The sequence below is a fragment of the Brevundimonas phoenicis genome, from assembly GCF_047237745.1.
Classification (GTDB): Bacteria; Pseudomonadota; Alphaproteobacteria; order Caulobacterales; family Caulobacteraceae; genus Brevundimonas.
In genome coordinates, this window is the sequence record NZ_JBDFLN010000001.1 from 2,820,696 (window position 1) to 2,876,381 (window position 55,686).

Here is a 55,686-nt window from a genome sequence, read left to right on the forward strand (position 1 = left end):
GGGCGACGATGACGGACGATGACGGACGAACGGACGATCAGGGGCCGGGTCTGGTCACCGCGCGCGACCTCGCCGGACCTTCGAACCTCTGTCCCTCCGTCGATCATCCGGCCCGCAAAGCCAGTCGTGGCGGGGAGAACGGACGATGACGGACGATACGGACGATGCGGCGGAGTTGGCTTCCATAAGCCGGGTGTGCGGGCGGAGCGGCGTGAACGGGTGAGCGATCGTCCGTCTGCTGTGAGCGGGATTTGCGGGGTCGGTGTGGTGATCCCTTTGGGTTTGGATTTGGTGAAATGAGAAACAATCCAGAAAACTTCATCGAAAGAGAACAGGGCGAACCACTCGCCCTGCACCTCTATCGGAACGCCGACGTGATCGGCTGCGACGTCAGCCAACGCCGCCGCCTGCGCCATGCCGCCGCCCTCTGCGTTCGCGGTCACCAGGCGCCGCACAGCGCCACGGTCGAGGGCCGTCAGGATCGTATCGATGCGGGCCGCATCGCTGACGCTGTGAACCGTGAACTGCGCGCCGGGATGGATGAGATCGTCGATAACGCCCGTGCCGAGGCGGGCGGCGCGGACGCGACCACGTACAACGACGCCGGTGCGCTGCGGCTTGGATCACGCGATGGTCTGTGGACTGCGCAGCAGGCGGAGGACATCGACGATGATCAGGCCGCGACCGGTCTGGCCTATCGCCTGGTGTTCGAGATCGTCGGCGCATCGCAGCTGGGATCGCAGCTGGGCCGGGTTAACGAAGCGTCGATCAAGGCGTCGTCGTCGGATGGGGCGGCGGCCCGTGGCCTGTTCCGCGCCTATGCCGGGGTGCGCTTGACCACGGCGGAGGCCTTGGTGCTGAAGGCGGACCCGACCCAACGGGCGCTGCGGGTGCTGCGGGCCGTGGCTGGCGAGGGCCGGTCGCTGCGGTCCCTCGGGGCGGGGAGCAACCCTCGCAAATCCAACGCCGCCGCGCTGAGGGTGGCTTTGAATGCGGCCCGTCCGGTGCTGATCGTCGAGCGTCGGCCGCAACCCCCTTGCGAATCGGGCACGGATTGAGGCACTAAACAGATGCGCTCAATGTTGCGCCTTCAACCCGCCAGCCCTTCCGGCTCGGCGGGTTTTTCGTGCCCGATCAATGGGTTACGGCCGGGGTCGCGGGTCCTCCCTGGGGGCACCCCTATGCGGTGTGGCTGAGCGCAATCATTCAGCAGCCTGGGCCACTTTCGAAAGCCTAAAACTCAAGCCCACCCTAAAGGACGGAGGTTTAGCTTTGACCGACGCTCAAGGGGCGGGCGCCGAAACCGTCTCAAAGGGCGAGTTCGCGGCGCTTTGTGGAGTTTCGCCGGGGCGGGTGTCCCAGTGGATCTCGGAAGGCAAGATGACCGAGGAGGCGCTGGACGGCCAAGGGCCGCGCGCCAGAGTCCGAGTCGACATCGCCCAGGCCCAACTGCGATCCCGGATCGATGTCGGTCAGCGGTTCGGCAATGGTCTGAAGACCCGGCTGCGAGCGCCGCTCGCGCGGCACCCTAACGAACCCGCCGGGGCAACACAGGCTCCGATGGCGCCGCTGGTCGATACGATTGAGGAACAGATCAAGCGCGAAAAGCTGCGCGAGATCGAGTTCAAGAACCGGGAGGCCCTGAAAAAGGAACTGGCCAGCCGGGGCGAGTATGTCCGCACCATCGACGTCCGCGTCGGGTACGACCAGGTCGCCATGGGCATGGTCAACGTGTTCGAGGGCGCGCTGACCGAGTTCGCCCAGGCCGTTGCCGCGCGGTTCGAAGTTCCGCAGCGCGACGTGCTGCACCTGCTGCGCGGCGAGTTCCGCAAGGTTCGCGCCAGTGCGGCGCAGGCGGCACGGCGGGCCGGGTCGGAGTTGCCGGCGGCGATCGAGGACGACGCCAGCGCCTCGGCCGAGGCGGCGTGATGAACATTCATGTCGCCAACACGGCGGCGCTGGCCTGGACGGCGATGGGCGACGCCTTGGAGCCGCCGCCGGTCATCGACTACTTGGCGTTCGCGGAAGAGAACATCGTGTTCTCCAAGCGGGAAAGCCCCCTGCCCGGTCCCTACAGCCGGGCGCAGTTTCCACTGTTCGACGCAATCTTGGGCGCATTCGGCCCCGACGACCCCTGCCGGATCGTCAGCCTGTCCAAGTCGGCCCAAGTCGGCGGAACGGTCCTGGCTAACATCTTCACGCTGGGATCGATGATCCTGGACACGGGCGATTTCCTCTACATCCACCCGACCGAAGAGAATGGGTCGCGCTGGTCGAAGATGAAGCTGTCCCCGATGATCCGGGGGCTGGCGGCGGCGCGGAAGTTGTTCCCGGAGAAGTCGCGCGACGGCGCGAACTCGGTCCTGTTCAAGGAACGGATCGACCGCAAGGGCGCCATCCAGATCGCCGGGGCCAACTCCCCGGCCGGGCTGTCGCAGGTATCCATGCCCCGCCAGGTGCAGGACGATCTGGCGAAGTGGGAGATGAACTCGGCCGGCGATCCCGAGACGCAGGGCGACACCCGGTCCTGGGGCTTCGAGTTCGCCAAGATCTTCAAGGTCTCGACGCCTCTGGTGATGCCGGGGTGCCGGATCACGAAGAACCTGGAGTCGGGCAGCCAGGAATATCCCGAGGTGCCCTGCCCTCACTGTGACGCCTATCAGGTGCTTGAGTGGGCCAATATGCTGGCCCAGTTGGATGAGGCCGCGCCGGAGAAGGCGCACTTCACCTGCGTCGAGTGCGGCTGCGAGATTCAGGAGCATCACCGCGCCGCCATGGTGGCGCGTGTCCGCTGGGTGGCTCGCCGTCCGCACATGATGCGCCAGCACCGGTCGTTCTGGCTGTGGTGCGCCTATTTCCCGCTTCAGAGCTGGGAAGGCATCGCGCGCCGCTGGTTCGCCGCCAAGGGCGACGCAGCTGGCGAACAGGTGTTCATGAACGACGTCGCCGGCCTGCCGTTCCGGTCGGCCGACGAAGCCGTGGATTGGGAGGTCCTGCGGGATCGGGCATCCGAGAGCGACTATGTACGCGGTCGGATTCCGGCCGGCGGATTGCTGGTCACCGTCGGGGTGGACTGTCAGGGCGACCGGGTCGAGTGGCAGGTGGTGGCGTTCGGAAGGGATTTCCGCCGCTGGATCGTGGATGTCGGCGTGTTCCCCGGACACATCAGCGACGCCAAGTGCCAGAAGCTGTTGGACGGCCTGCTGGAGCAGACCTGGTTGAATGCCCACGGCCGGCGTCTGGGCGTTGATCTGCTGGCCATCGACGGCAACGCCTGGACCGAGGACGTCTGGAGCTTTGCCCGCCGCCATCCGGCGGGTCGGGTGATCATGGTGCGGGGCGCGAACTCGGAAAATGCGCCGCTGCTGGAACGGGTTCGCAAGGAACGGAACCGTGCCGGAAAGCTGCTGAAGTACAGCCGCCGGTTCTACAACTTCGGCACGTCCACGCTGAAGATGGCGCTGTATCGCAACCTGGCCCGCCTTGATCCGCAAGGGCGGGGGTTCATCGGCTTGCCGAAGGGTCTGGACGACGAGTTCTTCCGTCAGCTGACGGCTGAACGGCGCAAGCCGATCAAGCGACGCGACGGCTTCACCGTCTATCAATGGGTCAAGGACCCATCACAGGCGAACGAAGGCCTGGACACACACCTTCAGGCCGAGGCCGCCGCGATCCGTCTGGGCGTGCGCAGTCTGCCGGACCGAACGTGGGACCAGCTGGAGGCCGAGCGGGATTGTCCGCCCGACACCGGTCAGCTGGACCTGGAAGACCTGATGATGGCGACGACCTCCGCCGACACGAGCGCCGCTCGCACGGCCGAGGAAGCACCGGCCAATCCGCCTGCTCAGCCCAGCACCGAGGCTGGGACCAGCGGCGGCGACGACAACGACTGGATCGGCATAGGCGCCGGAGAGGACTGGATCGGATGACCGACTATTCGGCCGAGATCACGGCCCTGTACGCCGCCCTGGCCAATGACACGCTGCGGGTGAAGGTCGGGGACAAGGATACGACCTTCCATACGGCGGAAGAGATCGAGAAGCGGATCGCGATCCTGACGCGGGCGCAGGCGGCGTCGGGTGTCACCGGCCTGCGTCGATACGGCGCCACGGTCGCCGCCTTTGGAGACGACTGATGTTCGATCGTCTGATCTCCGCCGTCTCGCCGCGCCTTGGCTATCAGCGTGAAGCCTATCGGGTCGGCCTGGACGACTTGCGGCGTCAGCGGTCCTATGCTGCCGGCGACCGAGGCAGGTTGAACCGTGATTGGCGCGGCGACGCCCGGTCGCCGGACGCCGCCATTTCGGGCGATCTGGGTCTGATGCGCGGGCGGCAACGCCGCATGGTCCGCAGCAATCCGCTGCTGGCGGCGTTGAAGCGTAATCTGATCGTCGGCCTGATCGGCGACGGAATCACGGTTCGGGTGCTGCATGACGATCCGGCCGTTCGTGAGCGGGCTCAACGTCGTTGGGATGAGTTCTGCGCCCGGCCGCTGGATGGTCGGGACGACTTCTACGGCATTCAGCGGCAGGCCGCCTCGGGTCTGATCGACGCCGATTGCCTGCTGGTTTGGATGCCGGAAGACGGCAAGCCCGATCAGCGCGTCATGGTGATCTCGGGCGACTATCTTGATCACACCCTGACCCAAACCCTGAACGGCGGCGCCAAGATCGTCATGGGCGTCGAGTTCGACCGCAGTAATCGCGTCGTCGCCTATCACATCTGGGAGGATCACCCCGGCGACCTGATCATGGTCAACGCCGGCAAGCGCCGTCGGGTCGATGCCCGCGACGTGGACCTGGTCTATGAACGGCTGGAGCCGGGCATGACGCGCGGCGTGCCGTTGATGCACGCCAGCCTTGAGACCGAACACGAACGGTCGGAGACGAAGCGCGCCATCCGCGTGAAGAAGCGGATCGAGGCCTGCCTGGCTCTGTTCCGGCGACCGGGTGATGGCGGCGAGGCGTTTGCCTGGGGGGAACAGGAAAAGCGCGCCAGCGGCCAGTACCAAGAGCAGCTGCGCCCCGGCATGATCATCTACGGCCAACCGGGCGAAGAGGCCCCGACGGCCATTGCCCCGTCGTCGTCGGGCGACGGGGACGGATTCCTGCGCACCGAGGCCATGCAGGTGTGCGCCGGGATCGGCGTCCCCTACCACCTCGGCACCGGCGACTACAGCCAGTCGAACTTCACCAGCATGCGCAGCGAGAACATCGCCTATCACGCGCGACTGGACGACTGGACACAGCACACCCTGGACCCGTCGTTCATCGGGCCCGCGTTCCGGCGCGTGATGCGACTGGGCGTGCTGGAGGGCGACGCCGAACTGGCCAAGGTTCGATACGAAGTCTTGGCGCCGCCTCGCGCCCTGACCGATCCGCTGAAAGAAATCATGGCCAAGGTGATCGAGGCCCGCGCCATCCCTGGCGCCATGGCCCGCCTCTTGTCGGCCTACGGTCTGGACATGGAAGGGGCCATGAAGGCCCAGGCCGAGATCAACACCCTGATCGACAAGTATGGCATCGCCATCGACACCGATCCCCGACGCGTGAACGGCAGCGGATCGCTGCAACCGGCGGCCGGATACCTGAGACCCAAGGGCGACGGCGACCAAGCCCTTCGCTCCCTGTTGAGCCAAGCCCTCGGCCTGATCGAGGACTGAGAGGAACCCGACATGCACAATGTTCTCGCCTCCCGCGTCGGCGGGCCGCGCACCCTTGTCCGCGACCAGCCCGCGCCAGTCCAGGAACGACGCGGCGGCGCGCCTGCCGCGCAGCAAAGCCGCTACGTCGCCTTCACGGGCGGCAGCTACAACGCCGAAACCCGCACGGTCGAGGCCGTCCTGGCGACCGGCGCGCGAGTCCAGCGGCTGTGGTGGTCCGAGGAACTGGACATGGGAGCTGGGGCGATCGACCTCGCCCGCGTCAACCAGAACCAGGTCCGGTTCCTGTTCAACCATAACTCGAACGACGTCATCGGCGTCGTCGAGCGGATCTGGATGGAAGGCGCCGCCCTGTGCGCCGTCATCCGCTTCGCCGATACGCCACGCGGCCGCGAGTTCGCGGGCATGGTCCAGCGCGGCGAACTGACCGGGATCTCCATCGGCTACCAGGTGAGAAACTGGAAGCTGGTCGAGGTCCTGGAGAACGACCACGAAATCTGGCGGGCCACGGAATGGGAGCTTCTGGAAGCCTCCCTCGTCTCGGTGCCCGCCGATCCGAACGCCGGGGTTCGGTCCCTAAACCCCGGCAATCCCAGCGGTTCCGCCGCTCCCCAACCCTCCGAGGATGACATGAGACGATCCCTTATGGCGGGCGGCATGCTGGCCGCCTTCGGCGCAGCGCGCGCCCTGTTCCAACCCAACACCGATCAGGGCGGCGGCGCGCCTGCCGCGCCTGCTGCGCCCACGCCTCCGGCGACGCCGGAAATCCGTGCGGCGCCCACCCCGCCGGCTCCCGCAGCACCGGCCGCTCCCGCCGCGCCTGCCGTCCCCGAGGCCGCCCGCAGCCTGTCGCCAGCCGAAATGCTTCAGCTTCAGGACCAGGCCCGCAGCCTGGGCGTCGAGAGCAATGTTCGCGCCGCCTTCGAAGCGACGGGCGCGGACTATGGGTCGGTCTCGCGCGCCATTCTTGAGGCCGCCGCCGCGCGTCAGGCCGCCAACACCCAGAACCTACCGACCAGCGGTTCTCGCGCCTCGATCGTAACCGACGAAGTCGATACGCAGCGTAGCGGCATCCGCGCCGCCATCCTGCACGGCCTACGCACCGGCAACGGCGGTCAGGCCGAACTGCCGGCCGAGGCCCAGCCCTATGCGCGGCACAATCTGTCGGATCTGGCGATGGTCTGCCTGGGCGAGCGCACCGCGCCCCGTTCGACGGCCGAGCGTATCGAACTGTATGAGCGGGCGTTCCACACCACGTCGGACTTCCCGCTGCTGCTCTCGGGCGCTCTCAACCAGCGCCTGGCGGAACAGTACCGCGTCGCCCAGCCGATCTATCGCAGCATCGCCCAGCAGATGACCTTCGTGGACTTCCGTCCGCACGAAGTGCTGCGCCCCGGCGATTTCCCGACCCTGAAGCCGGTCACCGAAGCCGGCGAGATCAAGTTCGGCACCTTCGGCGAGGGTCGCGAGCGCGTGGCGGTCGGCGCCTACGGCATCCAGTTCGGCCTGTCGCGTCAGCTGATGATCAACGACCACATCGGCGCCATCGACCGCGTGCTGGCCAGCCAGGGCAACATGATCGCGCTGTTCGAAGAACTGACGTTCTTCGCCATGAAGGCGGTCAACTCGGGCGATGGACCGGTTCTGCTGGAAGACAACAAGACCGTCTTCCACGCTGATCACGGCAACAAGGCCGGGACCGGTACGGCGATCACCGAGCCCGCCCTTTCGGCCGGTCGTGCGGCGATCCGTAAGCAGAAGACCCCGGCCGGCGCAGTCATGGGCACGCCGCCCTCGATCCTGCTGGTGTCGCCTGACAAGGAAACCGAGGCCGACAAGGCGGTCGCCGCTCGCCCGAACGGCGAATACAACCCGTTCGAAGGCAAGCTGCGGACAGTCGTCGCCGGCCAGCTGACGGGCAACAGCTGGGAACTGTACGCGGACCAAGCGTTCGGGGCGAACTGGACCTGGGGCCTGCTGGACGGCTTCACCGCCCCGCGCCTGCGGGTCGAGAACGTGTTCGGCCAGCAGGGCGTCAAGATCTCGCTGGAGCACGACTTCGGCTGCGGCGCGCAGGACTTCCGCTTCGGTTACCGCAACGCGGGCGCCTGATCCCTCTCCTCCCGGCCTGACGGGGCCGCGTCCACGGATGCGGCCCCGTCCCTTTCGTCGCCCGGCCAGCGGCGTTCTGAAGGATCATCATCATGTCCAAGAACTATGAACAGCACGGCGACACCCTGGACTGCATCGCCCCGGCGGGCGGCGTCGTCTCGGGCGTGCCGGTCAAGATCGGCACCCAGGTCGTGGTGCCGCAGGTGTCGGCCGTTGAAGGCGCAATCTTCGCCGCCAAGACGACCGGCGTCTGGAATGTCGCTGCCGCCACGGGGCAGGCCTGGGGCGCCCTGGTCACCGTCTATTGGGACGATGCCGCCAAGGTGTTCACCACGACGGCGACCAGCAACACCAAGTGCGGTCACTCCGGCCCGCTGGGCAAGGCCTCGGCCGACGCTGTCGCGTTGGTCAAGCTGATCCCGACCGTCTGATGACGATGGCGGACCGCGAGGCGCGGATGCTGGACGCCATCTACCGGGTCTACGGGCTTCATGCCCTCTGGACCCCGGCAGGTGCGGGTCCGGTGACCACGCCCGTGGTCCGTTATCAGACACAGGATGATGTGGCCGGTCTTGGCCAGAGCGAAATCCTGATGCGATCCGAGGTGCTGTTCTGGCGTGCGGCGGATCAGCAGCGACCGACCGACGCCGGACAAGGCGATCTGGTCGAGGTGACACGCCCGAGCGGGGCTTTGTCGTCCTACCGCGTCCTGGCCGATCCGAGGCTGGAGCCCGAAGGTTTGGAGTGGCGCTGCGTCGTGCAGCTGCTGACGGTGTGATGCGGCATTCAGTCAGCGGCCGCGACAGCCTGGACGGGCTGGAGCGGGGTTTGGAAGACGAAATCGCCGGCTTCATGACCGCCGCCATTCGCGACGGCGCCGACGAACTGAAGGAAGACTGGCGCGACGCCATTCTGGACGCAGGTCTTGGACAGAAACTGGCCCTGACCATTCGCAACGAGGTCTATCCGCGCGCCCAGACCAGCCTGGACGCAGCGGCGCTGATCTGGACCAAGGCGCCCGGCATTATTGAGAGCTACGGCCTCGGCGCCACCATTCGTCCGGCGAACGGCGGGCGCTATCTGTGGATTCCGTCTGATGAGGTGCCGAAGAAGCGCAACGGCCGCGCCCTGGACCCACGCGAGGTCGAGGCGCGATTTGGCCGCAAGATGGTCGTGATCAATCCGGGGCACTGGCGCACGAAAACCACGACGACGGCCATGAAGCGCGGTGTCGCCTATGCGGGCTTCGATGGCCTGGTCATTCGCAAGTCGAGCGGGCGGTGGCGGAATGCGACGGCAAACCAGCTGAACAAGGGCCATCGGTCGTACCGCGAAACCACGCGTCAGTTCGTCATCATGTTCACCCTTGTTCCGCTGGTGAAGAAGAAGAAGCTGCTGGATCTCGACGCCATCCGTGCAGCGTCGGAGGCCCGCTTCCCCAATCTGCTGAACAAGCACTGGAGGTAGGATGGCCCGTCACGGCGAAATGGTGGTTCAGGCGGTCGTCGCCCTGGCGGTCGCAGCGTTGCCCGCGTCGAAGCCTGAGCGCGGCGCGCCATGGCCGGAACGGGTCGGCGCCGGCGGAAAGGTGATCGTGCAGGACGGGGAGCCCGGCGAACCGGAGGAGTGTTTTTCCCCGCACGCCTTCACCTACCGGCACACGATACCGATCGAGGTTTTCGCCCCGGAGGGGGCCGTGGATCGCTTTGCGGCGCTGGACGCCATGCTGACCGCTCTATCGGACGCTCACGCCCAGGACATCAGCCTGGGCGGCCTGTGCATCTGGTCCCAGATCGACGCCCCATCGCCCGACGATATCGCTTCGGCGTCGGCTGGGCCGGTCAGGGCGACGATCCTCACCTTGACGGCTGAGTACACCACAACCCGTCGTCTGGGCTGATCCAGCGACCCCTTTTCATGGAGAACTGATATGGCTGGTGGTCGCGCTCGCGGCGCCAATGCGCGCTTTCTGCTGGGTATGGAGGCGTCCTATGGGGCGCTGCTGTCCGTCCTCAGCTGGTTCCAGGTTCCGTTCGTCAGCGCCAATCTGGGCGACGAACAAGGCTTGGTCGAAAGCGATGTGCTGGGCTTCGGCCGCATGCCGCAGCAACCCGGCCGCGACGCGGTCAACAACGCCGGCGACGTCGTCGTGCCGCTGTGCGCCCGCAACATCGGGCTTTGGTATACGCTGCTGCTCGGCGCGCCGACCACGGTGGCGGGTGTCGCGGCGACCGGCGCGCTGACGTTCTCGGCCCAGCCGGCGAACAACTCGACCGTCACCATCGCGGGTCAGGATTTCACCTTCGTCAGCGCCACCCCGACCGCCAATCAGATAAAGATCGGCCCGAACCTGAAGGCGACGATTACGAACGCCGTTCGCGCCCTGAACGCCAGCGGCGTCGCCGGCGTCGCCGCCGCCACCTATTGGGGCGATCCCGAGACGAACAAGATCCACGTGCTGCACGACGCCGTGGGCACGGGCGGCAACAGCTTCACCCTGGCGGCGAGCGCCGTGGCGGTGACCGCGTCCGGGGCGACCCTGACAGGCGGCGCTGCGACGGGCGGTTATCGCCACACCTGGAAGGTGGATGCGTCGTCTCTGACCACGCCGTCCGCGACGGCCGAGGTCGGCATGCCGGAGGTGCCCAGCTTCGCCGCCAACTACGGTCTGAAGGCCAACACCTATGGCGTCCCGCTTCAGCGTAGCGGCAACCTGAACGCCACGATCGGCACGATCGCCCAGGGCGAGACGCCGGTCGCGGCCGAAACGATCGAGGGTGCGCCGACCGTCCTGGTCATGCGCAAGTTCTCGGCCTTCTCGGGCACGGCGCGCCGCAACGGCATGCCCTTCGGGCCGTCGTTGGTCAGCGGGCAGTTCAACTATTCGAACGGCGCTGACCCGGTCCCGACGGTCGGTCGCGGCGACGGTCGGATCGGCGGCGTGGATGAGGGGATGGCGGGCGTCACCGGCTCGGTGGGCATCCGTTACGACTCGACCGAAATGCAGACCCAGGCCGAGAACGGCGAGGCCTGCGAACTGGCGTTCAGCTGGGCCATCCCCGGCTCGACCTTCGCCCTGCGCCATATCGCCCACGCCGTCTATCTGCCGAAGGCCAAACGTCCGATCACCGGGCCGGGCGCGGTCCAGGCGGACTACAACTGGCAGGGTGCGCAGGACCCCGTGACGGGGCGGCTGGTCACCTTTGTCCTGGACAACGACGTCGCCGAATACGTCGTGCCCGAGGCTGTCTGATGGTGCAGCTGGTTCAGACGCCCGCGCCGGAGTGGGTCGATGTCGCCGATGGTTTGAGGTGCCGGTTTCGGCATGGGCCTTCGGAGGCGATGGTGTTCGCCCGACGGTTCGCGCGCACCGCGATGGAGGCGGATGATCGCAACGATCCGCAGTTCGCCTTCGTCGTCGGCTGCGTGGTCTGGGGGCTGTTGGAATGGGAGGGCGTGGGGTCGCCTGCGCCGGTCCCGCCTGACGACATTCTGAACGGGCCGGCGGAGGCTCTGACGGCGTGGCGCGAGGCCAATCCGGCGCCCGAGGGCAACGCCCCGGTGACGGCCGAGTATGTGACGGCTCTGCTGCGGCAGAACCCGGCCATCTATGACGAAATCGACCGGACCTATGTCGAGACGATCATGCGGGCCGCCGCCGAAAAAAAAGGATCAGGGCGCTCGCAGACTGGCACTTCGACGGCGGCCCCGCCTTCTGCGAGGCCTGCGGCGACTGCGCAGAGTGCCCCTACCGCGAAAATGACCCGCGCACCGAAGCGGGGCAAAGGGTCTGGTTGATCGTCGAAAGCTGCGCAGGCCAGCTGAGGGTCGGGATGAACGGGGTGGTCGGGCTGGATTATCCCGCCTGGATCGCCTTCGCCCAGCTGACGTCGATGGACGCCGCCACGGCCGATCTGTTGTCCGCCTGCCTGCCTGAGATTGAGGGCGCGGTCCTGAAGGGCTTGCGTAAGGAGAGCGACGAATGACGACGCGCCAGATCGCCTATCGCCTGAAGGCCGAGGGCAAGACCGAACTGCGCCGCGACCAGCAGGAGGTGGCGCAGGGTTTCAAGGAAACCTACGCCGCCGCCGAACAGGGCGCCATGCAGGCGACGACGGCGGCCGAGAAGCTGGAGAAGCGGTATCGCGCCATGGCGCAGGCCGCGCAGGACTCGGCCCAGGCGCAGGCGGCGCAGGCGCGGTTCAACGCCATGCTGGGCGTGCAGGAACCGACGCGAGGATCGGCGGCGGCGTCCGCCAGCGTGTTCATGCAGGACGACACGGACGTGCGCCGCGTTGAAGCCTTGCGTGCGGCCATCGACCCGCTGACGGCGGCAAACAACAAACTGAACCATGAGCTGAAGGAATATCAGACCCTCGCCAACGCCGGGAAGATCACGACCGGTGAACTGGCGCAGCTGCAAGGTCAGGCGCGGGTCCGGTTCGACGAGACGACGGCCGCCATCGCCCGCAATGAGAAGGGCCTGACGCGCCTGGCGCTGGCGTCGCGCCTGAACCTGACGCGTCAGGCGTCGGACGTGTTCGTCACGGCCGCCATGGGCATGAATCCGGCGATGATCGCGATCCAGCAGGGACCGCAAATCCTGGACGCGTTGGCGACCAGTGGACTGAAGGTGTCCGCAAGCGCCGTCGCCGCAGGCGCCGGGTTGACTGCTCTGGCCGCAGGCGTCGTCCTGCTGGCGGCAGCGTGGAAGGATGGCGAGAACGGCGCGTTGGCCTATGAGCGGGCGGCGACGGGCGTCGGTCGCACGGCGGGTCTGTCGGCTACAGAACTGCGAACGCTGACCGTCGCCGCCGCCGAAAACGGCGAGGTGTCGATCAAGGCGGCGCGAGACATGGCGGCGCAATATCTGGCCACGGGTCAGGTGGGCGGCGAGGAGATCGGCAAGCTGATCGCCATCACAAAAGACTATGCTGCGTTCACGGGCGTCGATGCGGCTGAGGCGACGAAGTCGTTGGCGAAAGCCATGATCGACCCGCTGAACGCCGGTCGGGACATGACCTTGCAGTATGGCCTGCTGGACCAGGCGCAGCTTCGTGACATCGAGAACATGATCAAGCAGGGCGACATGATGGGCGCCCGCAAGATTCTATTGGAGGAACTGACGCGCGCGACCGCTGGCCATGCCGACAAGGTCGGCGGCATCGAAAGCGCTTGGGATGCGGCCGGACGCTCCGTGTCGGACTTCTTCACGCGCCTCGGTGAGGGCCTGTATCAAACTGACGAAGAAAAGCTGGCGCGGCTCCAAGGTCTCGCCGCCGGTCTGCCGAAAAGCAACTCGCGTTCTCTTTTCGGGGGGTTCGACTTGCGCGGTGCGGTCGAGCAGGGCGAAGCCGAGGCTATGGCGGCGCGCAATCGCGAGCGGATCACCCAGGCCGAGGCGGCGCAACGTCAGCAGGCGGAGCAAGAGCGTCGTCGGGTCGAGAGCGGGCGCGGCGCAAGGGAGTCTGCGGCCCGGAAGGCGGAAGCCGATGCGCGGCGTGCTGCGGCTGACGCAGATCGCGCCGCTCGCGAGGCGGAGCGGGAGCGCAAGGAAGCGCTTCAGCAGAGCCGCCGCGAAGAGGACCGCGTCAGCACCATCGACCTGGAGGTCGCGCGCGCGCGTCAGGACTATCCAGAGGTTCAGCGGATCGAAGATGCGAACGCCGCTCGCACGCGTGAACGCCAGTTGATTGATGACGGTACGGCCGCTGAAGCGGCGCGCACCAAGGCGATGGAAGAGCAGCAGCGCCTGATCGAGGCCCGCGGGGAAATCCGGGAGCGGGAGACGCGCCAGATTATCGACGGCGTCGAACTGGAGGCGAGCCGGATCGACGGACTGACGCGCTTCGTCACCCGCAAGGAACGGGAAGTCGAGGTCGAGGCGCGCATTCTGGCCTACCGCAAACAGGAAAAGGATCTCGTCTCGGCAACGGCCTTGGCGATGTCCGATCAGGCCGTAATCGACCAGGCGCGGGCCACCGCCGCTGAACGCAACGCAGCGGTCCGCGAGCGGGAATGGAAGATGACGCTCGCTTCTGCCTCGGGCAATCGCGGCGCGCTGCGCGGGTTGGACAGGGCTGATTGGATCGACCGTCAGGCGCGTCAGATCGAAAGCGACAAGAAGCTGAACTATGGCGAGGGGCGCGACCAGGCCGTCGCCGAATATGGCCAGCTGTTGCGCGCCCAGACCCTGGGCGGGATGCGCGAGGGGGTTCGCGGCCTGATCGGGGATATCCGCTCGGGCGGCATCCGCGACGCCTTGTCGTCGCAGTTCGACCGCGCGGCGGACCGCCTGCTGGACAAGCTGGTCGATGGCCTGTTCGACATGGACTGGTCGGCGATGCTGAAGGGCGGGTCGGGCGGCGGATCGGGGGGCTGGCTGAGCAAGGGGTTCAACTTCCTGTTCGGCCGCAACGCCGAAGGCACGGACTTCTGGACCGGCGGTCCGACTTGGGTTGGAGAGCGCGGGCCGGAACTGCTGGACCTGCCGCGCGGGTCGCGGATCACTGAAAATGCGCGGTCGATGGACCTGATGCGACGCGCGTCCGGCGGCGCGGGACAGGCGCAGCGGGTGGTGGTCGAGGTCGTGGCGCGCAAGGGCGACGCGTTCGAGCCCGAAGTGGTGCGGATATCGGGCCGTGTCGTGCAGCAGGGCATGGCGACGACCTACGCCCAGTCCGTGGAAACCGGCGCGAAAGCCGCGCCGACGGCCGTGGCCGACGCCCGCGCCTACAAGAACTGAGGGCGGCATGACGGCGAGGCTTTTCCCCCTGGCGCTTCTGGCGCCCGGCACCTTCCAGCTGTGGCCTGCGGGCACCCTGATCGGCGGGGGATCGGCCCTGGCCGGTCCGGGGCAGACCGTGGACTGGTCAGCTGGGGGCTGGTGGATGGGCAAGCTGGGCGACATCCGCGTGTCGAAGCCGGATCAACACCGGACCCTTCGCGCCCTGCTGATGCATGCGGCGAGCGGCGGCGAGATCGTCATGCCGATCATCGACAATCCCCAGCGTCCGATGGACGACCCGTCCCTGGGTCCGGCTGTGTCGCGGTTCAACGACGGCGCACGCTTTTCAGACGGAGCCGCCTTTCAATCCGGCCGCATTCATTTCGAACTGGCCGAGGACGCGATGGAGGGCGACACCGTCCTGAAGATCCGTCGCACGGCCGGGCGACCCTTGCTGGGCGGTGAATACTGGTCGTTCAACCATCCCGAGGCCAGCTACCGCGCCTATTGTATCGAGGACCTGGATGCGGAAACGACCGGTCAGGTCCGAGAGGTCGTCTTCGGCGTGCCCTTGCGGACCGATCTGAAGGCCGGCGCTGAAGCGAACTTCGAGACGCCGCGCGTGACCATGCGCCTGGCCAGTTCACCGCAAGAGGTATGGCCTGTCATCCGCCCGCCCTTCCGGTCGGACGTGTCGATCGGCTTCGTCGAGAGCTTCGACTATCTATGACCGACGTCATGAACGCGACTGTCGCGCGGCGCCGGGTCAGGGCCGCCGTCTTTCTTCGCATCAACGCCGTTCCGGTCGCACGGGCCTGGTCCGGCATCGGCGGGTTCACCCTGCCCCCCGACGCTGTCGATCCCGAGGGCGGTCGCTATCTGGGCTGCGGCTGGATGCAGAACCTGCCCGCCCTGGAGGTGCTGCTGAACGGCGCGGCCGAAAGCACGACCTTCACCCTGTCCGGCGTCGATGACCGCACGGTCGCCCTGGTCGATCAGGCGGGCGGCGTGCGCGGCGTTCGCGCCAACCTGGGGGTCATGTTCTACGGCCCGCGCTGGAAGCGCACGCCGGTCGAATGGTTCCGGCGTTGGCGCGTCGATATGGTCGGGACGCGGGAGATCGCGGTCAGCAGCGAGTCGATGGACGCCGAGGCGCTGTCCATGTCGGTGTCGCTGACGCTGGGGTCCAGTCGGACTAGTCGCCGTGTGGGTCAGCCCGCCCTGTGGACCCATGCCGAACAGAACCGGCTTCATCCCGGCGACAACAGCATGTCCCTGGTCGGAAGGCTGAGCGCGGACGCCACCCGGCCGTGGCCGCCGATCGCGTGACCCAGGGCAAGGTTGTCGCTCTCGCCGCCTGGCTGGATCGGGCGGTCGATACGCCGCGCGCCTGGGGCCGGCATGACTGCACGCTGTGGCCGGCGGACTGGGTCGTCGCCTGCGGTCACGATGATCCGGCGGCCGACTGGCGCGGGCGGTATCGCACCGCCCTAGGTGCGGCGCGGCTGGCAGGGCGCGCGGGCGGATTGCAGGCCCTTTGGCAAGGCGGGGCCGATACGGCGGGTCTGTCGGCCGTGACGACACCACGGGCCGGAGATGTCGGATTGCTGCCCATGGCGACGCGCGGGGTCGGGCCTCGCCTGTCGGGCCTGGTGGGGGCGATCTGCATCGGGGGCGGCGACTGGGCCGTCGTCACACAGGACGGATTGTGGCTGGGGCGTGCGTCGCCGGTCCAGGCGTGGAGGACGGCATGGCGGACCCGATAAGCTGGATCGCCGCCAAGGCGGCGGAGTGGGTCGCCATGGCGGCCTTTCAGGCCGCGACCGCGACCGGCGTCTCGATCACGACGGCCGCGACCATCGCAAACGTCGCCTACGCCGCCACCTTCGCCCTGGTCTATGTCGGGGCCGCCGTGGGCCTGTCGTCCCTGGTGTCGCCCAAGGTTCCGAATGCGGAACAGGGCAAGATGCCGGTCAATCAGACGACGCCGAAACGTCGCATAGGGACAGGCCGGTCGCGTCTGTCGGGGCCGCGCGCCCTGTGGGAATCCCTGCCGGGGTGGAACGTCGAGATCATCAATGTGCTGGACCAGCCCATCGACGCTTTCGAACAGTTCTGGCTCAACGACGATGCAGTCACGGTCGATGGCGACGGCTGGGTGCAACGTCTGAACGGCGCCTATGGCGATCAGGAGATTCGCATCCTGGCCAAGACAGGTCAGCCGGGCGACGACGGCGCCTTCGAAGAGCTGGTCGCCATGTTCGCAGCGGCGGGTCTGTCGGACCTCTATGACGACAGTCATGTCGGCGAGGGCGTGGCGCGGATGGCCTTGGTTTGCAAGGCGATCGACGCCAAATACGTCCTGGACGTCTATCCGAACGGCCCTCCCGCCTTGTCCGCGACGGTGCGGTTGTGCAGGGTCTATGACTGGCGCGATGCCGATCAGGATCTGATGGACCCTGCGACCTGGAAGTGGAGCGCCAACGCCCACGTCAATCACGTCCATTGGGAATGGTGCCTGCGCCATCTGCCACGCATCGGGCGCGACGGCGTCGGCTGGGTTCAAGGCAAGGGGGTGGGCAGCGCGGCGCCGCCACCGCCTATCTGTCTGGAGGACTGGTATGGAGATCACGCGCCGCGACTGGCCGAGCGCACCGCCGTCGCGGATCTCTGCGACGAGAGGGTGGCGCTGGCGGCCGGCGGCGACGAGGCGCGATACGAACAGCACGGCTGGTGGGAGATCGGCACCGAGGACGCCGACGTCCGGGCGCAATATCTGATCTGTTACGACGGCTGGATGGCCGAGGGCGGCGACGGCGCCCTGATCATCAAGGGCGGCAAATACGAACCGCCGCCGGCCGACGTCGTCCTGACGGATCGCAACCTGGTCGAGGCCAGTTGGAACCGGGGCGCGCCGGACAAGGACGTCTACAACATCATCAAGGCGACCTTCACCAGTCGCGCACACGGCTATTCGCCCCAGCCCGCCGACGACTGGCGCGACGAGGACCTGATCGCGGAGGTCGGGGACGAGAAGCCCCTGCCTATCGATCTGGGGTGGGTCCAGAGCCATGGTCAGGCGCGCCGCCTGATGAAGCGGATGACGCCGCGCGTCTTCGCCGACCGTCATGGCGATCTGGCGGCGGACCTGGACGGCCTGAACCACATCCGCCGGCGCTATGGGCGGCTGGAGCGCAAGCGGGGGCCGACCAGCATGCGGTCGGTCGATTTCGAACTGCTGGGCGCGTCGATCGACCTTAGGGGCGGGCGGGTGCCGCTGAACATCGTCAAGGCCGACCCGAATATCGACGTCTGGAACCCGGTGACCGAGGAAGGGCTGGGACCGTCCCTGACGGAGCGGGCACCGTCGATCCAGATCCCGATGCCGGAGGTCGTGTCGATTACGCCGGTGACGGTTTCGATCGGGGATGCGAACGGCGTTCGCCTGCGGTTCGTGATCGAAGATCCGGGGCGACCGGGTCTGTCGTTCGCCATTCGTTGGCGGGCGGCGGGCGCCGTGTCCTGGACCGAAGGTTCTCCCCAGCCGCCGACGGCCGTATCGGGCGGGCTTCAGGTCGAGAGCGGCTTCGTCCAGGCCGGCGATCTGGAAGCCAGCATCTCGGCCTGGTCAGGCGTCTATCGTTCCGACTGGACTTTGGAAGCGGATGTTTCCGCCGAACCCGAGCCTGATCCTGAGGTCGTCTCTGCGCCCTCCAACCTGATCGTCTCCAGCCCTTCGGCCGGGGTGTTGCGGGTGGACTATCGCGACCCGTCGCAACCCGTCGCCTATTGCATCGTCCGGACCAATGTGACGGCCAGCCTGACCGGAGCGACCGCGACGCCGGAACGGCCGGTCGGCGGGGTTTATACGCCGCAATCCGTCGATCTTAGCCGCGCCGCCGGCAGCTATTACGTCTGGGTCACGGCCTATAACGCCGACGATGTCCCGTCCGCTCACGTCGGTCCTGCTGGGCCGGTCGTGGTGAGCTGATCGGCGGAGCGCCGGTCTTCTGTCTTTTCTGGTCCGGCCCTTCGGCGGATCTCTCTCTTGAAAACTGGAGCCTACTCATGAGCGACAGCCTTATGGCGTCGGCGCGCGAGGTTTATCGTGACGCCGTCGCGCCCGGAACGGCCGTTCCGAACGATCCGGAGAAGGCGCGTGTTCGCGCCCTGTGGTCGCAGTTGTCCGCCATCCTGTCCGATATCGGGCTGACCGGGGCGGTTTCCGTCGTGAAGCCCACTGTGGTGGCTCTGAACGGCGACCTCGCGGCCCCTGCCGATGCGCTCGCCCTGGTCTATGGCGACACCGGGGCGAACAACGGCCTGTATCGCAAGGTCGGGGCGTCGGGCACAGGATCATGGGCCAATACCGGCGTGATGCTGCCGACCTCCTTTGCGGCCGAACTGAGTGCGCTCGCTGAGACGACCGCCTCCGATCTGATCCAGGTTCAGACCCGCAGGGTTGATGGGGCGGGCCTGGCGACGGGCGGCGGTCAGATCGGCCTGGGCGACGTGACCCTGACGGTCAGGGAGGCGACAGAGGCGGAAGCCCTTGCGGGCCTGTCCGCCGCCTCCGCCATGTCGCCGCGCCGCGTTCGACAAGCGGTGGCCGGGATCACCCAAGGCCCGCCCGGCGATCCGGGCCAGCCGGTCGATCAGATCGGCCCGACGACCGCCATCCCCGCCATGACCGTACCGGCCGAACTGTTGGCCGTGCGGACAACGGGCTGGATTCATACGGGCGACGGCGGCGCGGCCTTGCTGCGGCGGATCACGGACGGATCGACGCGGAACTGGGATGTCATTGATGCGGCCGGGGCGCGGTTTCGCATTGTCGAGCGCGAGGCGCGACCCGAACAGTTCGGCGCCCTGGGCTCGACCGACGATGCGCCCGCGCTGTTCCGCTGGAGAGATTATCTGCTGGACAGCGGCGCGTCTGGCGTCCTGAGCGCGCGGACTTGGCAGCTTGCTGAAGACGCCGAGTTCGACATGGGCGGTGCGCCCTTGTTCGTCGAGGACGGGGCGTCGGTCATCGGCGGCTGGAACATCAGTCAGCCTCTGGCGGTCACGGGCGCTCCTCTGCCGATCGAGGTGAGGAACCCCGACGGGAGTGGCGGGACAGTCATCTACGGCCAGACCATCTCCCCGACCGCCCAAAGGCGTCCCAGCGAAAAACGCATCTACCTCCAGACCGGTCCTGACCGGTTCAAGGTCGAGGCTATCGACGCCCACGATCTGGAACGCCTGACGATCCCGAACGGCGGGACGGCCTGGTCGGCTGACGGGACGGCTGCGGTCAGTTCGGACGGCGTATCGCTGGTTTGGACGGTGGCCAACGACAGCCTGTGGCATGTCGGACTGACGCCGGTCAGGGGCGGCGATGAGCTGACCGCATGGCTGGGTTACAGCGCGTCGCCCGACTACAAGCGCGCGATCATCCTGCGGACATCGACGGGCTATGTGTCGTTCGATGTGGGGTCGGACACGACCGGCACCCTGTCGATGACGGACGCAGCGGGCGGCTCGCCTTCTGGATATCCGAAATACGGCCTGACCTGGCCTGGTGGCCTGACGCAGTTCGCGTGGAAGTCGGGATGGGCCGAGCTGCGGCTTCGCATGATTTCCGCTCACGAGTTCACAATCGCCCTGAATGGGGTGGATGTCGTGGGGCCGATCACGCTGCCCGCCTCCATGGGCTTTGTGCTGGATGCAGGGTTCGGCTTCTTCGGCAATGTGTCTCTGACCGTCGGGGCGGCGCACTGGTCACGGACACGTAGGCGCGAGCACGTCGGTTTGGCGGCAGTACGGATCAGGCTGTTCGGCGACAGCCACGCCTCCCCTTTTCTGGGCGACAGTTCGCTGACCTTGCTCGACGCGATCGATGGCTATGCCGGACTTCGGCCCGACAGCCTTGAAAACTTCGCCGTCGGCGGATCTCGCACGGATCAAGTCAGGGCGCGCCTCACATCGGAAGGCGTCGGTGGCGCGACCCATGTCTTCGTCGTCAGCGGCACCAACGACTATCAGTATCTGACGCCCGTGGCTGATGTACTGACCGACGCTGAAGCCATCATCGATCAGATCAGGGCGGGGGGCGCAGAGCCCATCTGGGTCGGGCCGGGCTTGGCCTACGGACCCGGCGCAGCCGACGGCTGGGGCACGCAGGTTTCAAACGAGGGGCGCGGAGCGGAATACCGCGCATCCCTGCGTCGGTTGTGCGGGGAGTTGGCCGTTCAATACGTCGATGAACAGGTGGTGGAAGGGCCGATCCTGGGCGCTTATCACGGAACACCTGGGCCAACTGAAGACCGCAAACGGGACGGCGCGCACGCGGGCACCCTGGGTTATGCCCTGTTGGGGCATGCCTGGGCGCGCGCCCTGCTGGCCACCCGTCAAAAAGAGATCGACGTCACCCTGACGCAAGAGTTGTTGCCCGGACGCAGTTTCCGAAATGGGTGGGTCCATCATTCCGAAGGTGGACGCATCTCTGTGCTGGGCCAGCCGGGCGGACCGCGGCACGCGCGGCTCAGCGGCGGGGTCCAGGCGGGGGGATCAGCGGCAGGCGCTGTTGTCTGTGTGACGCCGCGTGGCCTCCGTCCATCCAGCGTCGTGCGCCGGTCCTGTATGACTCTGTCTGCCGGCGGCGTCGTGGGACAGGTCTGGGCCCAGTGGCACCCCAACGGCGAGATCAGCCTTCTCGAAACATCGACGGCCGCGAGCAACTTCTTGTCGATCGACGGACTGGCTGCCGTTCTGGCAGACTAATGTGGCCTCTCCGGGCCTCGCGGGCCTTAGAAGTCCTTGGCTGGTCCACCCGGCTCATCCGGCCGCCCAACGGCTGGTTCACCACGGCCTGACTATCGGAGACCTCCATGGCTCGTTTCATCCGCTGGGTGGCGGAACCCTTCACCGTGTTCGGGATCGGCGCGCTGCTGAACCTGATCCTGAGCGCGGCGGCCTATGCCGGCGTGATCGGGGCGGACCGGATCGATCCCGACTGGATCTTCCTAGCCGGCGCGGCCGGGGGCATCGTCTCCGCCCTGGTGCACGTCGGCGTCGTGTCGCTGGGGTCCGAACCGGCAACCTCGCGGGAGATCGTCCGGGCCGTGATCGAGGGCGTGTTCGCCGTCGTGGTGGGGGCGCTGGTCGCCCGCTTCTGGGCCGCGCCTATCGCCTTGCGCCTGGCGCCCGACATCAACCCATCCGACCTGCGAGCCATCGGCTTCGGGATCGGCATGGGGGCGTGGCGGTTCGCGCCGGGCCTGTTCGGGGCCGTCAAACTGCTGTCTAACCCCGCCACCCTTCGCGACCTGGCCCTGCGCTGGTTGGGCGGCACGAGGGCCAACCCATGACCCCAGTCGATATCGTCACCGTCATCACCGCCGGCATCGTCGGTCTGACCGTCTTTGCGCGTGCCGAGATCGTCTCGCCCCGCGTGCGAAGTTCCTACGCCAGCAACTGGGTCGTGCGGCGATTGATGGACGCCGTGTCCCTGGTGACGGTGTTCGTCATCTTCGAAATCGTCGGAGGCGCGCATGTGCCGGACGCCGTCGCCTGGTTCTTCGTCTTCGCCGCCCTGACCTCGACCGCCATGCTGATCAGCATGTTCGTCCACGATGGCCGGGAGGTCTTGCAGGTGCGGCGGGCCGAGACGCGCGCGGCCGATGTCCAGGACATGAAGGAAGCGGTGGCGGATACTGTGCCGCCGGTCGTCGAGCGATCCCTGGAGAAGGTGGTCACCGGCTTTTCCGAACCCGCGCCGGATTACGACCGGCTGATCCGTATCGAACCGGTCCCGCCCCTCGATCGGGCCGCCGACTAACGCCTGTTTATCCGCCGCCGGGTGCGGCCTTCGGCTCGGGCGATGACGCCAGACCGATCAGCGCGCGTGCGAGCGCCGTTCGCACGCCTCAGTTTGTTGGAGACCAGAATGACCAAGTACCGCTTGGGCGCGCAATCCCTTGCGCGCCTGAAGGGCGTTCACCCCCAGCTGGCCCGTGTGGTCCAAGGCGCGATCGAAAGGACCAAACAGGATTTCATGGTCCTGGAAGGCGTCCGCTCGAAAGAGACGATGTGGGAATACTGGGGCAAGGGCCGCACCGCCGCCCAGTGTCGCGCCGCTGGCGTGCCCGAGAAGTACGCCAAGCCAGGCCTCGCCAAGGTGACCTGGTTGAACAACCCGCTGGGGTCGAACCATCGCATCATGGCGGACGGATTCGGCCATGCCGTCGATCTGTGCCCCTTCCCCGTCGATTGGAACGACGCGGCGAAGTTCGACGCCATCGCGGACGCCATGTTCGCCGCCGCCAAGGAACTGGGCGTCAAGATCCGCTGGGGCGCGGACTGGGATCAGGACGGCAATCCCCGCGAGCGTGGCGAAACCGACAGCCCGCATTTCGAGGTGGCGTGATGGGGTTGTCATCGCTTCTGCCGTCTCGGCTGGCCGTGATCTCGGCCGTCGGATGCCTGATCTTCATCCCTCTTGCCGTCTTCACCGCCTATGGCTGGGGCGTGTCGAACCGCGATCGTATCCGCGAGGAACAGCGAGCTGACGGCCTGTACGATCAGATCCATGCTGCGGGCGTCGGGTACAAGGATCGATTGACCATGAGCCAAGCCAACCTGGCCGGCGCGCAGGCGGCCTTGGCGACCCAGAATAAGGCCGTCGATGATCTGAAGGCCGCCAGCGACGCGGCGGCCGTGAGGGCGCAGGCGGCTGTCGATGCGGCCCAGGCCCGCGCCACGGTAGCCCAGCAACGCGCCCAGCAGCTGCTGCTGGAACAACCCCGGCCCGGCGAGACCCGCTGTGAGGCGGCCGACCGGCTTATCCTGGAGCAAGTCCGATGAACCGCGTCCTGATCGTCGCCGCCCTGCTGCTGGCCAGCTGCGGCTCCACGCCGAAGGTCACGCCCGAGCCCGTAGTTCAGATCGTCGAGGTGAAGGTGCCGGTGGCCATCCCTTGCGACCCCGACATCGGACCTGAGCCCGCCTATGTGGATACGCCCGAGGCCATCGCCCTGGCCCCGGACATCTTCGCCCGCACCGTCCTGCTGGTGGCCGGCCGGCTCCAACGGATCGCGCGGGACGGGGTAAAGACGGCGGCGTTGGAAGAGTGTCGCGGCCCTCCAGCCGCACCGCTCCGGCCGGGCTAGATCACCCCGATAAGTTGTTTGCAGAAAGTGCAAAATAAGCGTCGAGCCGACAGGCTCCGCCATCCAAGCCCCTTGGCTCAGGCCGGGGGGCTTTTTCGTTTCAGCGCGTAGAGATCCGCGCCTGGCGGATAGGTCCATTCGACGAACAGCGCCGATCCCTGCCCTCGCATCCCTTCTATCACCAGCGTCGGGGACCGTGCGCCGCAGCGTTTGCAGACCATCTTTCGGCGGAGGTCGCGAAGCGGCGTGAACTGAACCTTCAGGGCATAGGTGCGCCAGGCCAGCCAAGTCTGGTTGCCGCACTCGCATAGGCACGACAGCCGATCTCCCGACATCAAGTCGTCAACGGTTGTGTCGTCTGTGTAGCGGCTGGCCATGCCGCCTTATCGCATTGTGAACAGGACAAGAACATTGGGCGGCGCATAGGTTTGACACTGGGTCGTGCAACCCAGCGGTCGCGGGCTTTCCGAAAAACCGGTTTGACAGCCTAAGTGGTTGATGCCGCTCGGAACCGCACTCCCTCCGGGCCTACCAATCGATGTCGAGACCACTTAAAACTGGCTCAAAACCACTTAAGAGTGGCTCAGGCTCAAAACGTCAGGCCATCGCTTGCCTGACTTGTCCGCAACTGACTCAACGAAGTCCTTGGCGATGTCCGCTTCCGCGCCGAGCGTTGATCAGGTGCCGAACGCTGATGTCTTAATCCGGTGAGCATGAAGAAGGTCTCGCTGCCACCTCCGATCAAACAGTCTAAAATGCCTGCTCGCCAGATCGAAGAAGGTGAGCGGTCCAAAGGCGCAGGTCATGAAAGCTGTTGTAGGCTGCGACCTTGAAGATGAGGGCTTCCCGAAAGAGGAGTCTATTTACAGCCGGATCGCGCTGTAAGCGGGTCGGTCGGTTTTGGGGGCTGAAACCGCCCCATAAGCCTGTCGTAAGCGGCAGCGCTGAGCCGGCGAGGAAGTGTGGCCGAGTGCTTTAAGGCACTGGTCTTAAAACCCAGCGACAGGGCAACTCGTCCGTGGGTTCGAATCCCACCGCTTCCGTCACATTTGAGCGCAATCCCGAACCGATTTTTTGGGCCTAAGGACTTTCGCGCGCTTGCCGAACACGGCTATTGGAACGCTAAGCTGTTTGGAGATACCGTGTGCGCATTAACGCTCTGGCCGTGAAAGACTTCCGCCGATTTGCCGACCTAACCATCCGCTGCATCCCAGCTACGGTCAAGCTGGTTGTATTGGCAGGTCCTAATGGATCAGGAAAGTCTTCGCTGTTTGATGCATTGCTGATGAAGTATAAATCGCAGGTCGGGTTCGGATGGAGTGGCGACTACAAATATTACAACAGAAGTGCAGTTCAGTCAGATCCGGGATCTGGCGTGACCATTTCGCTACACGGCGCTAGCCAATTCCGCAGAGGTTCTCTGTATGTGCGAAGCGCTCATAGGAATGATCCGGAGTTCTCGACTAATTCGCTTAAGCGACAGGGTGCGGTACTTGATACCGTAACTCTTGATAAGCTAATTAACACAGACGCTACTGTGTCAAACAATTATGCGAGACTAGCTTCTCAGGCAATGGAAGATGTCTTTGTCAATGAGGACAATTCCACAACCATGCAAGAATACCGCGACAAGCTCATTGGATCTGTCAGAGATCCTCTTCAAAGAGTTTTCCCTGATTTGGAGCTCGCGGGAGTAGGAAACCCTCTCAGCGAGGGCACTTTCTTTTTCAACAAGGGGGCGACTAAAGCTTTCGAGTACAAAAATCTATCTGCTGGTGAGAAAGCGGCGTTTGACCTGATTTTGGACTTAGCAATTAAACGCAAGGACTTTTCAGACGCCATTTACTGCATTGACGAGCCCGAGGCTCACATGAATACGAAGGTGCAGGCAAATCTGCTCCAGGAGCTTTACGATCTTGTGCCTAATGAATCGCAGCTTTGGATCGCGTCACATTCAATCGGAATGATGCGCAAGGCTCGCCAGATTTTCGAGCAAGACCCTGGCGCGGTGGCCTTTCTCGATTTTGGCGGAAGAGATTTTGATAATCCCACCATTATCGAGCCGACGCCCCCCACTAAGGAGTTTTGGACTAGTGTCCTACAGGTTGCACTCGATGACTTGGCCAGCTTGATTGCGCCTAGTGAAGTAGTGATCTGCGAGGGCAATCCGGCGGGGGCCGTGGGAGGAAAGAATGTCGAACACGACGCCCGGGTGTACTCGACGATTTTTGCTAACGAAAAACCAGACGTGACATTTATTTCAGCTGGAAGCTCCAATCAGGTGTCGGGCGACTTTTTGGCGCTAGCAACAGCCTTGCCCAAAGTAGCGGCTGGCATGAAGGTGCGGCGCGTCATCGATCTAGATGATCATGCTCAGCCGGATGTCGAAGAATTTCAGCGCGCTGGGATCACGGTGTTGGGTCGCCGGCACATCGAATCTTATTTGTATGATGACGAGGTCCTAGAGGCGCTGTGCGTAAGCCTGAATAAGGCCCAAAGCATTTCGTCAGTTTTGGCCGCCAAAGCGATAGCGGTCACCAACAGTGTTGATGTCAGAGGCAACCCCAGCGATGACGTTAAATCTGCCGCTGGTGATATTTACACGAGCGTGAAGAAAATACTAAGCCTCACTCAAGTGGGCAATAACCGGCACGCGTTTGCGCAAAATATACTCGCGCCACTCATCGAGCCAGGCATGTCAGTCTACGAAGATTTGAAACGTGATATCTTTACAGAATAGAGCGACCCTTTCTGTTATCATTTATCGAGTTTAAGAGAAAAAATAATATACTCGCGGTTTCTTCCATGAAGACTACGACCGACCCTGCTCGCGAGTTGGGTGAGATTGCTAGCTTCTTCCATGCATTTTTTCGAATTTCCGACGCTGGCGTCGCGTATCTCGGTGCGTCAACTCTTGGGAGCCGAACCGATGTCCGCCTTTGGCGGATTTCGTTGAAAAAGGCGTCCCGGGCAATTGGCATGAGGGCGCTGCGCTGATTCACTCTGGTCGTTGAGACCGGAGGTGCAGCGATGATGGGCGAGCGGCGGGTCGATCAGTCGGCCCTGTTCTACGCGTTCTCGTTGGAGCGGCATGTGCCGGCGGATCACATGCTGCGCGCGATCGATCGCTTTGTGGAACTGGACGGCCTGCGGACGCATCTGGCTCCGTTCTACAGCGCCATCGGTCGCCCCTCGATCGACCCGGAGTTGCTGATCCGGATGCTGCTAGTCGGCTATTGTTTCGGCATCCGCTCGGAGCGGCGCCTGTGTGAGGAAGTTCACCTGAACCTGGCTTATCGCTGGTTCTGTCGGCTGGGCCTGGACGGCGACGTGCCGGACCACTCGACCTTTTCGAAGAACCGCCACGGTCGTTTCCGCGACAGTGATCTGCTGCGCGAGTTGTTCGAGACGGTGCTGCGCCGCTGCATCGCCGAGGGCCTGGTCGGCGGCGAGGGTTTCGCGGTCGACGCCAGCCTGATCAAGGCCGACGCCAATCGCCAGCGCTGCGTGCCCGGCGACGAAGGTCTGCCGCCCGAGGCCGCCAGCCGCGCCATCGACGAGTACCTGGCCGTGCTGGATGATGCGGCCTTCGGCGGCGCGACCCCGGTGACGCCCAGGTTCATCTCGCCGGCCGACCCGGCCTCGCGCTGGACCGGCGCCAACAAGGGCCTGGCCTTCTTCGCCTATGCGACCAACTACCTGATCGACCTGGACCACGCGATCATCGTCGATGTCGAGCCGTCCACGGCGGTGCGCCAGGCCGAGGTGACGGCGGCCCGCACCATGATCGAGCGGGCGCGCGAGCATCATGATCTGTGGCCGGCCCGGCTGGCGGCGGACACCGCCTACGGCTCGGCCGAGATGCTGGACTGGCTGGTCCACGACCAGGGCATCGAGCCCCACATCCCCGTCATCGACAAGTCGGAGCGGATCGACGGAACCTTCTCGCGCAGCGACTTCGCCTATGACCACGCCCAGGATCTCTACCGCTGCCCGGCGGGCAAGACGCTGGTCCACGGTCGGCGCGTCTTCTCGACGCCCCGGACCCAGGCGCCGCCTGACGACACCCTGCGCTATCGCGCCAGTACGGCCGACTGCCGGGCCTGCGCCTTCAAGCCCCGCTGCTGCCCCAACACGCCGATGCGCAAGGTCACGCGCTCCATCCACGAAGGCGCCCGGGACTTCGCCCGCGACATCGCCAAGACCGACGCCTACGTCGTCTCCCGGCGCGAACGGAAGAAGGTCGAGATGCTGTTCGCCCACCTCAAGCGCATTCTGAAGCTGGACCGACTGCGCCTGAGAGGCCCCAACGGCGCCAAAGACGAGTTCCTCCTCGCCGCCACCGCCCAGAACCTGCGCAAACTCGCCAAACTGATCCCGCCAGCAGCTCCGGCGGTCGCCTGAAGCGGCACCAAGCCGTCGCGCCCATTACTGGCGGCGATCTTAACAGCCGCCTTTTTCAACGAAATCGGCGCACCTCCGGCATCACTGAAGTGCTATGGCACGATAGCGCACCGCAGAAACCCGGCATGAAGCTGGTAGACTGCTTCTCTCTAGGGTTTGTCGTAGAGCGCTTCACGGCTGAAGACGCGTACGGCATCGGCAGCGGCCGGGTCGCCGTCCGACGCCCATTCGGCACCGTCCCGTGCTCGCTCGCGAAATACAGCCCAGTCACACGGTGCCTTGGTTTCGTCAGCCTTTTCATTGGCTTTCTTTTTTGGCGTAGCTGACGAGGGCGGCAACTCCCCGACTTTGTCAGGCAACCAGAGAATGCGAGCGTCGCCGATCGACAAGATCTCGCAGGCGACTACGGGCGCGCCACCTTCGCTGGCCCGGTAGATCGTGGGTCTTCCACCGCCTAGATTTGCCTCCCTGAGCGCGGCAGCCGTGATCGGGATGGCACCGGCAAGGTAGATTGTCGCGGCAGCAGTTACCAACCCAAGCGCCCAGGATAGGCGACGTGGCGCTGCGCTCATCGCGACATGCCCGACGAGAAGTCCGCCGGCCAGGGCGAATGTGAGCAACCCGTGTCCGAACTCCGGCGCTGCGTGCAAGGCGAGCTGGGCGAGGAGCACCATCCACCAGAGCATCCCGAAATTGATAAAAAGAGCGGTGACGAAATTAGCGCCGAAACGCTTCCCGGCCTCCTTGGGCGATGCAAGCGGTTTGCGAACCAGATCATTCGCGCTGATAACGGCAATGAGCGCGAAGAAGACCGTAAAAATGAGTACTTCGGCGATCTCATCTTCGATCTCGACAAGCAACCAGATGGCCACAAGACCCGCGATGGCTAAGCTGGGGAGATGGGCGAACCCATAAGCGCGAAGACCACCCTTTTGACCGACGGAAGCGTTTTTCGGCAACCACCCGTAGGCGTTCCCGAATGGATGCTCGCCGAAGCACGGTAAGCTAATGACCCAACGGATCGCAGCCGGGATTCCCGCCAGCAAGGCGAGCACCCCTACGTATTTCAGGAAGAAAGGGAACATCGCTGAAACGAAACCGATCACCTCGCTGACCGAGGCTAGCGCGGGCTGACCGAACGCCGCGAGGTACTGATTCAGCACGAGGACTAGAAGAACCCCTGCGCAGGCAGATGCCAAGGCGAGAACCTCGAGGATTGACCGCGCAGCTTTTCCATAGGTGTCGAGCTGCCCGAAGTCGGGCACCCCACGGTGCGCGGCTAGGGAAACGGAGGGGGCGTCTGGGTGATCGTTAGTCATGTGACGACGAGCCTATTCGGGCGTAAACGCCGCGTTGACGCCACCATATGGCCTGTGGATGACATGCTTTTCCGGCGGAGCGCAGTGCGAAGTCGCGGCTCGATGTGACCACTGAGCCCAATCCAGAGCGGTCCAAGGCTACCGAGGTTGCCGGGCCGATCGGTCGTTCTATCCTCTCACGAAGAGGGCCTGGGTCTCCAGCGCGCGATCGCACTGCCGTTCACCAGCCGACGGCCACAATGCCCCAAAGCTGGCGGAAGGCCTAGCCTCGCACAAAGGTGCAGGATGCGATTGAGGCACCGTTAGGTGGTCGGCCAAGTGGTGGTAAGAAAAATCGCGCGGATTTTTAGGCATCGATTGAGCCACTCTTAGGTGGTCTCGACAATCGAAAAATCAGATCAAAATCAAATATTCTCAAATACAATTTGAGAATTACCTATGAAGAAATCTAATAAAACCCGCACAAGAAACAAGAAAAACGCCAACAAACATCAAAACAATAGAAATATATGATAAACAAGAAAGCAAATAAATATTTCCAAGAATGAAAAAAGAAAACCAATATTCATAGAAAAAATGCCGGACAACAACATATAGAAGAACGCTCAATAAAATTGAAATTGCTCCAGCCAAAAACGACGCAGAAGCGATTGAAGGCCGCCGACTTATGATATTAATTTTCTTCAATTGCCCTGGCCTTGCAAGGGACTGATAACAATCTCCCTGCCTTCAAGGAGATCTGGAATACCGTTACGGTTCCGATCGACACCCCTAAAGGATGTTCCCGTACCCAAAACCGCCGTCTGCCGACTCATAAGTGGGATTGATACGGTCACTCGCGCAGGTGCGGTCAACGTGAACGTAACACTACCTCCGCTTGCATTTGTTGACGTGTATCTCGTACCAGGTCGAACTGCAAAGGCGACAATAATAGGATCCTCCACGCCCGGCGACAGCGGATCGTCTAGGTAGACAGCCTGATCCGAAAATGGCGGCGCACTTGGGTCAATATAGTCGTTTTGATCAAATGGGATCTCGACCTGCATATCTTGCGCGATCGCTACAGCTAACAGCGTTGCCAAAAACATCACACCCCCTCCACAGTTGCGTGAAAATTAATATACCAACGATATTCAATCGTAAACACCACTATCAGGCTTGAGATTCAAGTCTGATGATATCCGTCAGGATCAAGACGCCGTGACCGATAAAGGCTGTGTACGTCGTCGGTGATTGGACCGGACCACTGGCACGGTCCACGTCGCAATTGCCGTCAGAGACGACGAAGATTTTAGGCGAGTTACTGAATAGATTGCGGATATCGCGCATCAAGCCGGCTAGCTCAGCTGCTGAACCCCAAAAGCACTCATAGCCGCGCATGTTTTGATTGATCATCGGCGATCGCTCGCCATCAACCGGCGGTCTGGTTTACCATCGCCGGGATCATTCGACGCCGAGTTCCGTTTCATGACCCCCCCTCTGCTCAGCGCCATCCTGGCCGCCATCGTCCAGACGCCCGACTTCGAGACGCTGGAGCCGATTCCGGCCGCCGCTCAGGGCGAGGCCATCCCCGCCTGCACCGTCGATCGCCGCTGGTGCGCCCTGATCGAGACGGACGAGACCCAGGAGCGTCAGGTGCTGCGCCTCTATGACGGCCCGCCCAGCGGCCGGGCGCCCGTGGCGTCCCACAGCATTGAAAGCGAACTCTCCGAAGGCTTCTGGAGACCGGGCGCCATCCTGCGTCGCGCCGAAAGCGACGACGTCATCCTCGGCGCCGACATGGAGCTGCAGGCCATGTATTCGGGGGGCGGGGGCATGTCGTCCTATCGGACGCTGGTGCGGTTCACGCCGGGCGCGGCGCCGCAGGAGATCCTGACGGTCCCCCTGTCCGGGTCGCTGATGATCCGCGCCTGCTTCGGCGAAGAGGACATGAAGCAGCGCGCCGGGGCCTGTCATGACGAATATGAGTTCGCCGCCGAGCTGAAGGCCGAGGGCGACGCCTTTCCGCCGCGCCTGACCTATGCCTCGACCGCGACCACCTTCCCCGGCCGGGTGTCGCGCAATGAGGACTCGCTCGCCAAGCCGCCGCTGAAGCCGAAGGATCTGGTCAAGGCCGTCGACGCCGAATGCAGCGTGCGCCGCGTCTTCACTTTCGATCCGGCGGCGAAGGCCTATGTTGCCGACGCGCCGTTGCCTGACTGCGGCGACTATACCGTTCCCTAGACTGCGTTGAGCCTTGCCTGATGTCCTACGTCGCCCGTGACGACCGCCCCGCTGACAAGGCCGAACGCTACGCCGAGGTCGAGGCCGAGATCCTGGCCGTGCTGGACGGCGAGCCGAACCTGACGGCGCGCATGGCGACGGTGGCGTCGATGCTGGCGGACGCCTTCCCCGTCTTCTTCTGGACCGGCTTCTACGTCGTGGACGCGGCCAAGGGCGACGAACTGGTCGTCGGCCCGTATCAGGGCACGCTGGGCTGCCTGCGCATCCCGTTCGGGCGCGGCGTCTGCGGCGCGGCGGCCAAGACCCGCCAGACCCAGGTGGTCGAGGACGTCCACGCCTTCCCCGGCCACATCGCCTGCGACAGCCGCTCGGCCAGCGAGATCGTGGTTCCGGTGCTGGACGCAGCGGGCCGGTTGATCGCCGTGCTGGACGTGGATGCGACCGAGACGGCCGCCTTCGACGCCGTGGACGCGGCGGCGCTGGAACGGCTGATGAGCAAGGTGTTCGGCGCGGGGTGAGGACGCCTTCTGGCCCCTCCCGTCCCTCCGCCGCCTCGCTCACCGCCCCCCCTGCCGTCATCCTCGGGCTTGACCCGAGGATCCAGTGTGGCGCGAGCGGCCAGTTGACTAAGATGCGCCGCTGTCGCGCCTCTCATGGTTGAGGCTCAGGGCGCGGACGGCTGGATCCTCGGGTCAAGCCCGAGGATGACGGCGGATTAGGTCGGACTAGGTCGAATTAGGTCGGCCTACGCGCATCGGGTCATGAGAGGGGTCCGCACACGACGCCTGCCCCCGCCCGTGCTACCTCCCGCCCTATGCGGATTGGAATCGACTTCGGCGGCACCAAGATCGAGGCGGCGGCGCTGGATGCGTCTGGCGCCTTCGCCGCGCGAATCCGCGAACCCAACCCCGGAACCTATGACGCCGCCCTCAACCTCGTCGCCGACCTGATCGCGCGGGTCGAGGCTGAGGTCGGCCCGGCGCAATCGGTCGGTCTGGCCATTCCCGGCTCGCCCTCGCCGCGCACCGGCCTGATCCGCAACGCCAACTCCACCTATCTGAACGGGCGCCGTTTCGGCGACGATCTGCAGGCCGCGCTGGGCCGCCCGGTGCGGCTAGCCAACGACGCCAACTGCCTGGCCCTGTCCGAGGCCGCCGATGGCGCAGGCGCAGGCGCCGCCAGCCTGTTCGGCGTCATCCTCGGCACCGGCTGCGGCGGCGGACTGGTCATCGACGGCCAGTTGGTCGAGGGCGCGCACGCCGTCGCCGCCGAGATCGGCCACATCTCCCTGCCCTGGCCCTCGGCGGACGAAGCGCCCGGCCCCGCCTGCTGGTGCGGCCTGAACGGCTGTCTGGAGACATGGATTTCCGGCACGGGCTTCCAGCGCGACCATCACGCGACAACCGGGCGGACTTGGAAGGCGCAGGCCATCGTCGACGCCGCCCGCGCAGGCGATGCGCAGGCTGTCGCCGCCCTCGACCGCTATATCGACCGGCTGGGGCGCGGTCTGGCCATGGTCGTCAATCTGGCCGACCCGGAGGTCTTCGTGCTGGGCGGCGGCATGTCGAACGTGGGCGAGCTCTACGACCGCCTGCCTGACATCGTGGCGCGCCACGCCTTCTCCGACCACTGGGACGGACGGATCGTCCCGGCGAAGTGGGGCGATTCCTCGGGCGTGCGCGGCGCCGCGCGGCTGTGGGACGCCTGATCGCCGATTGATCCCGCGACGCGCGCCGCTATGGTCCGCGCCGAACCATTCAGGAGCGAGACGATGGGCGAACGGGTTGCAGCAATCACCGGCGGGCACGGCGCCCTGGGCCGGGCCGTGGTCGAGGCGGTGCAGGCCGCCGGCTGGACCATCGCCGTCATCGACCACGCCAGCGGCCACGCCGTCCCCGAGGGCGTACTGGAGATCGGCGGCGTCGATCTGACCGACCACGCCCAGGCCAAGGCGGCGATCGAGGCCGTGGTCGCCCATTACGGCCGTCTGGACGCCCTGCTCAACATCGCCGGCGGCTTCGTCTGGATCCCGGTCGAGGGCGACGGCGAGGAGTGGGACCGGATGCACGCCCTCAACGTCAAGACGACGCTGAACGCCAGCCGCGCCGCCCTGCCCCATCTGAAGGCCTCAAGCGAAGGCCGCATCGTCAACGTCGGCGCCAACGGCGCGATCAAGGCCGGGCACGGCATGGGCGCCTACGCCGCCTCCAAGGCCGGGGTCCACCGCCTGACCGAGGCCCTGGCCGAGGAGCTGAAGTCGACCTCGGTGACGGTCAACGCCGTCCTGCCCTCCATCATCGACACGGCGGCCAACCGCGCCGACATGCCCGACGCCGATCCGTCGAAATGGGTCGCCCCCGCCGATCTGGCCGCCGTCATCCTGTTCCTGGCCTCGCCCGAGGCGCGGGCGGTGACCGGCGCCCTGATCCCCGTCACGGGCAAGGTCTGATGCGCGCGCGCAGCGTCCTCTACCTGCCCGCCTCGAATGCGCGAGCCGTCGAAAAGGCCCGCGCCCTGCCCTGCGACGTGGCGGTGCTGGACCTTGAGGACGCCGTCGCGCGTGAAATGAAGGCCGAGGCCCGCGCGACCGCCGTCGCCGCGGCGCAGGAAGGCGGCTTCGGCCCGCGTCTCGGCGTGCGGATCAACGGTCTGGACACGCCGTGGGGCGCCGACGACCTGAAGGCCCTGCGTGACGCCCCCGTCGACCTGATCGTCGCCCCCAAGGTCGAGAGCGCGGCCATGGTTCACGCCCTGTCGGCGGCGCTGCGCCCCGGCGTCGATCTGTGGGCCATGATCGAGACGCCGCGCGCCTTGGTGGACCTGCGCGATATCGCCGGGGCGGACGGTGCCTTGAGCGGCCTGATGCTGGGCGTCAACGATCTGGCCAAGGATCTGAAGACCGGCCCAGCGCCGGATCGCGAACCGCTGAAGCCGTGGCTGGCGGCGATCGTGGCCCACGCCCGCGCCAACAACCTGAGCGTCATCGACGGCGTGTTCAACCGCATCAGGGACGAGGCGGGTTTCGCCGCCGAATGCGCGCAGGGGCGGCTGTACGGCTTCGACGGCAAGAGCCTGATCCACCCTTCGCAGATCGAGGGCGCGAACACCGCCTTCGGCCCCTCGCTCGACGAGATCGAATGGGCGCGCAAGGTCGCCGCCGCCTTCGCCACGCCCGAGGCCGCCGGACTGGGCGTCATCCGCGTCGAGGGCGAGATGGTGGAACGGCTGCATCTGCAGCAGGCGCAGGATTTGCTGGCCCACCTCTAAGCCCTTCTCCCCTTGTGGGAGAAGGAAGCATGGGGTGGCGCCCTGACTCGACAAACCGTAGACACTATCCCATGACCGCACCGCTTCCGCCCCCGTCGAAAACCCGCGCCTGGGTCTGTGCGCCGGGGGTGCTGAAAGTTCCGTTCCTCTCCGCCTTCCTGCCCGATTACGACCTGTCCGCCCTGCCGGGGTCGTCAATCGAGGCCGTCCTCGGCTGGGGCATGAAGCCGACGGCGGAAGCGGGCCGACGCTGGGCGACAAAGCACGGCAAACCTTACATCGCGCTGGAGGACGGCTTCCTGCGCTCGGTCGGCATCGGCGAGAGCGGGGCGACCAGCCTCAGCCTGATCGTCGATGACCTGGGCGTCTATTACGACGCCACCCGACCCAGTCGGCTGGAGCAACTGATCGACACAGCCCCTGACTGGTGCGACGCCGCCATGAAGGCCCGCGCGCGTGGCCTGATCGACCGCATCGTCGCCTCGGGCGTGTCCAAGACCAACATGGGCGGGCCGCTGGACGCCGCCCTGCTGAAACCCGGCCGCCGGGTGTTGATCGTGGACCAGACCTTCGGCGACGCCTCGATCGGCTATGGGCTGGCGACCGAGGCCAGCTTCTCCGACATGCTGGCGACCGCCCGACGCGACGAGCCGGACGCCCAGTTGATCGTCAAGCGCCACCCAGCGGTGGCGGCCGGGCGCAAGTCGGGCTGCATACCGGCGGACCAGCTTCAGGGCGTCACCCTGATCGACACCGACGTGCGGCCCGCTGATCTGCTGGCGGCTGTGGACGCGGTCTATGTCGTGACCTCGGCGCTGGGGTTCGAGGCGCTGTTGAGGGGCCTGCCGGTGCGCTGCTTCGGCGCGCCCTTCTATTCGGGCTGGGGGTTGACGACCGATACGGTGCAGACTGGACGGCGCGGCGTTGCGCGCGATCTGGAGCAGATCGCGGCAGCGGCCCTGATCGCCTACACCCGCTATGTCGACCCCGTCACCGGCCAGCGATGCGAGGCCGAACAGGCGATGGAGCGGCTGATCGCCCTGCGCGACCGGGCCGACCGGCTGGCGGGCGACTGGGCCGCCGTCGGCTTCGCCCCGGCCAAGCGGCCGCCGGTGCGCCGCCTGCTGAACTCGCCCAAGGGCCGCGTCCGCTATTTCTGGCGCTCGTCCGCCGCCGTCGCCCATGCGCGGGCGACGGGCGGCAGACTGATCTGGTGGGCCGGCAAGGAGACGCCGCAGATCCGCGCCGCCGCCGACGCCTTCGAGGGGCCGGTCGTGCGGATGGAGGACGGCTTCATCCGCTCGCGCGGGCTGGGGTCCGACTTCTTCGGCGCCCTGTCGGTCGCGCTGGATGATCAGGGCGTCTATTACGATCCGACCCGGCCCAGCCGTCTGGAAAGCCTGATCGAAGCGGGCGAGCCGTCGCCGGATCAGGCCACGCGGGCAGAGCGGCTTCGCGCCCGCGTGGTCGAGGCGGGCCTGTCGAAATACAATCTGAAGGGGGCGGGCGTCCCGGCCCACTGGCCCAAAGACAGGCCGATCCTGCTGGTCGTCGGTCAGGTCGAGAACGACCGCTCGATCATGATGGGCTGCGGGCCGGACCTGCGCACCAACTCAGGGCTGGTGAAGGCGGCGCGGGCGGATCATCCGGGCGCCTTCCTGATCTATCGCAACCACCCGGATGTGACGGCGGGCAACCGCCCCGGCCTGCTGGACCATGCGGCGATGGAGGAGGTCGACGCCTCGGCCGACGATCTGGACATCGTGGACTGCCTGAACGCCTGCGACCGGCTGGCGACCCTGACCTCCCTGACCGGGTTCGAGGCCCTGATGCGGGGCAAGCCGGTCAGCGTCTATGGCTGTCCCTTCTATGCCGGATGGGGCCTGACCGACGACAAGCTGACGTTCGAGCGCCGCGCGCGCCGCGCCAGTCTGCAGAGCCTGATCCACGCCGCCCTGATCGGCTATCCGGTCTATGTCACGCCGGACGGCTGGCCCTGCGAGGCCGAGGATCTGGTCGAGGCCCTGATCGCCGCGCGCGACCACCCCCTGCCCGCCCCGCCGCGCGGCCGCATCAGTCGCTGGTGGCGCGGCATCAAGGCCAGTCTCGACCGCAGCCTTCCCCCGGCCTATTGAGGACGTTCGTCATCGCAACGGACTGAGTCCGGCCCGCGAGGCGCCCGAACTTCGCCGCGAGGCGCCGACATAAGACTTGTCGAGCGCCGGGGACTCCATGTTCCCTCATGCAGCGAGGCGCCGCGCGCCGAGCGTCAGGGAACTACACAGTGCAAAAAGCCGTCATCTCCGCCACCGGCCTGTTCACGCCCGAACAGTCGATCTCGAATGAGGAACTGGTCGGCGCCTACAACGCCTGGGCCGAAGGCTGGAACGCCGCCAACGCCGAGGCCATCGCCGCCGGAGAGGTCGAGGCCAAGACGCCCTCATCCGAAGCCTTCATCGAAAAGGCCTCGGGCATCAAGTCGCGCTTCGTCATGGACAAGACGGGCATCATCGACCCCGAGCGGATGCTGCCGCACCTGCCCGCGCGCGGCGACGACGAGCTGTCCATCCTGGCCGAGATGGCGGTGAAGGCCGCTGAGGACGCCATCAGAGCCTGGGGCAAGCCGGTCAGCGAGATCGGCGCCGTCATCTGCGCCGCGTCGAACATGCAGCGCCCCTACCCCGCCATGGCCATCGAGGTGCAGCAGGCGCTGGGGATCGAGGGCTTCGCCTTCGACATGAACGTGGCGTGCAGTTCCGCCACCTTCGGCGTCAAGACGGCGGCGGACTTCGTGGCCTCCGGCTCGGTCAAGGCCGTGCTGATGGTGAACCCGGAAATCTGCTCGGCGCACCTGAACTTCAAGGATCGCGACAGCCACTTCATCTTCGGCGACGTCGCCACCGCCGTCATCATCGAGGCCGAGGATCAGGCCGGAGCGGGCGGCTGGGACATTCTGGGCACGAAGCTTCAGACCAGCTTCTCGAACAACATCCGCAACAATTTCGGCTTCCTGAACCGCGCCGCCCTGCCGACCGACGCAAACGAGCCGGTTTCGTCCGACGGCCTGACCGACAAGATGTTCGTCCAGCAGGGCCGCAAGGTCTTCAAGGAGGTGGTGCCGATGGTGTCGACCATGATCCTGGATCACGCCGCCGAGCTGGACCTGGACACGCAGGGGCTGAAGCGCCTGTGGCTGCACCAAGCCAACATCAACATGAACACCCTGATCGGCAAGAAGGTGCTGGGCCGAGATCCCGAGCCCGAGGAGAACGTCATCATCCTGGACGACTACGCCAACACCTCCTCGGCCGGGTCGATCATCGCCTTCCACCTGCACAACGACGGCTTTGCGCCGGGCGAGACGGGCCTGATCTGCAGCTTCGGCGCAGGCTATTCGGCGGGCACGGTTTTTGTGCAAAAGCGCCCATAAACCCGCCGAACAGGAATCATTATTTCCGGCGGCGCTTGCACTGTTCGGAAATTTTTGCAAACCGTATCGCGTCGAGAAGCAGGGGGGACGGCGCCCGAATGACTCAGACAGCTTTGCCTTGGGCTGAAAAACTCAGTGATCCGCTGGCGCACGACGTGGCCACGGTGTTGCAACGCATGGGCGGTTCGGCCCATCAGGACATGGTGATCAACTGCGTCGCGGCGCTGAAACGCCAACGCGGCGAGTCGGTGACTCAAGACCTCAAGATGAAGATCATCGAGGTGTTCGAGCGCTATCGCGACTTCTTCATCCGCCCCTTCGGCGAGGGATCGATGCGCTGGGCCCTGGCGCCGGGCGTCGCCTGACCGCCTAAAAAAATCGACCAACGAAAAAGGCCCGCTCCGACTGGAGCGGGCCTTCGTCATTTCAGACCATCCGCGCTTAGAAGCGGCGGATGTAGCTGACCGAATAGGCGTCAGCCTCGCCGCGATCGTCGCGGAAGTCGCGGCGGGTCCAGTCGGCGCGGACGCCGTTGACGCCGTCCAGGTAGTAGTTGGCGCCGACGCCGTAGTTCCAGCTGTCGCCGCCGACCTTGCTCTCAGAGCCGGCCAACTCCTGCTTCAGCTCGGTGTGGCCGTAGCCGCCGCGGGCGAACAGCTCCAGCTTGTCGCCGACGGGATACTTGCCCACGACATAACCGGCGGCGTCCCACTCGTGCTTGATCTGACCGTCGACGCCGGCGACGGTGATGTCCTTGTCCTTGACCCCCACGCCGACCTCGGTCTCCACGGCCAGATAGCGGTTCAGGTTGACGCCCAGGCGGCCGGACACGGCGCCGGTTTGGGCCGCATCGCCTTCCATGTGCGTGTAACCCAGCGAACCATAGCCACGCGGTTCAGGGTTCGATTGAGCAAACGCCGGAGCGGCGAGAACAGAGATAGCGGCGGCGGCGAGAAAAACGTTACGCATTATTTCATACTCCTTAGATGATGTGACTTCTGTGATCACATGCCCCATCCAACAAAGCTTAAATGGTTGCGCCCTCACACTCGTTCCATAGGCGAAGCGGCCAAACACAACATTAGTTACGCAAAAGACACACACGTCGTTACCTAAATGACGCAAAAGAAAGGGCGCGCTCCGCCGGGAAGCGCGCCCAACCGATCCGCCGGGAATCGGATCAGAAACGACGGACGTAGTTGACCGAATAGACGTCCACTTCGCCGCCGTCGTCGGTGAAGTCGCGACGGGTCCAGTCGCCGCGCAGGCCGTTCTGGCCGTCGAAGTAGTAGTTGGCGCCGACGCCGTAGTTCCAGCTTTCGCCGTCGGCCTTGCGCTCGACGCCGGCCAGCTCGGCCTTCATCTGCGTGGTGCCGTAGCCGCCGCGCGCGAACAGTTCGAAGTTCGGCGTCACCGGCAGGGTGCCGACCGCATAGGCTGCCAGATCATAGTCGTGCTCGATCTTGCCCTTGGCCCCCGCGATGGTGAAGTCGTCGTCCTTCACCCCGATCGAGCCTTCGCCCTCGACGCCGAAATAGGGGTTGAACTTGGCGCCCAGACGGCCGGTGACGGCGCCCAGGTTTCCATCCGAATGGTCCAGCTGCGAATAGCCGAGCGTGCCGTAGTAGGTGGGGCCGCCCGGCTGTACGACCTGGGCCGCAGCCGGCAGGGCGAATACAGAAAGGGCGGCGGCGGCGAGAATAACGTTACGCATGAGCTTCAATCACTCCTTATTGCGATGAACAGGCCTGGCCTGACCACCTTGCGGAGAAACAAAGCTCGAGCGCACCGCGCCGTTCCCTATGCTTGATGAAGCAGTCGATGACTGTGCGAACGGAAGCACACACCGCGTTCCGTCAAGGATGACTATTTTGCGACACGAAAAAGGCGAGCGTTTCCTCTCCCTCCCCTTCATGGGGAGGGAGAGGCGTCAGCTCCCTCAGCGGTCCTTTTCACGTTCCTCGCCGGAGCGTGCGCTCAGCGCGGCCTGCGCCGCCGCCAGGCGAGCGATCGGCACCCGGTAGGGCGAGCAGGAGACGTAGTCGAGGCCGACCGTCTCGCAGAAGGCGATGGACGACGGGTCGCCGCCGTGTTCGCCGCAGATGCCCATCTTCATGCCCGGCTTGGCGCCGCGGCCGCGTTCCTCGGCGATGCGGATCAGGTCGCCCACGCCGCTCTGGTCCAGACGGACGAAGGGGTCGTTCTCGAAGATGCCCTTGTCCAGATAGGCCTGCAGGAAGTGGCCGGAATCGTCGCGGCTGATGCCGAAGGTCGTCTGCGTCAGGTCATTGGTGCCGAAGCTGAAGAACTCGGCGTGTTCGGCCAGATCGGCGGCGCGCAGGGCGGCGCGCGGCAGCTCGACCATGGTGCCGACCAGATAGTCCACGCTGTCCCCGGCGTCCGCGAAGACGGCCTTGGCCGTACGATCGGTCAGTTCGCGCAGATACTTCATCTCCAGACCCAGGGCGACCAGCGGATGCATGATCTCCGGGATCGGGGCGACGCCGGTGGCGGCCTTGACCTGCAGCGCCGCCTCCAGGATGGCGCGGACCTGCATCTCATAGATTTCCGGATAGGCCACGCCCAGACGGCAGCCCCGGTGGCCCAGCATGGGGTTGGTTTCGTGCAGTTCGCGGGCGCGGCGCTTCAGCTTGGCCGCGTCCAGCCCCTGCGTCGCCGCCAGGGCGTCGATGTCGGCGTCGGTGTGCGGGATGAACTCGTGCAGCGGCGGGTCCAGAAGGCGCACCGTCACCGGCAGGCCGCTCATGATGGTGAACAGCTCGACGAAGTCGGCCTTCTGGAACGGGGCGATCTTGGCCAGGGCCACGCGGCGGCCCGCCTCGTCGTCGGCCAGGATCATCTCGCGCACGGCGGCGATGCGGGCGTCGTCGAAGAACATGTGCTCGGTGCGCGACAGGCCGATGCCCTCGGCGCCGAAACCGCGCGCGGTCTTGGCGTCCAGCGGGGTTTCTGCGTTGGCGCGGACCTTCAGGCGGCGGATGCCGTCGGCCCAGCCCATCAGGGTCTGGAAGTCGCCCGTCAGTTCCGGCTCGATCATGGCCACGGCGCCGTCCAGCACCTCGCCCTTGCCGCCGTCGATGGTGATGACCTCGCCCGCCTTGAAGGTGCGGCCGCGCGCGGTGAAGGTTCCGGCCTTCTCGTCGATCGAGATTTCGCCCGCGCCCGAGACGCAGGGGCGCCCCATGCCGCGCGCCACGACCGCTGCGTGGCTGGTCATGCCGCCGCGCGCCGTGACGATGCCGCGCGCCGCGTGCATCCCGTGGATGTCTTCGGGGCTGGTCTCGTCGCGGACCAGGATGACGGCGTCGCCGTTCTGGCCCAGGCGCTCGGCCTCATCGGCGTCGAAGACAATCTTGCCGGTCGCCGCGCCCGGCGAGGCGGGCAGGCCAGCCGCGACGACAGTGCGCGCCGCCTTGGGGTCCAGCGTCGGGTGCAGCAGCTGGTCCAGCGCCGCCGGTTCGACGCGGCTGACCGCCTCGTCCTGAGAGATGACGCCTTCGGAGGCCAGATCGACGGCGATCTTCAGCGCCGACTTGGCCGTGCGCTTGCCGTTGCGGGTCTGCAGCATCCACAGACGACCCTGCTCGACCGTGAACTCGATGTCCTGCATGTCGCGGTAGTGGCTTTCCAGCCGCCCCACCACGTCGACGAACTGGGCGAACACCTGCGGCATCGCCTCTTCCATCGACAGCGCCGTCTCGCCCATCTCCTCGCGACCCGCCTTGGTCAGGGACTGCGGCGTGCGGATGCCCGCCACCACGTCCTCGCCCTGGGCGTTGATCAGGAACTCGCCGTACAGCTTGTTCTCGCCGGTCGAGGGGTTGCGGGTGAAGGCGACGCCGGTGGCCGAGGTCTCGCCCATGTTGCCGAACACCATCGACTGGACGTTGACTGCCGTGCCCCAGCTTTCGGGGATGTCGTGCATGCGGCGATAGAATTTCGCCCGGTCGTTCATCCAGCTTTCGAACACGGCGCCGACGGCGCCCCACAACTGGGCCTGGGGATCCTGCGGGAAGGGCTTGCCCAGTTCGCGCTCGACCAGAGCCTTATAGTCCGCGACCACCTTCTCCCAGTTCTCGGCGGTCAGTTCGGTGTCGACCGAGACGCCCAGACGATCCTTGTGGTCGTCCAGCACCTCTTCGAAATAGTCGTGGCCCAGGCCCAGAACCACGTTGGAGTACATGGTGATGAAGCGGCGATAGGAATCAAAGGCGAAGCGGCGGTCGCCCGACAGCTTGGCCAGGCCCTCGACCGTCTGGTCATTCAGGCCCAGGTTCAGGACGGTGTCCATCATGCCCGGCATGGAGGCGCGGGCGCCCGAACGCACCGACACCAGCAGGGGGTTGGCGGCGTCGCCGAAGGTCTTGCCCACCACGCCCTCGACGTGGGCCAGGGCGGCCTTGACCTGATCGGTCAGGTCGATCGGATAGGTTTCCTGGTTGGCGTAATACCAGGTGCAGACCTCGGTGGTGATGGTGAAGCCGGGGGGCACCGGCAGGCCGAGAGACGACATCTCGGCCAGGTTCGCGCCCTTGCCGCCGAGAAGGTTCTTCATCGAAGCGTCGCCGTCAGCGGACCCGCCGCCGAAACCATACACCCACTTGGTCATTTCGTAGTTCCTGAACCGTGGTCGGACTGCGGGTCGCAGCCCGCATATGTAGAAGTGTGCGGGTTATATATGAGTCCCGCCCTACAGGGCCCTCACTAGCGCGCTGCACCTGCGAAGGCGAGGCTGGAGGCGTAACAATCCGTGAGAGGATGTATCGTCCAGTGCGGCGACGACGCAGCGTGACGCACTGGAGGAAGCGGTCGGTCCTGCCTATCTTGGCCTTATGTCCATCGCCCGTCTTGATAGTCGCGCCCTGATCCGCGTCAGCGGCCCCGACGCCCGCCCCTTCCTGCACAATCTGCTGACCCAGGACGTGGAGACGTTGCAACCGGGCGAGCTTCGCTTCGGCGCCCTGCTGTCGCCGCCGGGGCGGCTGTTGTTCGACCTGTTCATCTGGGGCGAGGAGGACGGTGTCGTCCTGGACGTCGCGGCCGAACGGCGCGACGCCCTGGTCCAGCGGCTGAGCCTCTACAAGCTGCGCGCCCAGGTCGAGGTCATGCCCATCCCCGACGCGGCCTTCGTCGCCTGGGGCGCGGATGTTCCCGACGGCTTCGTCGCCGACCCGCGCCTGCCCGGCCTGGGCGGCCGCCGCTGGGGCGATCAGAGCGAGACCGACGCGGTCGAGGCCGACTGGCAGGCGCACCGCCTGGCCCTGGGCGTGCCCGATCCGACCCAGGACGCGCTGATGGACAAGACCTATCCGATCGAGGCGGACTTCGACCTGCTGAACGGCATAGACTTCCACAAGGGCTGCTTCATCGGCCAGGAGACGACCTCGCGCATGAAGCGGCGCGGCACGATCAAGAACCGCATGATGGCCATCGCCTTCGACGGCCCCGCCCCCGAACGCGGCGCGGAGGTGCTGAGGGGCGAACTGCGGGCCGGCGAAGTCATGACCGGCGCCGAGGGACGGGCCATCGCCCTGATGCGGCTGGACCGCATGGACGGCGATCTGACCGTCGAGGGCCGCCCCGTGCGGGTCGAGAAGCCCGGCTGGATCCCTGATTTGTAAGGCGGAATCCAGCAAAACGGAAAATCTGCTTGTCGTGATGTAAAAGTTGCTTGACGTAAATGCGCCCTCGTTGGTAAAGCTCACTTGTCAACACGACAGGGGAGCTTGTCATGAACGCCGAAATCACCACCGCCGCTGGCGCCGTCGCCGCCAACAAGAAGAAGATGGACGACCTGACCGTCGCCCTGTGCGCCCTGACCGTGGTCGGTGTCAGCGCCACCGCCGCCACGCCGTTCTGGCCCGAAGCCTGGGGCCGCGCGCCGTCGATCGGCGTCGTCGTCCTGGGCGCCGGACTGGCCGTCTTCCTGGCCCTGCACACCCTCTACTGGTGGCGCAGTCTGGATGAGGCCGCCAAGGAGGCTCACAAATGGGCCTGGTGGTGGGGCGGCAACCTGGGCTTCGTCGTCGGCGGCGCGGCCGTCGTCATCGCCGCCCTGGCCGGGGTGAACCTGCTGCCCGCCGTCGTGCCGCACACCGACGCGGCCCTGATCGCCCTGGGCGTCGTCGCCGCCTTCGCCGCCCAGACCGTCGGTTACGGGATCGCCTGGTGCGGCTGGTGGATCGCCCGCCGATGACCAGCGCCTTCATCAACCGCCTCAAGGTCTTTCGCGCCGAACGCGACTGGACCCAGGCCGACCTGGCCGAACGCCTGGGCGTCTCGCGCCAGACCGTCCAGGCGCTGGAGAAGGGCCGCTACGACCCGTCCCTGCCGCTGGCGTTCCGCATCGCCCGCCTCTTCGGCCAGCCGATCGAAGCCATCTTCATCGCCTGACCCCGCCTGCCCTTCTCCTTCAATCGACCCATCGCAATCAAAGGACCGTCATCATGTTCAACCTGTTCTCGACCGCCGCCGACCGTTTCTCGGGCTTCGCCATGGGCGTCTGCGGCGCCCTGCTGATCAGCCTGGCCGTCCAGGCCGTGCCGACCTTCGGCCGCTCCGTCGAAACCCCGGCGGTCGCCGTCACCCAGATCGCCGCCCGCTGATCCCTCTCCACGCCTCACCTTCCCGCCGCCAGCCTCTTGGCTGAGCAGCGCCTGCCTTCCGCCGCCCGCGCCTGACGCGCCTGCGACGCCTGCCCCCCCTACAATCCAAGGACACTATAATGACCCTCGCTCACCGCATGGGCCAATCGGCCAACCATGTCTCGCGCTTCGCCGCCGGCCTTCTGGCCGCCCTGGCCGCCTCCGCCGCCCTGGCCGCCGCGCCCGGCGTCGCCCACGCCGAACAGGCGGCGCCCGCCCCCGCCGTCGCTCCCGTCCCCCGCGCCGAGGGCGCCGGTCCGCCCCTGTGGGTGGTCAAGGACGCGGACTCCACCGTCTATCTGTTCGGCACGGTCCACTATCTGCGGCCCGGCACGGCCTGGGGTTCGGACAAGGCGGACGCCGCCTTCGCCGCCGCCGACCAGTTCTGGGTCGAGGTCGCGGACCAGGACGACCCGAGCGTCGTCGCCGCCGTCGCCCAACAGCACGGCGTCACCCCCGACCGCCCCCTGTCGTCGATCCTGAGCGCCGAGGACTTCGCCGCCTTCGACAAGGCCGCCCAGGGCATCGGCGCCAACGGCGCGGCGCTGGACGCCTATCGTCCCTGGCTGGCCGCCTTCATGGTCGCCGGAACGGCCCCGATGCAGGCCGGCTATCGCCCCGAAGCCGGGGTCGACAAGACCCTGATGGACCGCGCCCGCGCCGAGGGCAAAACCATCCACGGCTTCGAGACCGCCGACCGCCAGCTGCGTCTGATCGCCGGCATGAGCGAGGAGGCTCAGATCGCCTATCTGAACAACTACGTCCGCAACGGCGGCCAGATCGTCTCCAAGCTGGACCAGACGGTGGCCGCTTGGCTCAAAGGCGACGCCGCCGAAGTCGGCCGCCTGAACCGCCTCGACACCCGCGACGTGCATGAAGACATCCACCGCGCCGCCCTGGTCGTCCGCAACGCCGACTGGACCGACCAGATCGAGACGATGATGCAAGGCTCCGGTTCGGCCTTCGTCGCCGTGGGCGTCGCCCACCTGGCCGACCAGGACAGCGTCATCGACATGCTGACCGCGCGCGGCTTCACGGTCGAGCGGCTGTAGGACGCCCCGCAACACCCTAGGAAGGCCCGGCGGAAACGTCGGGCCTTTTCGCTTGCGCCGCCGGAACATTCCAGCAACATCGCGCCATGATCGAATCCGAAAAGGCTGAAGGCCGCTGCGGCTGGTGCGGGACGACGGACCCGCTCTACATCGCCTATCACGACACCGAATGGGGCGTGCCCGAATACGACGCCCGCGCCCTGTGGGAGAAGCTGGTGCTGGACGGCTTTCAGGCCGGGCTGGCCTGGATCACCATCCTGAGAAAGCGCGAGGGGATGCGCGAGGCCTTCGACGGTTTCGACCCCGAGATCGTCGCCCGCTACGGCGAGGCGGACCGCGCGCGCCTGCTGGCCGACCCACGCATCATCCGCTCAGGCGCCAAGATCGACGCGGCCATCAACGGCGCCCGCATCTGGCTGGACATGCGCGACAACGGCGATGATTTCTCGGCCTGGCTGTGGTCCTTCGTCGGCGGCCAGCCGCTGGTGAACCAGTGGGACCATTTCCGCGAGGCCCCGACCCAGACCGCCGAAAGCCTCGCCATGGCCAAGGCCCTGAAGGCGCGCGGTTTCAAGTTCTGCGGGCCGGTGATCACCTACGCCTTCATGCAGGCGGTCGGCATGGTCAACGACCACCAGACGACCTGCTTCCGGCATGGAGAGGTGGATGCGGCCTGATTTACAGGACGCCCGCTACTGTCCGCCTACTCCTCGTTGCGAAGGTTCAACCCATTCTTTCCGCAGCAATCATCGACAGTGCGCTGAGCCAGAACGCCCATTTCAATCCTATCGCCTGGGCGCAAGCTACGATCCGGGATGAAGGGCGTTGAATATAGTAGACCGCGCCGATGACCAGAACGATCCACGCGGAGAATACGACCCCCGCAACGCCATTTGAAGCATGGAAGATCGGGGAATAGACGACAGCTCCAGCGATCAGCCCCCAAAGATCATTTCGCAGAAAGCGTGCGCTTAGTTCTGCCGGAAGGATTGTGAATATGACGGCCTCACCGGCGAGGACGGCGAACCCGAGCATGGCGATTACGCCAAGACTCGCGTCCTGAAGCACGCTGAAATTCCCGGGGTCGCCAGGCACTAAGGGCTCAATCAGCGCCAGGCCGCCAAACAAAGCGACGGCTCCCACCGTGAAGAGGCCCAGCCGACCCCAAAAACTGCGAGGGGATCGAACACGGGAGAACAGTCCAGTCATTAGGCAGAGCTAGTCTGCTCTTGATCACGCCTGCAAGTTAAGGTTCCGCAATCCCTCTAAGCAGCCCTTCAAACCGCCTGCTGCCTCCAGACGGCCCTATCGGGCGACCGTGATGCTTCCGCCCCGCGCCGGTTCGTGGCACTGACGCGCGATGAAGCCGCCCAAAGCCGCCCTGAAAATCGACCGCCCTTTCCCCACCCTGATGCTGGAGCTGGAGGCGCGCGCGACCTGGAACGGTCACGTCTGCGGCGTGGACGAAGCCGGGCGCGGTCCCTGGGCCGGGCCGGTGTCGGCGGCGGCGGTGATCCTGAACCCCGACGACCTGCCGTCCGGCATCGACGACTCCAAGGCCCTGACGGAAAAGCGCCGCGCCGCGCTGGAGCCGCTCATCAAGGCCCGCGCCCTGGCCTGGGGCGTCGGTTTCGCCTCGGTGGAGGAGATCGACGAGCTGAACATACTGCACGCCACGGGCCTGGCCATGCGGCGGGCGGTCGAGGCCCTGGCCCATCCGCCGGTGCACGCTCTGGTGGACGGCAATTACCGCTTCAAGCTGCCGTGTGCGGTGACGCCCGTGGTCAAGGGAGACAGCCGGTCGCTGTCGATCGCGGCGGCGTCGATCCTGGCCAAGACGGCGCGTGATCGGCTGATGATCGAGATGGATGCGACCTATCCGGGCTACGGCTTCGCCAGCCACAAGGGCTATAACGCCCCTATCCACCAGAAGGCCCTGCAGACGCTGGGCCCCTGCCCCGAACACCGGCGCAGCTGGGCGCCGATCAAGGCCCTGCTGGACGCCGCCTAAGCGAAAATCAGACGGACAGGGCGCCGCCCAGCAGCATTCCCATCAGACCCGCCGCGATCGCGCCGATCAGCAGGATGGTCCAGCTGTCCAGCCCGCGCCCGCGCCGCAGCGACGGGCGGGCCGGACGCGCGGCCTGACGCTGGGCGTCGAAACGCGCAGCGTCAAAACCATGGGCGTCAAAGCGGGAAGCGGGGGGAGGAAGACTGGAAAGCGTACGCATACGGCACAAACGGCGTGCGCCCGGCTTTCGTTCCCGTCAGGCGGCGACCGGCAGTTCGATCGGCCGATCCGTGACCACGAACAGATATTCCACATTCCTCAGCCGCCCGATGGAGCCGACCTTCTGGCCCTTCAGATTGTGGATGCCGATGCGGGCGCCGACGTAGCGGGGGCGCGGAATCTCGACCACCTGGACGTGGCCGCGCGCCGACAGCATGGCCGTCAGCTCGTCGCGGCTCAGATAGCCCTCGTCGTTGAAGCTGACGATCAGGTTCGGCGCCCTCAGTCGCTCGATGACGGTCTGCAGGGCCGGGCCGATGCCGGGGCGGCTGTTGAAGGCCGACTTGCGGGTCTTCACGTCCACCCGCTTACGCGCCACGCCATAGGTTTCCGGCTTGTCCCACAGCACCAGGCTTTCCCAGCAGTGATAGTTGCCGAGGTAGGAGTGCTGGTTATAGGGCGGGTCCAGATAGACGAGGTCGGCCTCGACCTCGGCCGCGATCTCGACCGCATCGCCGTGCGTCGCCACGCACGGCCCCGCCGCCACGCCCGGCAGCAGGTCCGGCAGACGCAGCTCCAGCGGCTTCAGCGCACGCGGCGCCCACTGCTTCATGAAGGCCATCTGCAGACCCGCCGTGGAATCCACCCGGTCGGCCGCCTCCATCAGGGCGACCAGGACGACCGCCTTCAGCTCCGGCTCCAGCCCCATGACCTCGATGCGCTCGCGCATGGCGTCGATGCGGGCGCCGTTGTCGGGGTGGAAGAAGCGGGCTTCCTCACAATAGGTGCGGGTGAACCAGCCCGGCGCGGGCGCCACGGCGCGCAGTTCGGCCAGCACCGCCTCAGCCCGTTCGGCCCAGACCTCGCGGTCGGCCTGGACATAGGCGGTGGCGAGCGCATGGGCATAGGCGTTGTGATCATTGGACCAGACGCGATAGCCTTCGCGCTTCAGCGCGTGGCCCACGCGCGCGGTGCCCGAGAACAGGTCGCAGACCGTCCCGCCCTGCGGCTGAGCCGCACGCACCGCGCCGATCACCTGGCCCAGAAGCGCGCGCTTTGAGCCGATGTATTTGATCATTCCGCCCCGTCAGGTTTTGCGGGCGCGCTTCGCCCCGTGTTGCCGGGGGGCAGCATGGGCCGGAGCATGGGCCAGACGCAACAGATTCGCGGCCCCCGGCGCGCCGAAGGGCGTTCCGGCCAGGATCAGGATGCGCTGCCCCGGCTCGGCCAGGCCGTAGAGCATGGCGGCCTCGACCGCATCGTCGGTCAGGCCTTCCAGCGAGGTCGGCTGTTCGCCCAGACGCGGCTCCAGCCCCCAGACCAGGGCCAGGCGACGCGCCGTCTCGGGCTTGGGCGTCAGCGCCAGGACCGGCTGCAGCGGCCGCTCGCGCGACATCCGCCGCGCCGTGCCGCCCAGGGTGGTGAACACCACCATGCAGGCGGTCGAGGACGCCTCGGCCGCCTTCCTCGCCGCCGCGACCAGGGCGTCGACGTCGTCGATGTCCATGCCCGCGTGTTCGGCGTCCATCAGGCCCGGCCACAGGGGGTCGCGCTCCACCCGCTCCATGATGCGGTTCATGATGGCGACGGCTTCCAGCGGATAGTCGCCCGCCGCCGTCTCTGCCGACAGCATCAGGGCGTCGGCGCCCTCATAGACGGCGTTGGCCACGTCGGAGGCCTCGGCGCGGGTCGGCGCCGGGGCGCTGGTCATCGACTCCAGCATCTGCGTCGCGACGATGGCGGGAACGCCGCGCTGACGGGCGGCGCGCAGGATCTTCTTCTGGGCGACCGGCACCTCTTCGGGGTCCATCTCGACACCCAGATCGCCGCGCGCGACCATGACGCCGTCGCAGTAGTCGAGAATGCTCTCCAGGTCGTTCAGGGCCTGAGGCTTTTCGATCTTGGCCAGGCAGGCGGCCTGACCGTTCACGATGCTCTTCAACTCGGCCATGTCCTCGGCCTTCTGTACGAAGCTGAGGGCCACCCAGTCGACGCCGAGACGAAGCGCGAAGGCCAGATCCTCGCGATCCTTGGGCGTCAGGGCCGACACCGGAATGACCGCCTCGGGCACGGCCACCCCCTTGCGGTCGGACAGCTTGGAGCCGCTCTCGACCGTGACGTCGCACCATTCGTCGGTGCGATCGCCCACGCGCAGCCGCACCCGGCCGTCGTCCAGCAGCAGCAACATGCCCGGACGCAGGGACTTGAGGATTTCCGGATGCGGCATCTGCACCCGTTTCTCGTCGCCCAGCGCCGGGTTCAGGTCGAAGCGCATCTGGTGGCCCGGCTTCACCTCGATCTCGACATCAGCGAAGCGGCCCAGCCGCAGCTTCGGGCCTTGCAGGTCGGCCAGTATGCCCAACGGCCGCTTCAGCGCCATCTCGGCCCCGCGCACGGCCTTGAAGGCGGCGGCGTGATCGTCGTGGGAACCATGGCTGAAGTTCAGGCGAAAGACGTCCACCCCGGCCTGAGCCAGCGCCTTGACCGTTCCCGGCGCGCGACTGGCGGGTCCAAGGGTCGCGACGATGCGCGCGCGGCGGGCTCTTTGCATGAACGGGTTTCCTCTGATGGCTCTGACGGCCGGCGCCTCCCCTCAGAAGCGCTTCTCAGTCTCTTGTGCCAATGAAATGCGGGAGGCGTAAGGCCGCCTCCCGGCATGGAAACACGAGTTTATGACCGCGAAACACGAAGTTATGGCGGCCGGCCGTCTTATTTTGTCTCGCAACGCCCCTTGGCGAACTGCGGCAAGTCCATGCAGCGGCCGTCGATCGGGGCGTCCGGCGTGACGCCGATCAGATTGGCCAGGGTCGGGGCGATGTCGATGGTGCGCATGGGCAGGAAGCGCTCCTGGCCCTGCGCGCCCGGCCACCAGAAGACGATGGGCACGCGACGGTCGTAATCCCAGGGCGAGCCATGGCTGGAGATGGCGCCGCCGACGCGGCCCTGGCCGGTCAGGCCCGGCTGCCAGGCGCGCAGGATGTCAGGCGAACGGCCCGCCACCGCCGACAGACGCAGGCGCTGGCGCACGCTCAGGTCTTCAGGGTTGATCGAGTTCGGCACAGGCTCGGCCAGAAGTTCGTCGCGGGCGACGGCCAGGGCCACCTGCGGCTCGGCGTTCAGCAGTTCGATCGCGCCGGCCAGCACCTGCGAGCGCAGCGGTTCCGGCAAGGACTTGCGGCCCCTGTCGACGATGACGAAGCCGCCCGCCGACGACACCACCGGATCGGCGTCCAGACCAAAGCGGGCCTTCAGCGCGGCGTTGACGCGCGGCTGCAGGGCGCGATCCACCCGGCCCGCATGAGGATAGCCCTCGACGGCCGAGCGCTCGGGGAAGTCCGAGCCGCCGTGATCGGCCGTCAGCACCACGATGGCGCCGCCCGGAACGGTCGACAGCTTGTCCAGGAAGGCGCCCAAGGCCGCATCGAGGCGCAGCATCTGCTCACACATCTCGGGCCCCTGGGTGCCGTAGCTGTGGCCGATGCGGTCCGTGGCCGACAGGCTGACGCCCAGCATGTCCGTGACGCCGCGACGGCCCAGTTGCCGGCTGTCCATCAGCTCGATCGCGCCTTCGATAGTCAGCTCGTCCAGGATCGGCGAGTTATCGAGGCGGAAGTTGGCTGGCGGCACCTTGGAGTCGAAGGTCTGGCCCGCGATGGTCCACTGCCCTTCCAGACGGCGGCAGGCGGCGTTGGAATAGGTCCAGCTGGGCGCCTGGCGGGTGAAGCGGTCGATCATCCGGGCGTTCAGGGCCGCCACCGGGGCCAGACGCGCCTCGGCCGACTGGCCCGGCTCGACATAGGTGGTGAAGCCGAAGTTGTCGGTCAGCCAAAAGGCGCCGTCGCCCTTGTGCCCGGCCAGGTTGATGGCGCCGCGATCCTTGCCCGACACGCCGTAGACGCGGCTTTCAGGGCTGACGGCCTTCAGCCAGTCGCCCAGGGTCGAGGCGCTCAGCTGTTCGGGGCCGACCGGGCCGTTGTCGGTGTTCTTGCCGTGAGCCAGGGTGTTCTGGGGCGCGGCCAGGCAATAGGTTTCCTGGCCCGTCGTCGTGTCGATCCAGTCGTTGGCCGGGATGCCGCTGCGCGCCGGATGGGCGCCGGTCAGGACGGTCGAGTGACCGGCGCAGGTCACGGTCACGCCATGGGTCTGATAGCCGTTGATCGAGACCATGCCCTGATCGGCCAGGGTCTTCAGCCCGCCGGTGAACTGGCTGCGGTACTGGTTGAACAGATTGGCGCTCAACTGGTCGACCACGACGGTGACGATCAGCGAGGGTGAGGCGCGTTCAGCCGCGGGCGCCGCTGCGGGGGCCGTCGTCTCCGCCGCCTGCGCGGCTCCGCTCAGGGCGACGAGGCCCAGGGTCAGGCCCAGGGCGGAGGCGAGAAGGCGGCTGCGGATCATCGGGAACACCAAGCGAAGCAGAAAGTCGTCAAATCCCTACGCCGCCGCCATGACGGGGCCAAGACAGCGCAGCTATGAAAAGGGGGTCGCAGCCCCCCTCCGACGTCAGATCATCGGCTCGCCGCGTCGATGCGCGTCCAGCCACTCCCGGAAGAAGGCGCGGGCGATGAAGGCCAGCACGCCCGCGACGATGACGGGCCACATCAGGACATAGACGGTAAGCCAGAAGGGGGTCATGGCGATCTCCGATCAGCGGGATTGGGGAAGTTGCGAGCCTGTCCGGGCCACGGCGGGCGCGGCGACGGCGTCAGGCTCGGTCTCGTCGAAGTCGCCGGTCATGCGGGCGATGCGCGAGAAGTCGAAGCCGGTCCGGTTGGACAGGGACAGGACGGTGCAGACCACGGTGCTGACGGCATAGGCGATCAGCGAACCGCTGAGCACGGCGTAGTCATGCAGGAAGCCGATAGCGAATGGCGCGATGAGCAGGGCCGCCGCCACCCCGACGATCCGCGCGGGCCGAGCGCCGAAGAAGCCGAACACCATCAGGCCCGCAACCACGCCCACCCCGACCACGGCGACCGCGTCGAAGACGTAGCCGACGGCGCCGTCCATCGAAATCCAGCCGAACCGCACCGGGAAGAAGATCGCCAGCGCCGCCAGAACCGAGACGGTGAAGGCCTTGTTGGTCACCTTCTCCCAGTAGAAGCTGGCGATGACAGGGAAGACCAGCGCGCCCCAGATGGCGCCGACCAGCACCAACAGGTCCAGGATGTTCATTCGCGCCCCGGCGAAATAGAGAGCCGTCCCGGTGGCGATGACCATGGTGGCCCGCCCGATGGTCAGCATCAGGCGCGGATCAGCCTTGCGCTTGCCCGCCCTGCCATAGATGTCGGCCATCATGATCGACGACAGCGCCGACAGATCGGAGTCCGCCGTCGAGGCCAGCGAGCCGACGATCATGATGAAGAAGACGCTCAGCAGCACCGGCCCGAAATAGGTGCCGGCCAGTTGCGGGATCAGATTGTTGAGGTCGCCTTCCATCGGATTGATCCCGGCATACAGCGCCACGACGCCCAGCATGCCGATGCCGATGATGGTCGCGCCATAGCCGACGGTGGCGGTGATGAAGGTCGGCTTGATCAGGTCTTCGCGCACGGCGAACAGACGCTGGGCGATGGTCTGGTTGCCGATGGCGTAGGCCAGGACGGCGGCGATATAGGGCGCCCCCTGATTCAGGAAGGCGTCGGACGAGAAGAAGCTGGTCTGCTGCGGCGTCAGGTTGGACGCGCCCTCGACGAAGACGCTGGGCCCGCCCATGGCGAAGAAGATGGCCGGAATGACCACGACCACGGCGCCCAGCATGGCGCACACCTGGATGAAGTCGGTCAGCACCGAGGCCCGGAACCCCGACCACAGCGTATACAACAGCACGCCCCCGGCGATGACGACGACGCCCTGGCTGAAGCTGAACGGCGTCAGCATGGAGATCAGGGCGCCCCCGGCGATGAAGTTGGAGGTCAGGCTGATGACGCTGCCCAGGACGTTGGAGCCCGCCAACATCAGTTGGCTGGACCGGCCGTGACGGGCGTACATGACCTCGGCCAGAGTGTGGGCGCGCGGCGCCACGGCGCGGATGCGGCGGCCATAGGGATAGATGAACAGGATCATCAGCGCCCCCCACAGCCCATAGTGGATCGGCCCCGATATGCCGTAGACGTAGCCCGAGGTCGCGGACGCATACATTGACGCCGCCCAGATCCAGGTCGCCGTCATCGAGGCGGCCGAGACCCCCAGGCCGATGCCGTTCCCGGCGGTCATATAGGCGTCGGCGTTTTCCTTACGTCGGCTGATCCGCAGCGAGATCAGCATGGTCAGGCCGAAGAACAGCACCAGCAGGCCGATCGTCAGCGGCCCGCCCAGTTGTTGAAGTTGTACGTCGTCCACGCGCGCCTGCGCTCCTGTCTCTCTATCGTCCGGCGAGCCCCCGGCCCGCCATCCGCGCAGCCGCAAGAACGCCGCCGCGCACAGCGGCGCAGACAGACGAGATGTCACGGTTGCCTTCGCGCCCGACATGAAAGCCAGGCGCAATGAACGGCGCATCGTACGCGCCAGCGCGGCTCAACCCCTCAAGCCGCGACGAGACAACCTAATACATCAACAGAGAAGCTGAGATAAAGTTTTTGTGCAGCGCGATAGGCTTGACAAAATTCAGGTCAATTTCAACCGAATGAAAGAGATTCGAATCTCAATTATCACATACGATATTGATAACGAAGAAAGTCGACTGAAATGATATTCAGAACAATCTATACTTTAGAGTCAGCGATTACCCATCTTCGATACAGAAATCGCACCAATGTGAAAACTGCATTCATCGACATCACACATTCGAAACGCAGGGATGCGACGGCGACAAGGACGCACGCGCCAAAGGCTCTGAGCCCAGACAGCATTTGGCCGCAGACGCAAAAAACGCCTGCGTTCAGGAACGCAGGCGTGGAAACGGCCTCACAGGGCCAAGGCCTTCAAGGGCGTCAGCCGGATCAGATCCGGTCGAAGATGGTGCGAGCGGCGGGGGTCGAACCCGCAAGACCAAGGTCGGCAGATTTTAAGTCTGCTGCGTCTACCAGTTTCGCCACGCTCGCGGCGCGCGCCTCAGCGCTTCGCCTCCTGTGCCGCACGCGCGGCCCGGAAGTCCACATCTGAATCGGCGATCAGACGCACCAGGGCCGCCCAGGCGGCGACGTTCTGGTTCATCTGGACCGGATCGATCTTGTCCAGGGTGTCGTCGGCGGTGTGGTGCAGGTCGAAATAGCGCGTGCCGTCCTGGCGCAGGCCGAAGACCGGAACGCCCGCGCGCGCCAGAGGACCGATATCGACCCCGCCGAACAGCTCGGCCTCGCCCGGCAGGACGCCCAGCGGACGCAGGACGCGCTCGGCGATCTTGGCGAAGTCCGTGTTCTGAGAGCCGGGCGGCAGGCCCAGGGCGTAGACGCGATCGGCCCCGAAGTCGCTCTCGCCGGCGATGACGTGCTTCTCGACGGCC

At 66.1% G+C, this 55,686-nt stretch carries 57 protein-coding genes and 2 tRNA genes (2 of these 59 running past the window's edge); 43 read left to right on the top strand and 16 right to left on the bottom strand.

Annotation, left to right across the window (positions count from 1 at the left end; all coding sequences use genetic code 11):
- From ABC419_RS14140 to ABC419_RS14260, 25 genes are all read left to right on the top strand, one after another.
- Positions 1–22: the 3' portion of a DNA primase family protein gene (locus ABC419_RS14140; RefSeq protein ID WP_412878790.1), read on the top strand. 1,658 nt of this gene lie to the left of the window's left edge; 22 of the gene's 1,680 nt are visible here — the last part of the coding sequence; the start codon falls outside the window, past its left edge; the stop codon is at positions 20–22.
- 274 nt (positions 23–296) lie between these two features.
- The gene (locus tag ABC419_RS14145; RefSeq protein WP_412877051.1) at positions 297–1,058 is read left to right on the top strand and encodes a hypothetical protein; all 762 of its coding nucleotides are present in this window, start codon (positions 297–299) and stop codon (positions 1,056–1,058) included.
- Positions 1,059–1,272: 214 nt separating this feature from the next.
- Positions 1,273–1,929 (top strand): hypothetical protein, encoded by a 657-nt coding sequence (locus tag ABC419_RS14150; RefSeq protein ID WP_412877050.1) that lies wholly within the window; start codon positions 1,273–1,275, stop codon positions 1,927–1,929.
- Positions 1,929–3,929 carry a phage terminase large subunit family protein gene (locus ABC419_RS14155; RefSeq protein WP_412877049.1) on the top strand — a complete coding sequence of 667 codons (2,001 nt, stop codon included), beginning with the start codon at positions 1,929–1,931 and terminating at the stop codon, positions 3,927–3,929. Before ABC419_RS14150 ends, ABC419_RS14155 begins: the two co-directional genes overlap by 1 nt.
- The gene (locus tag ABC419_RS14160) at positions 3,926–4,135 is read left to right on the top strand and encodes a hypothetical protein (protein WP_412877048.1); all 210 of its coding nucleotides are present in this window, start codon (positions 3,926–3,928) and stop codon (positions 4,133–4,135) included. The genes ABC419_RS14155 and ABC419_RS14160 overlap by 4 nt, the downstream gene beginning before the upstream one ends.
- Positions 4,135–5,661, top strand: coding sequence for a phage portal protein (locus ABC419_RS14165; RefSeq protein WP_412877047.1), 1,527 nt, complete (start codon positions 4,135–4,137; stop codon positions 5,659–5,661). Before ABC419_RS14160 ends, ABC419_RS14165 begins: the two co-directional genes overlap by 1 nt.
- 12 nt (positions 5,662–5,673) lie before the next feature.
- Positions 5,674–7,773, top strand: coding sequence for a phage major capsid protein (locus ABC419_RS14170; RefSeq protein ID WP_412877046.1), 2,100 nt, complete (start codon positions 5,674–5,676; stop codon positions 7,771–7,773).
- A 92-nt stretch (positions 7,774–7,865) separates the two neighbouring features.
- Positions 7,866–8,204, top strand: a complete 339-nt coding sequence (locus ABC419_RS14175) for a DUF2190 family protein (RefSeq protein WP_412877045.1) — start codon at positions 7,866–7,868, stop codon at positions 8,202–8,204.
- Positions 8,204–8,551: a head-tail joining protein gene (locus tag ABC419_RS14180; RefSeq protein ID WP_412877044.1), complete on the top strand. Its 348-nt coding sequence runs from the start codon at positions 8,204–8,206 to the stop codon at positions 8,549–8,551. The genes ABC419_RS14175 and ABC419_RS14180 overlap by 1 nt, the downstream gene beginning before the upstream one ends.
- A complete protein-coding gene (locus tag ABC419_RS14185; protein WP_412877043.1) occupies positions 8,551–9,240 on the top strand; it encodes a DUF6441 family protein in 690 nt (229 codons plus the stop codon). The genes ABC419_RS14180 and ABC419_RS14185 overlap by 1 nt, the downstream gene beginning before the upstream one ends.
- Before the next feature lies 1 nt (position 9,241).
- A complete protein-coding gene (locus ABC419_RS14190) occupies positions 9,242–9,673 on the top strand; it encodes a hypothetical protein (protein WP_412877042.1) in 432 nt (143 codons plus the stop codon).
- Positions 9,674–9,703: 30 nt separating this feature from the next.
- On the top strand, positions 9,704–11,026 hold the full coding sequence (locus ABC419_RS14195; RefSeq protein ID WP_412877041.1) for a phage tail tube protein: 1,323 nt from the start codon (positions 9,704–9,706) through the stop codon (positions 11,024–11,026).
- The gene (locus ABC419_RS14200) at positions 11,026–11,571 is read left to right on the top strand and encodes a hypothetical protein (protein ID WP_412877040.1); all 546 of its coding nucleotides are present in this window, start codon (positions 11,026–11,028) and stop codon (positions 11,569–11,571) included. The genes ABC419_RS14195 and ABC419_RS14200 overlap by 1 nt, the downstream gene beginning before the upstream one ends.
- Complete coding sequence (locus ABC419_RS14205; protein ID WP_412877039.1) at positions 11,568–11,759, top strand: hypothetical protein; 192 nt, start codon at positions 11,568–11,570, stop codon at positions 11,757–11,759. The genes ABC419_RS14200 and ABC419_RS14205 overlap by 4 nt, the downstream gene beginning before the upstream one ends.
- On the top strand, positions 11,756–14,518 hold the full coding sequence (locus ABC419_RS14210) for a phage tail length tape measure family protein (RefSeq protein ID WP_412877038.1): 2,763 nt from the start codon (positions 11,756–11,758) through the stop codon (positions 14,516–14,518). Before ABC419_RS14205 ends, ABC419_RS14210 begins: the two co-directional genes overlap by 4 nt.
- Before the next feature lie 7 nt (positions 14,519–14,525).
- Complete coding sequence (locus ABC419_RS14215) at positions 14,526–15,230, top strand: hypothetical protein (RefSeq protein WP_412877037.1); 705 nt, start codon at positions 14,526–14,528, stop codon at positions 15,228–15,230.
- Positions 15,231–15,238: 8 nt separating this feature from the next.
- The gene (locus tag ABC419_RS14220) at positions 15,239–15,829 is read left to right on the top strand and encodes a hypothetical protein (RefSeq protein WP_412877036.1); all 591 of its coding nucleotides are present in this window, start codon (positions 15,239–15,241) and stop codon (positions 15,827–15,829) included.
- Entirely contained in the window at positions 15,811–16,266 is a 456-nt protein-coding gene (locus tag ABC419_RS14225) for a DUF6950 family protein (RefSeq protein ID WP_412877035.1), read from the top strand. Before ABC419_RS14220 ends, ABC419_RS14225 begins: the two co-directional genes overlap by 19 nt.
- Positions 16,251–18,491 (top strand): phage tail protein, encoded by a 2,241-nt coding sequence (locus tag ABC419_RS14230; protein ID WP_412877034.1) that lies wholly within the window; start codon positions 16,251–16,253, stop codon positions 18,489–18,491. Before ABC419_RS14225 ends, ABC419_RS14230 begins: the two co-directional genes overlap by 16 nt.
- 77 nt (positions 18,492–18,568) lie before the next feature.
- The gene (locus tag ABC419_RS14235) at positions 18,569–21,265 is read left to right on the top strand and encodes an SGNH/GDSL hydrolase family protein (protein WP_412877033.1); all 2,697 of its coding nucleotides are present in this window, start codon (positions 18,569–18,571) and stop codon (positions 21,263–21,265) included.
- Positions 21,266–21,372: 107 nt separating this feature from the next.
- Entirely contained in the window at positions 21,373–21,852 is a 480-nt protein-coding gene (locus ABC419_RS14240) for a hypothetical protein (RefSeq protein ID WP_412877032.1), read from the top strand.
- The gene (locus ABC419_RS14245; RefSeq protein WP_412877031.1) at positions 21,849–22,322 is read left to right on the top strand and encodes a hypothetical protein; all 474 of its coding nucleotides are present in this window, start codon (positions 21,849–21,851) and stop codon (positions 22,320–22,322) included. The genes ABC419_RS14240 and ABC419_RS14245 overlap by 4 nt, the downstream gene beginning before the upstream one ends.
- 108 nt (positions 22,323–22,430) lie before the next feature.
- Positions 22,431–22,910, top strand: coding sequence for a M15 family metallopeptidase (locus tag ABC419_RS14250; RefSeq protein WP_412877030.1), 480 nt, complete (start codon positions 22,431–22,433; stop codon positions 22,908–22,910).
- Complete coding sequence (locus tag ABC419_RS14255; protein WP_412877029.1) at positions 22,910–23,347, top strand: hypothetical protein; 438 nt, start codon at positions 22,910–22,912, stop codon at positions 23,345–23,347. Before ABC419_RS14250 ends, ABC419_RS14255 begins: the two co-directional genes overlap by 1 nt.
- On the top strand, positions 23,344–23,652 hold the full coding sequence (locus ABC419_RS14260; RefSeq protein WP_412877028.1) for a hypothetical protein: 309 nt from the start codon (positions 23,344–23,346) through the stop codon (positions 23,650–23,652). The genes ABC419_RS14255 and ABC419_RS14260 overlap by 4 nt, the downstream gene beginning before the upstream one ends.
- 77 nt (positions 23,653–23,729) lie before the next feature.
- On the opposite strand, the gene ABC419_RS14265 is transcribed toward ABC419_RS14260, so the two are convergent.
- Positions 23,730–24,029 carry a hypothetical protein gene (locus tag ABC419_RS14265; RefSeq protein WP_412877027.1) on the bottom strand — a complete coding sequence of 100 codons (300 nt, stop codon included), beginning with the start codon at positions 24,027–24,029 and terminating at the stop codon, positions 23,730–23,732.
- A 579-nt stretch (positions 24,030–24,608) separates the two neighbouring features.
- On the opposite strand from ABC419_RS14265, the gene ABC419_RS14270 reads away from it, so the two are divergent.
- The 3 genes from ABC419_RS14270 (at position 24,609) to ABC419_RS14280 (ending at position 28,056) form a co-directional block, all read left to right on the top strand.
- Positions 24,609–24,695: transfer RNA gene (locus ABC419_RS14270), tRNA-Leu, on the top strand.
- A gap of 101 nt (positions 24,696–24,796) precedes the next feature.
- Entirely contained in the window at positions 24,797–26,392 is a 1,596-nt protein-coding gene (locus tag ABC419_RS14275; protein ID WP_412877026.1) for an AAA family ATPase, read from the top strand.
- A gap of 290 nt (positions 26,393–26,682) precedes the next feature.
- Positions 26,683–28,056, top strand: coding sequence for a transposase (locus ABC419_RS14280; protein WP_412876289.1), 1,374 nt, complete (start codon positions 26,683–26,685; stop codon positions 28,054–28,056).
- 149 nt (positions 28,057–28,205) lie between these two features.
- Here the strand turns inward: ABC419_RS14280 and ABC419_RS14285 are convergent, their stop codons facing one another.
- The 3 genes from ABC419_RS14285 to ABC419_RS14295 form a co-directional block, all read right to left on the bottom strand.
- Positions 28,206–29,375: a hypothetical protein gene (locus ABC419_RS14285; RefSeq protein WP_412877025.1), complete on the bottom strand. Its 1,170-nt coding sequence runs from the start codon at positions 29,373–29,375 to the stop codon at positions 28,206–28,208.
- 683 nt (positions 29,376–30,058) lie between these two features.
- Positions 30,059–30,463 carry a hypothetical protein gene (locus ABC419_RS14290; protein ID WP_412877024.1) on the bottom strand — a complete coding sequence of 135 codons (405 nt, stop codon included), beginning with the start codon at positions 30,461–30,463 and terminating at the stop codon, positions 30,059–30,061.
- A 64-nt stretch (positions 30,464–30,527) separates the two neighbouring features.
- Positions 30,528–30,770, bottom strand: a complete 243-nt coding sequence (locus ABC419_RS14295) for a hypothetical protein (protein WP_412877023.1) — start codon at positions 30,768–30,770, stop codon at positions 30,528–30,530.
- 72 nt (positions 30,771–30,842) lie between these two features.
- Between ABC419_RS14295 and ABC419_RS14300 the strand changes: the two genes are divergently transcribed.
- The 8 genes from ABC419_RS14300 to ABC419_RS14335 all read left to right on the top strand — a co-directional run bounded on the left by ABC419_RS14300 (position 30,843) and on the right by ABC419_RS14335 (position 38,660).
- Positions 30,843–31,598 (top strand): hypothetical protein, encoded by a 756-nt coding sequence (locus ABC419_RS14300; RefSeq protein WP_412877022.1) that lies wholly within the window; start codon positions 30,843–30,845, stop codon positions 31,596–31,598.
- 20 nt (positions 31,599–31,618) lie between these two features.
- A complete protein-coding gene (locus ABC419_RS14305; RefSeq protein ID WP_412877021.1) occupies positions 31,619–32,116 on the top strand; it encodes a free L-methionine (R)-S-oxide reductase MsrC in 498 nt (165 codons plus the stop codon).
- Positions 32,117–32,412: 296 nt separating this feature from the next.
- On the top strand, positions 32,413–33,306 hold the full coding sequence (locus ABC419_RS14310; protein WP_412877020.1) for an ROK family protein: 894 nt from the start codon (positions 32,413–32,415) through the stop codon (positions 33,304–33,306).
- A 63-nt stretch (positions 33,307–33,369) separates the two neighbouring features.
- Positions 33,370–34,047: an SDR family NAD(P)-dependent oxidoreductase gene (locus ABC419_RS14315; RefSeq protein ID WP_412877019.1), complete on the top strand. Its 678-nt coding sequence runs from the start codon at positions 33,370–33,372 to the stop codon at positions 34,045–34,047.
- Entirely contained in the window at positions 34,047–34,865 is an 819-nt protein-coding gene (locus tag ABC419_RS14320) for an HpcH/HpaI aldolase/citrate lyase family protein (RefSeq protein ID WP_412877018.1), read from the top strand. Before ABC419_RS14315 ends, ABC419_RS14320 begins: the two co-directional genes overlap by 1 nt.
- A 71-nt stretch (positions 34,866–34,936) precedes the next feature.
- The gene (locus tag ABC419_RS14325; protein WP_412877017.1) at positions 34,937–37,000 is read left to right on the top strand and encodes a capsule polysaccharide biogenesis protein; all 2,064 of its coding nucleotides are present in this window, start codon (positions 34,937–34,939) and stop codon (positions 36,998–37,000) included.
- A 149-nt stretch (positions 37,001–37,149) separates the two neighbouring features.
- Positions 37,150–38,295: a beta-ketoacyl-ACP synthase III gene (locus ABC419_RS14330; protein WP_412877016.1), complete on the top strand. Its 1,146-nt coding sequence runs from the start codon at positions 37,150–37,152 to the stop codon at positions 38,293–38,295.
- Positions 38,296–38,393: 98 nt separating this feature from the next.
- Complete coding sequence (locus ABC419_RS14335) at positions 38,394–38,660, top strand: hypothetical protein (RefSeq protein ID WP_087139307.1); 267 nt, start codon at positions 38,394–38,396, stop codon at positions 38,658–38,660.
- Between the two features lie 76 nt (positions 38,661–38,736).
- Here the strand turns inward: ABC419_RS14335 and ABC419_RS14340 are convergent, their stop codons facing one another.
- The 3 genes from ABC419_RS14340 to ppdK all read right to left on the bottom strand — a co-directional run bounded on the left by ABC419_RS14340 (position 38,737) and on the right by ppdK (position 42,925).
- Positions 38,737–39,264 carry a porin family protein gene (locus tag ABC419_RS14340; protein WP_292056809.1) on the bottom strand — a complete coding sequence of 176 codons (528 nt, stop codon included), beginning with the start codon at positions 39,262–39,264 and terminating at the stop codon, positions 38,737–38,739.
- 211 nt (positions 39,265–39,475) lie between these two features.
- Complete coding sequence (locus ABC419_RS14345) at positions 39,476–40,009, bottom strand: porin family protein (protein WP_003165856.1); 534 nt, start codon at positions 40,007–40,009, stop codon at positions 39,476–39,478.
- Positions 40,010–40,234: 225 nt separating this feature from the next.
- Positions 40,235–42,925, bottom strand: coding sequence for a pyruvate, phosphate dikinase (ppdK, locus tag ABC419_RS14350; protein WP_412877015.1), 2,691 nt, complete (start codon positions 42,923–42,925; stop codon positions 40,235–40,237).
- A gap of 223 nt (positions 42,926–43,148) precedes the next feature.
- Here ppdK and ygfZ point away from each other — a divergent pair, with 223 nt between their 5' ends.
- The 6 genes from ygfZ to ABC419_RS14380 all read left to right on the top strand — a co-directional run bounded on the left by ygfZ (position 43,149) and on the right by ABC419_RS14380 (position 46,689).
- Positions 43,149–43,937, top strand: coding sequence for a CAF17-like 4Fe-4S cluster assembly/insertion protein YgfZ (gene ygfZ / locus ABC419_RS14355; protein ID WP_412877014.1), 789 nt, complete (start codon positions 43,149–43,151; stop codon positions 43,935–43,937).
- Between the two features lie 110 nt (positions 43,938–44,047).
- On the top strand, positions 44,048–44,512 hold the full coding sequence (locus tag ABC419_RS14360) for a hypothetical protein (RefSeq protein ID WP_412877013.1): 465 nt from the start codon (positions 44,048–44,050) through the stop codon (positions 44,510–44,512).
- Positions 44,509–44,709, top strand: a complete 201-nt coding sequence (locus ABC419_RS14365) for a helix-turn-helix transcriptional regulator (protein WP_046651697.1) — start codon at positions 44,509–44,511, stop codon at positions 44,707–44,709. Before ABC419_RS14360 ends, ABC419_RS14365 begins: the two co-directional genes overlap by 4 nt.
- A 53-nt stretch (positions 44,710–44,762) precedes the next feature.
- Positions 44,763–44,921: a hypothetical protein gene (locus tag ABC419_RS14370; protein ID WP_412877012.1), complete on the top strand. Its 159-nt coding sequence runs from the start codon at positions 44,763–44,765 to the stop codon at positions 44,919–44,921.
- Between the two features lie 119 nt (positions 44,922–45,040).
- Positions 45,041–46,012: a TraB/GumN family protein gene (locus ABC419_RS14375; RefSeq protein WP_412877011.1), complete on the top strand. Its 972-nt coding sequence runs from the start codon at positions 45,041–45,043 to the stop codon at positions 46,010–46,012.
- Between the two features lie 86 nt (positions 46,013–46,098).
- Entirely contained in the window at positions 46,099–46,689 is a 591-nt protein-coding gene (locus ABC419_RS14380) for a DNA-3-methyladenine glycosylase I (protein WP_412877010.1), read from the top strand.
- Between the two features lie 46 nt (positions 46,690–46,735).
- Here ABC419_RS14380 and ABC419_RS14385 read toward each other — a convergent pair whose 3' ends face one another.
- Complete coding sequence (locus ABC419_RS14385) at positions 46,736–47,140, bottom strand: hypothetical protein (protein WP_292058943.1); 405 nt, start codon at positions 47,138–47,140, stop codon at positions 46,736–46,738.
- Positions 47,141–47,372: 232 nt separating this feature from the next.
- Between ABC419_RS14385 and ABC419_RS14390 the strand changes: the two genes are divergently transcribed.
- Entirely contained in the window at positions 47,373–48,023 is a 651-nt protein-coding gene (locus ABC419_RS14390) for a ribonuclease HII (RefSeq protein ID WP_412877009.1), read from the top strand.
- Positions 48,024–48,030: 7 nt separating this feature from the next.
- Here ABC419_RS14390 and ABC419_RS14395 read toward each other — a convergent pair whose 3' ends face one another.
- From ABC419_RS14395 to ABC419_RS14430, 8 genes are all read right to left on the bottom strand, one after another.
- Positions 48,031–48,243, bottom strand: a complete 213-nt coding sequence (locus ABC419_RS14395) for a hypothetical protein (protein WP_125901554.1) — start codon at positions 48,241–48,243, stop codon at positions 48,031–48,033.
- A 36-nt stretch (positions 48,244–48,279) separates the two neighbouring features.
- A complete protein-coding gene (locus ABC419_RS14400; protein ID WP_412877008.1) occupies positions 48,280–49,320 on the bottom strand; it encodes a DNA adenine methylase in 1,041 nt (346 codons plus the stop codon).
- Between the two features lie 9 nt (positions 49,321–49,329).
- Positions 49,330–50,793 carry a pyruvate kinase gene (gene pyk, locus ABC419_RS14405; protein WP_200166026.1) on the bottom strand — a complete coding sequence of 488 codons (1,464 nt, stop codon included), beginning with the start codon at positions 50,791–50,793 and terminating at the stop codon, positions 49,330–49,332.
- A 158-nt stretch (positions 50,794–50,951) separates the two neighbouring features.
- On the bottom strand, positions 50,952–52,640 hold the full coding sequence (locus tag ABC419_RS14410; RefSeq protein WP_412877007.1) for an alkaline phosphatase family protein: 1,689 nt from the start codon (positions 52,638–52,640) through the stop codon (positions 50,952–50,954).
- A 105-nt stretch (positions 52,641–52,745) separates the two neighbouring features.
- The gene (locus ABC419_RS14415; protein WP_218779206.1) at positions 52,746–52,877 is read right to left on the bottom strand and encodes a putative transporter small subunit; all 132 of its coding nucleotides are present in this window, start codon (positions 52,875–52,877) and stop codon (positions 52,746–52,748) included.
- A gap of 12 nt (positions 52,878–52,889) precedes the next feature.
- The gene (locus tag ABC419_RS14420; RefSeq protein WP_412877006.1) at positions 52,890–54,584 is read right to left on the bottom strand and encodes a sodium:solute symporter family protein; all 1,695 of its coding nucleotides are present in this window, start codon (positions 54,582–54,584) and stop codon (positions 52,890–52,892) included.
- Between the two features lie 616 nt (positions 54,585–55,200).
- Positions 55,201–55,285: transfer RNA gene (locus ABC419_RS14425), tRNA-Leu, on the bottom strand.
- A 10-nt stretch (positions 55,286–55,295) separates the two neighbouring features.
- A protein-coding gene (locus ABC419_RS14430; protein WP_412878003.1) for a M20/M25/M40 family metallo-hydrolase crosses the window boundary here: on the bottom strand, positions 55,296–55,686 show its 3' end. Its footprint extends 1,016 nt past the window's final position; 391 of the gene's 1,407 nt are visible here — the last part of the coding sequence; its start codon lies beyond the right edge, outside the window; its stop codon occupies positions 55,296–55,298.

What these genes read in the sequence shown, in the direction of transcription:
- ABC419_RS14390 (WP_412877009.1), top strand. Translation starts at nt 47,373, where the DNA reads ATGAAGCCGCCCAAAGCCGCCCTGAAAATCGACCGCCCTTTCCCCACC.
- ABC419_RS14255 (WP_412877029.1), top strand. Translation starts at nt 22,910, where the DNA reads ATGGGGTTGTCATCGCTTCTGCCGTCTCGGCTGGCCGTGATCTCGGCC.
- ABC419_RS14175 (WP_412877045.1), top strand. Translation starts at nt 7,866, where the DNA reads ATGTCCAAGAACTATGAACAGCACGGCGACACCCTGGACTGCATCGCC.
- ABC419_RS14335 (WP_087139307.1), top strand. Translation starts at nt 38,394, where the DNA reads ATGACTCAGACAGCTTTGCCTTGGGCTGAAAAACTCAGTGATCCGCTG.
- ABC419_RS14360 (WP_412877013.1), top strand. Translation starts at nt 44,048, where the DNA reads ATGAACGCCGAAATCACCACCGCCGCTGGCGCCGTCGCCGCCAACAAG.
- ABC419_RS14290 (WP_412877024.1), bottom strand. Translation starts at nt 30,463, where the DNA reads ATGTTTTTGGCAACGCTGTTAGCTGTAGCGATCGCGCAAGATATGCAG.
- ABC419_RS14260 (WP_412877028.1), top strand. Translation starts at nt 23,344, where the DNA reads ATGAACCGCGTCCTGATCGTCGCCGCCCTGCTGCTGGCCAGCTGCGGC.
- ABC419_RS14415 (WP_218779206.1), bottom strand. Translation starts at nt 52,877, where the DNA reads ATGACCCCCTTCTGGCTTACCGTCTATGTCCTGATGTGGCCCGTCATC.
- ABC419_RS14400 (WP_412877008.1), bottom strand. Translation starts at nt 49,320, where the DNA reads ATGATCAAATACATCGGCTCAAAGCGCGCGCTTCTGGGCCAGGTGATC.
- ABC419_RS14285 (WP_412877025.1), bottom strand. Translation starts at nt 29,375, where the DNA reads ATGACTAACGATCACCCAGACGCCCCCTCCGTTTCCCTAGCCGCGCAC.
- ABC419_RS14380 (WP_412877010.1), top strand. Translation starts at nt 46,099, where the DNA reads ATGATCGAATCCGAAAAGGCTGAAGGCCGCTGCGGCTGGTGCGGGACG.
- ABC419_RS14195 (WP_412877041.1), top strand. Translation starts at nt 9,704, where the DNA reads ATGGCTGGTGGTCGCGCTCGCGGCGCCAATGCGCGCTTTCTGCTGGGT.
- ABC419_RS14220 (WP_412877036.1), top strand. Translation starts at nt 15,239, where the DNA reads ATGAACGCGACTGTCGCGCGGCGCCGGGTCAGGGCCGCCGTCTTTCTT.
- ABC419_RS14370 (WP_412877012.1), top strand. Translation starts at nt 44,763, where the DNA reads ATGTTCAACCTGTTCTCGACCGCCGCCGACCGTTTCTCGGGCTTCGCC.
- ABC419_RS14240 (WP_412877032.1), top strand. Translation starts at nt 21,373, where the DNA reads ATGGCTCGTTTCATCCGCTGGGTGGCGGAACCCTTCACCGTGTTCGGG.
- ABC419_RS14165 (WP_412877047.1), top strand. Translation starts at nt 4,135, where the DNA reads ATGTTCGATCGTCTGATCTCCGCCGTCTCGCCGCGCCTTGGCTATCAG.
- ABC419_RS14295 (WP_412877023.1), bottom strand. Translation starts at nt 30,770, where the DNA reads ATGATCAATCAAAACATGCGCGGCTATGAGTGCTTTTGGGGTTCAGCA.
- ABC419_RS14160 (WP_412877048.1), top strand. Translation starts at nt 3,926, where the DNA reads ATGACCGACTATTCGGCCGAGATCACGGCCCTGTACGCCGCCCTGGCC.
- ABC419_RS14315 (WP_412877019.1), top strand. Translation starts at nt 33,370, where the DNA reads ATGGGCGAACGGGTTGCAGCAATCACCGGCGGGCACGGCGCCCTGGGC.
- ABC419_RS14250 (WP_412877030.1), top strand. Translation starts at nt 22,431, where the DNA reads ATGACCAAGTACCGCTTGGGCGCGCAATCCCTTGCGCGCCTGAAGGGC.
- ppdK (WP_412877015.1), bottom strand. Translation starts at nt 42,925, where the DNA reads ATGACCAAGTGGGTGTATGGTTTCGGCGGCGGGTCCGCTGACGGCGAC.
- ABC419_RS14310 (WP_412877020.1), top strand. Translation starts at nt 32,413, where the DNA reads ATGCGGATTGGAATCGACTTCGGCGGCACCAAGATCGAGGCGGCGGCG.
- ABC419_RS14235 (WP_412877033.1), top strand. Translation starts at nt 18,569, where the DNA reads ATGAGCGACAGCCTTATGGCGTCGGCGCGCGAGGTTTATCGTGACGCC.
- ABC419_RS14305 (WP_412877021.1), top strand. Translation starts at nt 31,619, where the DNA reads ATGTCCTACGTCGCCCGTGACGACCGCCCCGCTGACAAGGCCGAACGC.
- ygfZ (WP_412877014.1), top strand. Translation starts at nt 43,149, where the DNA reads ATGTCCATCGCCCGTCTTGATAGTCGCGCCCTGATCCGCGTCAGCGGC.
- ABC419_RS14215 (WP_412877037.1), top strand. Translation starts at nt 14,526, where the DNA reads ATGACGGCGAGGCTTTTCCCCCTGGCGCTTCTGGCGCCCGGCACCTTC.
- ABC419_RS14170 (WP_412877046.1), top strand. Translation starts at nt 5,674, where the DNA reads ATGCACAATGTTCTCGCCTCCCGCGTCGGCGGGCCGCGCACCCTTGTC.
- ABC419_RS14185 (WP_412877043.1), top strand. Translation starts at nt 8,551, where the DNA reads ATGCGGCATTCAGTCAGCGGCCGCGACAGCCTGGACGGGCTGGAGCGG.
- ABC419_RS14200 (WP_412877040.1), top strand. Translation starts at nt 11,026, where the DNA reads ATGGTGCAGCTGGTTCAGACGCCCGCGCCGGAGTGGGTCGATGTCGCC.
- ABC419_RS14280 (WP_412876289.1), top strand. Translation starts at nt 26,683, where the DNA reads ATGATGGGCGAGCGGCGGGTCGATCAGTCGGCCCTGTTCTACGCGTTC.
- ABC419_RS14340 (WP_292056809.1), bottom strand. Translation starts at nt 39,264, where the DNA reads ATGCGTAACGTTTTTCTCGCCGCCGCCGCTATCTCTGTTCTCGCCGCT.
- ABC419_RS14375 (WP_412877011.1), top strand. Translation starts at nt 45,041, where the DNA reads ATGACCCTCGCTCACCGCATGGGCCAATCGGCCAACCATGTCTCGCGC.
- ABC419_RS14395 (WP_125901554.1), bottom strand. Translation starts at nt 48,243, where the DNA reads ATGCGTACGCTTTCCAGTCTTCCTCCCCCCGCTTCCCGCTTTGACGCC.
- ABC419_RS14325 (WP_412877017.1), top strand. Translation starts at nt 34,937, where the DNA reads ATGACCGCACCGCTTCCGCCCCCGTCGAAAACCCGCGCCTGGGTCTGT.
- ABC419_RS14230 (WP_412877034.1), top strand. Translation starts at nt 16,251, where the DNA reads ATGGCGGACCCGATAAGCTGGATCGCCGCCAAGGCGGCGGAGTGGGTC.
- ABC419_RS14155 (WP_412877049.1), top strand. Translation starts at nt 1,929, where the DNA reads ATGAACATTCATGTCGCCAACACGGCGGCGCTGGCCTGGACGGCGATG.
- ABC419_RS14145 (WP_412877051.1), top strand. Translation starts at nt 297, where the DNA reads ATGAGAAACAATCCAGAAAACTTCATCGAAAGAGAACAGGGCGAACCA.
- ABC419_RS14410 (WP_412877007.1), bottom strand. Translation starts at nt 52,640, where the DNA reads ATGATCCGCAGCCGCCTTCTCGCCTCCGCCCTGGGCCTGACCCTGGGC.
- ABC419_RS14365 (WP_046651697.1), top strand. Translation starts at nt 44,509, where the DNA reads ATGACCAGCGCCTTCATCAACCGCCTCAAGGTCTTTCGCGCCGAACGC.
- ABC419_RS14180 (WP_412877044.1), top strand. Translation starts at nt 8,204, where the DNA reads ATGACGATGGCGGACCGCGAGGCGCGGATGCTGGACGCCATCTACCGG.
- ABC419_RS14345 (WP_003165856.1), bottom strand. Translation starts at nt 40,009, where the DNA reads ATGCGTAACGTTATTCTCGCCGCCGCCGCCCTTTCTGTATTCGCCCTG.
- pyk (WP_200166026.1), bottom strand. Translation starts at nt 50,793, where the DNA reads ATGCAAAGAGCCCGCCGCGCGCGCATCGTCGCGACCCTTGGACCCGCC.
- ABC419_RS14265 (WP_412877027.1), bottom strand. Translation starts at nt 24,029, where the DNA reads ATGGCCAGCCGCTACACAGACGACACAACCGTTGACGACTTGATGTCG.
- ABC419_RS14245 (WP_412877031.1), top strand. Translation starts at nt 21,849, where the DNA reads ATGACCCCAGTCGATATCGTCACCGTCATCACCGCCGGCATCGTCGGT.
- ABC419_RS14320 (WP_412877018.1), top strand. Translation starts at nt 34,047, where the DNA reads ATGCGCGCGCGCAGCGTCCTCTACCTGCCCGCCTCGAATGCGCGAGCC.
- ABC419_RS14190 (WP_412877042.1), top strand. Translation starts at nt 9,242, where the DNA reads ATGGCCCGTCACGGCGAAATGGTGGTTCAGGCGGTCGTCGCCCTGGCG.
- ABC419_RS14210 (WP_412877038.1), top strand. Translation starts at nt 11,756, where the DNA reads ATGACGACGCGCCAGATCGCCTATCGCCTGAAGGCCGAGGGCAAGACC.
- ABC419_RS14300 (WP_412877022.1), top strand. Translation starts at nt 30,843, where the DNA reads ATGACCCCCCCTCTGCTCAGCGCCATCCTGGCCGCCATCGTCCAGACG.